The 57,671-nt window shown below is 35.6% G+C and carries 61 protein-coding genes and 1 pseudogene (2 of these 62 only partly in view); 48 read left to right on the top strand and 14 right to left on the bottom strand.

The window, feature by feature from the left end; translation table 11 throughout:
• From NST66_RS06540 to NST66_RS06550, 3 genes are all read left to right on the top strand, one after another.
• Positions 1-1,712, top strand: partial view of a GH32 C-terminal domain-containing protein gene (locus NST66_RS06540; RefSeq protein WP_155008587.1) — the end only. Its footprint begins 1,867 nt before the window's first position; 1,712 of the gene's 3,579 nt are visible here — the last part of the coding sequence; its start codon lies beyond the left edge, outside the window; the stop codon is at positions 1,710-1,712.
• A gap of 243 nt (positions 1,713-1,955) precedes the next feature.
• On the top strand, positions 1,956-2,702 hold the full coding sequence (map, locus tag NST66_RS06545; RefSeq protein WP_014460782.1) for a type I methionyl aminopeptidase: 747 nt from the start codon (positions 1,956-1,958) through the stop codon (positions 2,700-2,702).
• Between the two features lie 210 nt (positions 2,703-2,912).
• Positions 2,913-3,221, top strand: coding sequence for a DUF5634 family protein (locus NST66_RS06550; RefSeq protein WP_028413927.1), 309 nt, complete (start codon positions 2,913-2,915; stop codon positions 3,219-3,221).
• Positions 3,222-4,089: 868 nt separating this feature from the next.
• On the opposite strand, the gene NST66_RS06555 is transcribed toward NST66_RS06550, so the two are convergent.
• Positions 4,090-4,563 carry a YbaK/EbsC family protein gene (locus tag NST66_RS06555; protein ID WP_033579493.1) on the bottom strand — a complete coding sequence of 158 codons (474 nt, stop codon included), beginning with the start codon at positions 4,561-4,563 and terminating at the stop codon, positions 4,090-4,092.
• 315 nt (positions 4,564-4,878) lie between these two features.
• On the opposite strand from NST66_RS06555, the gene NST66_RS06560 reads away from it, so the two are divergent.
• The 8 genes from NST66_RS06560 (at position 4,879) to NST66_RS06595 (ending at position 12,570) form a co-directional block, all read left to right on the top strand.
• Complete coding sequence (locus NST66_RS06560; RefSeq protein WP_033578521.1) at positions 4,879-5,070, top strand: hypothetical protein; 192 nt, start codon at positions 4,879-4,881, stop codon at positions 5,068-5,070.
• Positions 5,071-5,107: 37 nt separating this feature from the next.
• Entirely contained in the window at positions 5,108-5,932 is an 825-nt protein-coding gene (locus tag NST66_RS06565) for an aldo/keto reductase (RefSeq protein WP_028413925.1), read from the top strand.
• Positions 5,933-6,286: 354 nt separating this feature from the next.
• Positions 6,287-7,798, top strand: coding sequence for a histidine ammonia-lyase (gene hutH, locus NST66_RS06570; RefSeq protein ID WP_033578522.1), 1,512 nt, complete (start codon positions 6,287-6,289; stop codon positions 7,796-7,798).
• A gap of 49 nt (positions 7,799-7,847) precedes the next feature.
• Complete coding sequence (hutU, locus tag NST66_RS06575) at positions 7,848-9,509, top strand: urocanate hydratase (protein ID WP_049163815.1); 1,662 nt, start codon at positions 7,848-7,850, stop codon at positions 9,507-9,509.
• Between the two features lie 16 nt (positions 9,510-9,525).
• Positions 9,526-10,815, top strand: coding sequence for an imidazolonepropionase (hutI, locus tag NST66_RS06580; RefSeq protein ID WP_033578524.1), 1,290 nt, complete (start codon positions 9,526-9,528; stop codon positions 10,813-10,815).
• The gene (gene hutG / locus NST66_RS06585) at positions 10,790-11,773 is read left to right on the top strand and encodes a formimidoylglutamase (protein WP_033578525.1); all 984 of its coding nucleotides are present in this window, start codon (positions 10,790-10,792) and stop codon (positions 11,771-11,773) included. Before hutI ends, hutG begins: the two co-directional genes overlap by 26 nt.
• A gap of 197 nt (positions 11,774-11,970) precedes the next feature.
• Positions 11,971-12,402: a MarR family winged helix-turn-helix transcriptional regulator gene (locus tag NST66_RS06590; RefSeq protein ID WP_033578526.1), complete on the top strand. Its 432-nt coding sequence runs from the start codon at positions 11,971-11,973 to the stop codon at positions 12,400-12,402.
• 3 nt (positions 12,403-12,405) lie between these two features.
• Positions 12,406-12,570 carry a hypothetical protein gene (locus NST66_RS06595; RefSeq protein ID WP_165573357.1) on the top strand — a complete coding sequence of 55 codons (165 nt, stop codon included), beginning with the start codon at positions 12,406-12,408 and terminating at the stop codon, positions 12,568-12,570.
• 85 nt (positions 12,571-12,655) lie between these two features.
• Here the strand turns inward: NST66_RS06595 and NST66_RS06600 are convergent, their stop codons facing one another.
• Positions 12,656-13,594, bottom strand: coding sequence for a nucleoside hydrolase (locus NST66_RS06600; RefSeq protein WP_033578527.1), 939 nt, complete (start codon positions 13,592-13,594; stop codon positions 12,656-12,658).
• Positions 13,595-13,627: 33 nt separating this feature from the next.
• The gene (locus tag NST66_RS06605) at positions 13,628-13,762 is read right to left on the bottom strand and encodes a hypothetical protein (RefSeq protein ID WP_258524438.1); all 135 of its coding nucleotides are present in this window, start codon (positions 13,760-13,762) and stop codon (positions 13,628-13,630) included.
• Positions 13,763-14,151: 389 nt separating this feature from the next.
• Here NST66_RS06605 and NST66_RS06610 point away from each other — a divergent pair, with 389 nt between their 5' ends.
• The 4 genes from NST66_RS06610 to NST66_RS06625 all read left to right on the top strand — a co-directional run bounded on the left by NST66_RS06610 (position 14,152) and on the right by NST66_RS06625 (position 21,700).
• The gene (locus tag NST66_RS06610; RefSeq protein ID WP_028413919.1) at positions 14,152-15,573 is read left to right on the top strand and encodes a YfcC family protein; all 1,422 of its coding nucleotides are present in this window, start codon (positions 14,152-14,154) and stop codon (positions 15,571-15,573) included.
• Positions 15,574-15,623: 50 nt separating this feature from the next.
• Positions 15,624-16,796 carry a beta-aspartyl-peptidase gene (gene iadA / locus NST66_RS06615; RefSeq protein ID WP_033578528.1) on the top strand — a complete coding sequence of 391 codons (1,173 nt, stop codon included), beginning with the start codon at positions 15,624-15,626 and terminating at the stop codon, positions 16,794-16,796.
• A gap of 93 nt (positions 16,797-16,889) precedes the next feature.
• Entirely contained in the window at positions 16,890-19,442 is a 2,553-nt protein-coding gene (locus NST66_RS06620) for a cyanophycinase (protein WP_251439010.1), read from the top strand.
• Between the two features lie 212 nt (positions 19,443-19,654).
• Positions 19,655-21,700 carry a sigma 54-interacting transcriptional regulator gene (locus tag NST66_RS06625; RefSeq protein WP_033578530.1) on the top strand — a complete coding sequence of 682 codons (2,046 nt, stop codon included), beginning with the start codon at positions 19,655-19,657 and terminating at the stop codon, positions 21,698-21,700.
• Between the two features lie 59 nt (positions 21,701-21,759).
• Here the strand turns inward: NST66_RS06625 and NST66_RS06630 are convergent, their stop codons facing one another.
• Positions 21,760-22,836 carry a cyanophycinase gene (locus NST66_RS06630; RefSeq protein WP_033578531.1) on the bottom strand — a complete coding sequence of 359 codons (1,077 nt, stop codon included), beginning with the start codon at positions 22,834-22,836 and terminating at the stop codon, positions 21,760-21,762.
• A 424-nt stretch (positions 22,837-23,260) separates the two neighbouring features.
• Here NST66_RS06630 and NST66_RS06635 point away from each other — a divergent pair, with 424 nt between their 5' ends.
• The 3 genes from NST66_RS06635 (at position 23,261) to NST66_RS06645 (ending at position 26,180) form a co-directional block, all read left to right on the top strand.
• A complete protein-coding gene (locus NST66_RS06635; RefSeq protein ID WP_033578532.1) occupies positions 23,261-24,529 on the top strand; it encodes an MFS transporter in 1,269 nt (422 codons plus the stop codon).
• 406 nt (positions 24,530-24,935) lie between these two features.
• Positions 24,936-25,682 carry an SDR family oxidoreductase gene (locus tag NST66_RS06640; protein WP_033578533.1) on the top strand — a complete coding sequence of 249 codons (747 nt, stop codon included), beginning with the start codon at positions 24,936-24,938 and terminating at the stop codon, positions 25,680-25,682.
• Positions 25,683-25,793: 111 nt separating this feature from the next.
• Positions 25,794-26,180 carry a MerR family transcriptional regulator gene (locus NST66_RS06645; RefSeq protein WP_033578534.1) on the top strand — a complete coding sequence of 129 codons (387 nt, stop codon included), beginning with the start codon at positions 25,794-25,796 and terminating at the stop codon, positions 26,178-26,180.
• A 109-nt stretch (positions 26,181-26,289) separates the two neighbouring features.
• On the opposite strand, the gene NST66_RS06650 is transcribed toward NST66_RS06645, so the two are convergent.
• A complete protein-coding gene (locus tag NST66_RS06650; RefSeq protein WP_033578535.1) occupies positions 26,290-27,036 on the bottom strand; it encodes a phosphorylase family protein in 747 nt (248 codons plus the stop codon).
• Between the two features lie 285 nt (positions 27,037-27,321).
• Between NST66_RS06650 and NST66_RS06655 the strand changes: the two genes are divergently transcribed.
• The 3 genes from NST66_RS06655 to NST66_RS06665 all read left to right on the top strand — a co-directional run bounded on the left by NST66_RS06655 (position 27,322) and on the right by NST66_RS06665 (position 29,308).
• Positions 27,322-27,894 carry a GNAT family N-acetyltransferase gene (locus NST66_RS06655; RefSeq protein ID WP_033578536.1) on the top strand — a complete coding sequence of 191 codons (573 nt, stop codon included), beginning with the start codon at positions 27,322-27,324 and terminating at the stop codon, positions 27,892-27,894.
• 51 nt (positions 27,895-27,945) lie between these two features.
• Complete coding sequence (locus tag NST66_RS06660) at positions 27,946-28,395, top strand: GNAT family N-acetyltransferase (protein ID WP_033578537.1); 450 nt, start codon at positions 27,946-27,948, stop codon at positions 28,393-28,395.
• A 148-nt stretch (positions 28,396-28,543) separates the two neighbouring features.
• Positions 28,544-29,308: a class I SAM-dependent methyltransferase gene (locus NST66_RS06665; RefSeq protein ID WP_033578538.1), complete on the top strand. Its 765-nt coding sequence runs from the start codon at positions 28,544-28,546 to the stop codon at positions 29,306-29,308.
• 96 nt (positions 29,309-29,404) lie between these two features.
• Here NST66_RS06665 and NST66_RS06670 read toward each other — a convergent pair whose 3' ends face one another.
• Positions 29,405-30,052, bottom strand: coding sequence for a YczE/YyaS/YitT family protein (locus tag NST66_RS06670; RefSeq protein ID WP_033578539.1), 648 nt, complete (start codon positions 30,050-30,052; stop codon positions 29,405-29,407).
• 113 nt (positions 30,053-30,165) lie between these two features.
• On the opposite strand from NST66_RS06670, the gene NST66_RS06675 reads away from it, so the two are divergent.
• Positions 30,166-30,618 (top strand): MarR family winged helix-turn-helix transcriptional regulator, encoded by a 453-nt coding sequence (locus NST66_RS06675; protein WP_013056339.1) that lies wholly within the window; start codon positions 30,166-30,168, stop codon positions 30,616-30,618.
• Positions 30,619-30,637: 19 nt separating this feature from the next.
• A complete protein-coding gene (locus NST66_RS06680; RefSeq protein WP_033578540.1) occupies positions 30,638-31,165 on the top strand; it encodes a GNAT family N-acetyltransferase in 528 nt (175 codons plus the stop codon).
• A gap of 295 nt (positions 31,166-31,460) precedes the next feature.
• Here the strand turns inward: NST66_RS06680 and NST66_RS06685 are convergent, their stop codons facing one another.
• Positions 31,461-32,042, bottom strand: coding sequence for a DUF2087 domain-containing protein (locus tag NST66_RS06685; RefSeq protein ID WP_028413907.1), 582 nt, complete (start codon positions 32,040-32,042; stop codon positions 31,461-31,463).
• A 317-nt stretch (positions 32,043-32,359) separates the two neighbouring features.
• Between NST66_RS06685 and NST66_RS06690 the strand changes: the two genes are divergently transcribed.
• Positions 32,360-33,028 carry a type 1 glutamine amidotransferase domain-containing protein gene (locus NST66_RS06690; RefSeq protein ID WP_028413906.1) on the top strand — a complete coding sequence of 223 codons (669 nt, stop codon included), beginning with the start codon at positions 32,360-32,362 and terminating at the stop codon, positions 33,026-33,028.
• 121 nt (positions 33,029-33,149) lie between these two features.
• On the opposite strand, the gene NST66_RS06695 is transcribed toward NST66_RS06690, so the two are convergent.
• On the bottom strand, positions 33,150-33,344 hold the full coding sequence (locus tag NST66_RS06695; protein WP_013056341.1) for a hypothetical protein: 195 nt from the start codon (positions 33,342-33,344) through the stop codon (positions 33,150-33,152).
• A 236-nt stretch (positions 33,345-33,580) separates the two neighbouring features.
• Here NST66_RS06695 and NST66_RS06700 point away from each other — a divergent pair, with 236 nt between their 5' ends.
• From NST66_RS06700 to NST66_RS06755, 12 genes are all read left to right on the top strand, one after another.
• Positions 33,581-34,045 carry a hypothetical protein gene (locus NST66_RS06700; RefSeq protein ID WP_033578541.1) on the top strand — a complete coding sequence of 155 codons (465 nt, stop codon included), beginning with the start codon at positions 33,581-33,583 and terminating at the stop codon, positions 34,043-34,045.
• A 45-nt stretch (positions 34,046-34,090) separates the two neighbouring features.
• Positions 34,091-34,453, top strand: coding sequence for a hypothetical protein (locus tag NST66_RS06705; RefSeq protein ID WP_033578542.1), 363 nt, complete (start codon positions 34,091-34,093; stop codon positions 34,451-34,453).
• 25 nt (positions 34,454-34,478) lie between these two features.
• Positions 34,479-34,673 carry a DUF6980 family protein gene (locus tag NST66_RS06710; protein ID WP_033578543.1) on the top strand — a complete coding sequence of 65 codons (195 nt, stop codon included), beginning with the start codon at positions 34,479-34,481 and terminating at the stop codon, positions 34,671-34,673.
• A 66-nt stretch (positions 34,674-34,739) separates the two neighbouring features.
• Positions 34,740-34,928: a hypothetical protein gene (locus NST66_RS06715; protein ID WP_033578544.1), complete on the top strand. Its 189-nt coding sequence runs from the start codon at positions 34,740-34,742 to the stop codon at positions 34,926-34,928.
• Between the two features lie 390 nt (positions 34,929-35,318).
• A complete protein-coding gene (locus NST66_RS06720; protein ID WP_033578545.1) occupies positions 35,319-35,843 on the top strand; it encodes a hypothetical protein in 525 nt (174 codons plus the stop codon).
• 82 nt (positions 35,844-35,925) lie between these two features.
• Complete coding sequence (locus NST66_RS06725; protein WP_028413899.1) at positions 35,926-36,225, top strand: hypothetical protein; 300 nt, start codon at positions 35,926-35,928, stop codon at positions 36,223-36,225.
• Between the two features lie 717 nt (positions 36,226-36,942).
• A complete protein-coding gene (locus NST66_RS06730; RefSeq protein WP_034265158.1) occupies positions 36,943-37,158 on the top strand; it encodes a DUF6366 family protein in 216 nt (71 codons plus the stop codon).
• A gap of 392 nt (positions 37,159-37,550) precedes the next feature.
• A complete protein-coding gene (locus NST66_RS06735) occupies positions 37,551-38,222 on the top strand; it encodes an HAD hydrolase-like protein (RefSeq protein WP_033578547.1) in 672 nt (223 codons plus the stop codon).
• Positions 38,223-39,019: 797 nt separating this feature from the next.
• Complete coding sequence (locus NST66_RS06740) at positions 39,020-41,533, top strand: PEP/pyruvate-binding domain-containing protein (protein WP_033578548.1); 2,514 nt, start codon at positions 39,020-39,022, stop codon at positions 41,531-41,533.
• 101 nt (positions 41,534-41,634) lie between these two features.
• Positions 41,635-42,210, top strand: coding sequence for a TetR/AcrR family transcriptional regulator (locus NST66_RS06745; protein WP_230624616.1), 576 nt, complete (start codon positions 41,635-41,637; stop codon positions 42,208-42,210).
• 16 nt (positions 42,211-42,226) lie between these two features.
• On the top strand, positions 42,227-43,573 hold the full coding sequence (locus tag NST66_RS06750; protein WP_033578550.1) for an MFS transporter: 1,347 nt from the start codon (positions 42,227-42,229) through the stop codon (positions 43,571-43,573).
• A 293-nt stretch (positions 43,574-43,866) separates the two neighbouring features.
• Positions 43,867-44,157, top strand: a complete 291-nt coding sequence (locus NST66_RS06755) for a hypothetical protein (protein WP_014460742.1) — start codon at positions 43,867-43,869, stop codon at positions 44,155-44,157.
• A 15-nt stretch (positions 44,158-44,172) separates the two neighbouring features.
• Here NST66_RS06755 and NST66_RS06760 read toward each other — a convergent pair whose 3' ends face one another.
• A complete protein-coding gene (locus NST66_RS06760) occupies positions 44,173-44,454 on the bottom strand; it encodes a YesK family protein (protein WP_033578552.1) in 282 nt (93 codons plus the stop codon).
• A gap of 134 nt (positions 44,455-44,588) precedes the next feature.
• Between NST66_RS06760 and NST66_RS06765 the strand changes: the two genes are divergently transcribed.
• Positions 44,589-45,026, top strand: a complete 438-nt coding sequence (locus tag NST66_RS06765) for an NUDIX hydrolase (RefSeq protein ID WP_033578553.1) — start codon at positions 44,589-44,591, stop codon at positions 45,024-45,026.
• Between the two features lie 94 nt (positions 45,027-45,120).
• The gene (locus tag NST66_RS06770) at positions 45,121-45,483 is read left to right on the top strand and encodes a YkvA family protein (protein ID WP_033578554.1); all 363 of its coding nucleotides are present in this window, start codon (positions 45,121-45,123) and stop codon (positions 45,481-45,483) included.
• 363 nt (positions 45,484-45,846) lie between these two features.
• Here NST66_RS06770 and NST66_RS06775 read toward each other — a convergent pair whose 3' ends face one another.
• Complete coding sequence (locus tag NST66_RS06775) at positions 45,847-46,344, bottom strand: DUF2062 domain-containing protein (RefSeq protein WP_028413888.1); 498 nt, start codon at positions 46,342-46,344, stop codon at positions 45,847-45,849.
• Positions 46,345-46,655: 311 nt separating this feature from the next.
• On the opposite strand from NST66_RS06775, the gene NST66_RS06780 reads away from it, so the two are divergent.
• A complete protein-coding gene (locus NST66_RS06780; RefSeq protein ID WP_033578555.1) occupies positions 46,656-47,567 on the top strand; it encodes a C40 family peptidase in 912 nt (303 codons plus the stop codon).
• A 126-nt stretch (positions 47,568-47,693) separates the two neighbouring features.
• Here the strand turns inward: NST66_RS06780 and NST66_RS06785 are convergent, their stop codons facing one another.
• A complete protein-coding gene (locus NST66_RS06785; protein WP_268988751.1) occupies positions 47,694-47,921 on the bottom strand; it encodes an FtsW/RodA/SpoVE family cell cycle protein in 228 nt (75 codons plus the stop codon).
• A gap of 159 nt (positions 47,922-48,080) precedes the next feature.
• On the opposite strand from NST66_RS06785, the gene NST66_RS06790 reads away from it, so the two are divergent.
• Complete coding sequence (locus NST66_RS06790) at positions 48,081-48,677, top strand: YdcF family protein (protein ID WP_028413886.1); 597 nt, start codon at positions 48,081-48,083, stop codon at positions 48,675-48,677.
• Positions 48,678-48,787: 110 nt separating this feature from the next.
• On the opposite strand, the gene NST66_RS06795 is transcribed toward NST66_RS06790, so the two are convergent.
• The gene (locus NST66_RS06795) at positions 48,788-49,402 is read right to left on the bottom strand and encodes a DUF998 domain-containing protein (RefSeq protein ID WP_033578556.1); all 615 of its coding nucleotides are present in this window, start codon (positions 49,400-49,402) and stop codon (positions 48,788-48,790) included.
• A gap of 284 nt (positions 49,403-49,686) precedes the next feature.
• Positions 49,687-50,100 (bottom strand): hypothetical protein, encoded by a 414-nt coding sequence (locus NST66_RS06800; protein WP_033578557.1) that lies wholly within the window; start codon positions 50,098-50,100, stop codon positions 49,687-49,689.
• Positions 50,101-50,198: 98 nt separating this feature from the next.
• On the opposite strand from NST66_RS06800, the gene NST66_RS06805 reads away from it, so the two are divergent.
• A complete protein-coding gene (locus tag NST66_RS06805; protein WP_028413883.1) occupies positions 50,199-50,702 on the top strand; it encodes a DinB family protein in 504 nt (167 codons plus the stop codon).
• Between the two features lie 97 nt (positions 50,703-50,799).
• Here NST66_RS06805 and NST66_RS06810 read toward each other — a convergent pair whose 3' ends face one another.
• The gene (locus tag NST66_RS06810) at positions 50,800-51,333 is read right to left on the bottom strand and encodes a GNAT family N-acetyltransferase (protein WP_033578558.1); all 534 of its coding nucleotides are present in this window, start codon (positions 51,331-51,333) and stop codon (positions 50,800-50,802) included.
• 264 nt (positions 51,334-51,597) lie between these two features.
• Between NST66_RS06810 and NST66_RS06815 the strand changes: the two genes are divergently transcribed.
• From NST66_RS06815 to NST66_RS06845, 7 genes and pseudogenes are all read left to right on the top strand, one after another.
• A complete protein-coding gene (locus NST66_RS06815) occupies positions 51,598-51,903 on the top strand; it encodes a hypothetical protein (RefSeq protein WP_033578559.1) in 306 nt (101 codons plus the stop codon).
• A 257-nt stretch (positions 51,904-52,160) separates the two neighbouring features.
• Positions 52,161-52,346 (top strand): annotated as a pseudogene (locus NST66_RS06820) (DUF3923 family protein).
• Between the two features lie 1,148 nt (positions 52,347-53,494).
• Positions 53,495-54,676, top strand: a complete 1,182-nt coding sequence (locus tag NST66_RS06825; RefSeq protein WP_014460729.1) for an Alp7A family actin-like protein — start codon at positions 53,495-53,497, stop codon at positions 54,674-54,676.
• Positions 54,677-54,693: 17 nt separating this feature from the next.
• Positions 54,694-55,071: a hypothetical protein gene (locus tag NST66_RS06830; RefSeq protein WP_033578561.1), complete on the top strand. Its 378-nt coding sequence runs from the start codon at positions 54,694-54,696 to the stop codon at positions 55,069-55,071.
• Between the two features lie 340 nt (positions 55,072-55,411).
• Positions 55,412-55,987, top strand: a complete 576-nt coding sequence (locus NST66_RS06835) for a hypothetical protein (protein WP_033578562.1) — start codon at positions 55,412-55,414, stop codon at positions 55,985-55,987.
• A 391-nt stretch (positions 55,988-56,378) separates the two neighbouring features.
• Entirely contained in the window at positions 56,379-57,302 is a 924-nt protein-coding gene (locus tag NST66_RS06840; protein ID WP_033579494.1) for a LysR family transcriptional regulator, read from the top strand.
• A gap of 165 nt (positions 57,303-57,467) precedes the next feature.
• Positions 57,468-57,671, top strand: partial view of an alpha/beta fold hydrolase gene (locus NST66_RS06845; RefSeq protein ID WP_080754402.1) — the 5' portion only. 486 nt of this gene lie beyond the right edge of the window; 204 of the gene's 690 nt are visible here — the first part of the coding sequence; the start codon lies at positions 57,468-57,470; its stop codon lies off the right edge, out of view.

Consider the following 57,671-nt stretch of genomic DNA (forward strand, 5'->3'; position numbering starts at 1 on the left):
CATCCGACGATAAAGAATTGATTCGTCAAGCGAATACAAAGTTTGCAGATGAAAAGTACCAGCGCTACGTATGGGATGCTTCTAAGTATATAGGAGAAGTACTGTACATTAAAGCCGTTGATCAAGCTGTAGGCGGATGGGGGCATATTAATCTAGATGATGTAAATGTATTTAATACAGAAAAAATGCCGGAGAAAGTAGACAGTGTAGCAAAAGAACCAGAGGAAGCTAAACAAAGAGAAGGCGGAGAGCTTTCAGATTGGAACACAGTGTCAGGAGAATGGGTGAATTCAACTCACGGAAGCAACGGAGGCATTTGGGAGTGTCCTACTTTACTTCAACTGCCGGTTGATGGAGACAGCACAAAGAAAAAATGGGTGCTGCAAGTCAGCATCAATGATGGAGCGGCAGCTGGAGGTTCAGGTATGCAGTACTTTGTTGGTGATTTTGACGGAAAAACATTTAAAAATGAAAACCCGCCAGAGGAAGTGCTTTGGACAGATTATGGTGCCGACTTTTATGCCGCTGTAGATTGGAGCGGAGTTGAAGGAGATAACGGAGAAAAGTATTGGCTAGGCTGGATGAGCAACTGGCAATATGCCAACAATACCCCAACTACTACTTGGAGAAGCTCTATGTCAATCCCAAGAAAAATAGAACTCACCAACACAGCAAAAGGGCTTCGTTTAAAACAAATACCTGTTTCAATTGATTCAATTCGCAATAAGCAAGAAAAAAAGGTGTTGAAGAATCTGATGGTTACTGAAAACAAAAATCTTCTTTCAGGCATACAGGAAAACAAATATGAAATCATTGCAGAATTCGATGTTTCAAATACAGATGCACAAGAATTTGGTTTTCAAATTCAAAAAGAAGGCAGCGAAAATACAAAAGTCAGCTATAACATAAACAAGCAGCAATTATCTGTTGATCGAACACACTCTGGAAGTTTTAATTTTGGTAAAAATGTGAAAGGCAAACACTCTGCTCCCATGCTTCCAAAAGAGGGAAAGATTAAGCTCCATATGTTTGTAGACCATTCGTCTGTAGAAGTATTTGGCAATGACGGCACTGCAGTAATAACAGACCAGCTCTTTCCGACGCTTTCAAGTAATAAAATAAAGCTTTACAGCAAAGGAGGCGCTGTAAAATTAAATTCTCTTAAGATGTATCCGTTAAAATCTATTTGGAATAAAAGTCCTGTTGATACAAACTTATCTGGATGGAAGAATATTAGCGGACTATGGGCCGATACGATTAACGGAAAACAAGGACGAAGCAAAGAAGATTCCTTTACCTTATCATCAAAAGAAGCAAAAAATTTCACATATGAAGCAAAGATAAAGGTGTTAGACGATTCTGTTTCAAATTCTACAGGAGCAGGAGCGCTAGTATTCCGTTCGGATGAACAGGCAAACAATGCTTATGCTGCGAATGTAGATGTGCTGAATAATCAAATAAAGCTCATTGCGTTTAGAGACGGAATAGGCAAGGATCTCATTATTTACGATGATGGGGGAAAGCTGGATTTAAAGACAAATACGGATTACCATCTAAAAGTGACGGCTGAAGGAGAACACATTCAAGTTTATCTCGATGATAAGCCGGTGATCGATACGATGGACCCTACCTTTTCAGAAGGTTATGCTGGGCTGAATGTGTGGAATTCTACTAGTTTGTTTAATGAAGTGAAATTTGAAACAGTGGATTAAGGAATTGTGAAAGCTGCCGCTTACTAAGGCAGCTTTTATATAACATAAAAAAGTATGCTGCGGTGAAGTAGCATGCTTTTTTGAATTTCATAGGTTAATGAAGAGGATTTTTACATATGATAAATATCTTACTAGTCTAATTAATCGTACATTTTAGTTCTTAAAAGGTCTTTTGAAAAATCCTCATAAAAATATGATAAAATCGGATAGGATATATATTTCGAGGAAGGAAAGTGTTTTTTTATGATTATTGGTAACGAACAGGATTTAGAAAGTTTACGCAAAATTGGACGTATCGTTGCACTTGCGCGCGAAGAAATGAAAAAACAAGCAAAAGCAGGTATGACAACAAAAGAGCTTGATATGATCGGTAAAAAAATATTAGATGAACACGGTGCTATTTCTGCACCTGAAAAAGAATATAATTTCCCAGGTGTAACGTGCATTAGTGTCAACGAAGAAGTGGCTCACGGTATTCCGGGAGACCGCGTATTAAAAGATGGCGATTTAGTAAATGTGGATGTATCCGCAGTACTTGATGGCTATTATTCGGATACGGGTATTTCATTTGTTATTGGACAAGACGAAGAAAAAGAAAAGCTGTGTCAAGCTGCAGTAGATGCATTTTGGGCAGCTATGAAAAAAGTAAAAGCTGGTTCAAAACAAAATCAAATTGGTCGTGCTGTTTCTAACTTTGCACACCAAAACGGATATGCTGTTATTGAAAACTTAACGGGTCATGGTGTTGGCCGCAGCTTGCATGACGCTCCTAACCACATTTTAAACTATTATGATCCAATGGATAAAGCCCTCTTGAAAAAAGGTCTTGTTATTGCTGTAGAGCCGTTTATCTCTATGAAGGCTGATCATATCATTGAACGCGGAGACGACGGCTGGACGTTTGTTACACCTGATAATAGTCTTGTAGCACAATGTGAACATACGATTGTTGTAACAAACGGTGAACCGATTATTTTAACTGAACTATAATCAAGTTTCTCTGTAGATTTCGGTAACAAAAAAGCTACTTCACTTAGCAATGTTTTTTCGTTGCATTATAGTGAGGTAGCTTTTTTATTACTATGTAATGAATGACTATTATATTGACTTGCTTTGTTCATACAACGTTTGAAAGATAGTGTAATTGAATATGCTCAAGGGAATGCTAAGTATAAATCGAAATGAAAAGGGGTATGAAATGTGGAATATGTAGGAAGAGAAGCGATTGTAAGTGAACTGACTCATCATATGGATGACATTTTAAACAAATATAACCTTCAAGGCGTCTCCGTATATGAAGAGGAAGGAGAAGGTAATCACTATTATCTTGGCTACACAGTAAAAAAGAATGATCATGTGTTTATGGTTAACAGACCTTATCTAAAAGATAAAGACGGGAAATTAGCAGTCGAAAAGCAAGAATGGACTCTTCAAGGTAACGAAGGAGAAACAAACGGATATACTTCACTTGAAGATGCATTTCAAAAAATTGATGAAACCATACATTAAATAATTTTTTGAATTTCAAGTTCAGATTTTTTCTTTGAATGCGTGAATCTGAACAGTAGAGCGCTAATGGCTGTCGTGCTTCTTTCACCTATACTATCTAACTTTTCTTTGCTATAAAGTCTAGAAAATTACATGTAATAAAAAATTGTTTTTTTTAGGTTTTACTATATAAATACGGGGTACACATATAGTACAGCAGCTATCATGCAAATGGTTGTTGTGAAAGGTTAAATACTTAGCGTTTGAAGGGACTGATTAGTTTTGAAAGGCTTAACAGCGACTTCAGCAAATGTATTACCGCAAATTGAAAGTAGATATCCGTATCTCACGCAAGGCACTTTGGTTATGAACCGATATACGTAACGAAAGGGCCTGACTAGGCAAACAAAGGAAAGACTGAATCAACGAGAAGAAGCCTGCATCTAAACATGTAGGCTTCTTCTTTTTTACAGATGAAACTAAGACGATGAATGAGTACATAACAGGTATACATTAAGAAGATTCAGATTCAGTCCATTTTTCGTGCGCGTTTTTCTTGAAAAAAGGTCATAAGTTGAAGATACTGTATATAACTATGTAAAAGAATTTTTGAATACAAAATAGTAAATCTGCTTGAGGTGAAAATGATGAGAAAAGCAAATAAAAGTGAATTTCTGTGGAATACGTTAGACGGCTGGCTTTTTATCCCTAGGAACATTCCTTTACTATTTCTTTTTGTATTTCTCTTAGGGGTTTCTTACCTAGGTTGGGTTAAGCTGTTTCATAAATTCGTTTAGGTACGCCAATGAGCTGAAACAAAAAACTGTTTCAGCTTATTGGCGTACTGATTGATTTATTTTATGTATATCTGTACCTTAATTTACCTAAGTTATTCATTCCATCCTTTGCACACATTAACCCATTTTAAGCATTTCGAAAATTCTTCTAGTTCGGGTATTGTTAATTCAATTGCACTATTTCCACTTCCACAGGCAGGGAAAACGGTAACAAAACGTTTCAGAGATTCATCTAGATACACGTGAACACCTTCATTAACGGCAAATGGGCATACTCCGCCTACGGCATGACCAATCAGCGTTTCTACTTCACTTGCTCCAAGCATTTTTGCTTTGGTTCCGAACTCTTCTTTATATTTTCGATTATCAATTTTCGCATCTCCTGCTGCCACAATTAATAGAACGGTTCCTTCTGCGTTAAAAGAAAGACTTTTTGCGATCCGTTGCGGCTCACATTTTAAAGCTTGCGCTGCCAGTTCTACAGTAGCACTGGACTCATCCATTTCAATAATTCGATTCTCCATGCCATATTGTTTAAAATATGCTTTTACTCTTTCAATCGCCATTTTTATATCCATTCCTTTCGTTAACTCTTGCAAATATGTATGATTGCCTTACAGAGGATGTACAGTTTCTCTTTGAAATAAAAAATTCTTATTATTTTGTATATACGGAAATTATACACAACTTCTCAGTTAAAAGCACATATTCGTTTTAATTAAAAAAGTTACGTAGGTAAAGTATTTTTAGCTGATTGAAGCAGGATTACGGAACCCTTTGACGAATGTAACTATGTCGGCTGCGAAAACATAGGCATTAGAACAAAAGATAAATGATGAAATTGAAAAGGCGCAAATGTTCTAGTGAAATGAGGAGAAGGAATGCCAAATTTACACACTATCGTCAGTTTCTTTAGCAGTACATGTATGGCAACGATGAGTATGATTTATTTGTTTTCCCTTGTACCGCGGGCATGGTCTTTTAAATTTCGATTTGGAGCCATGATTGTAGGAATCCCAGTCGGCATTATAATGGGCCAGGTTGCTATGCTGATCGGCTGGCACCATCATTAAAACTTTGAACTTTTTAACAAAAAAGGAGACATGTAAAATGAATATTGTCACATTAAACAACGGCTTAAAAATGCCTCAGCTTGGATTTGGCGTATGGCAAGTAGAAGATAACAAAGCAGCAGCTGCAGTGTCAAAAGCAATTGAAGTTGGATATACCTCTATCGACACAGCTATGATTTATAAAAATGAAGAAGGAGTAGGTCAAGCGATTAAAGAATCTTCTGTTCCTCGGGAAGAGCTGTTTATTACAACAAAAGTTTGGAACAGCGACCAAGGCTATGAAAATGCACTACGTGCGTTTGATGAAAGCCTAGAACGATTAGGACTTGATTATGTGGATTTATATTTGATTCACTGGCCTACTCCTCAATATGATGAGTATGTGGAGACGTATAAAGCATTAGAAAAGCTTTATCACGATGGCAAAGTAAAAGCAATTGGCGTCTGCAACTTTGAAATTGAGCATTTGGAGCGCTTGTTAAATGAATGTGACGTAACGCCTGTTTTAAACCAAATTGAGTGCCATCCGTATCTTGCTCAAAATGAATTAAAAGAGTTTTGCGCCAAACATAATATTTTCGTGGAAGCATGGAGCCCTCTTGATCAAGGAGGAGAAGTGTTACAAGACGAGGTTATTCAAAAAATTGCTGAAGTACATAGCAAAACTCCGGCTCAAGTTGTATTGCGCTGGCACTTACAGAACAACACAATTGTCATTCCTAAGTCAGTTACACCGTCTAGAATAGAAGAAAACTTTAACGTGTTTGATTTTGAACTTACTGCTGATGATATGGCAGAGATTAATGGATTAAACAGCAACCGCCGCAAAGGTCCGCACCCAAGCGACATGAACGTCCGATAACGTTTAAAAAATAAAATTGTGCAGCCGTGAATCATCGCTGCTATAAGAAATAACGATTTTATTTCAGATTATTTAAAATTTTCTTAAATAATAATTGACAAATGATTAATTCAGCGTAATACTTAGTGTAGGTACCCTAGTTGCTTTAAGTTGTACAGCTTAAAGTGTATAGTGATTTAGTCATTTAGCGATTGTATGTATAAGTGAAATACTGATTATTAATAAAAGCCCATAGTGTAAGTAGGTTAGTTTATAGGGGGCTATATCAAAAGGAGCTTGTTTCCTCTTTGATATAGCCCCTTTTTGTGTTCAAAAAGAAAAGGCAGTCTACAGTTTAACAAGGGAGCGGGTATGATGTTTATTCAAATTGATGGAAATTCACTGACGTTCGACCAAATTTACAAAGTTATTTACCAAGGATACTCCGTGAAAATTAGCGATCACGCAGTTGAACATATACAAAAAAGCAGAACGTTAGTTGAAGAGAGCATTACGAACAACAACGTAATTTACGGAGTGAATACGGGATTTGGAAAGTTTAGTGATACGGTTATTTCAAAAACAGACTTAGCTGATCTGCAGATTAACCTGATTCGCAGTCATGCCTGCGGACTAGGAGAGCCATTTTCGTTAGAAGTAAGCAGAGTCATGCTGCTTTTACGAGCGAACGCATTAGCTAAAGGGTATTCCGGAATACGACTGGAAACCTTGCAGCTTCTTATCGATTGCTTAAACCAAAACGTAGTACCGGTTATCCCGAGTCAAGGTTCGCTTGGAGCTAGCGGTGACTTAGCCCCGTTATCACATCTAGCGCTGCTGCTAGTTGGAGAAGGAGAAGCTGTATATAATGGTCAGCGAATGCAAGGAGAAGATGCTTTAAAGCTAGCAGGGCTTGAACCTATACAATTACAGGCAAAAGAAGGGCTAGCTTTAATCAACGGCACTCAGGCAATGACGGCTGTAGGAGTAGTTTCGTACCTTGAAGCTCAAAAGCTCGCTGATCTTGCTGACGGAATTGCAGCACTGACATTAGAAGGTCTGCAAGGTATTGTAGAAGCATTCATGCCTGAGTCACATGCAGTAAGACCTTACCCGGAACAACAGCAGGTAGCTGCCCGAATTCTTTCGTACTTAGAAGGCAGTCAATTAACTACTTCTCAAGGTCAAATAAGAGTGCAAGATGCTTATTCACTGCGCTGCATTCCTCAAGTTCATGGTGCTATTTATCAAGTTTTAAATTATGTAAAAGAAAAGCTGTTAATTGAGATTAATTCAGCAACTGATAACCCGCTCATCTTTGCTGACAGCGGCAAAGTAATTTCTGGAGGGAATTTTCACGGGCAGCCCATTGCGTTTGCTATGGATTTTCTAGGAATTGCAATGGCGGAGCTTGGGAATATTTCTGAACGGCGCATTGAACGAATAGTAAACCCTCAGCTTAGCGGGCTGCCCGCATTTTTAAGTGCAGATCCAGGTCTAGAGTCCGGGCTCATGATTACTCAATACGCTGCGGCTTCATTAGTTTCCGAAAATAAAGTATTAGCGCATCCATCAAGTGTTGATTCTATCCCATCTTCAGCGAATCAAGAAGACCATGTCAGCATGGGAACGACTGCTGCACGTCATGCTTATCAAATTATCCAAAATACAAGAAGAGTTCTATCAATCGAAGCAATTTGTGCGGCTCAAGCAGCCGATATTCAAGGAGTGGATAAACTTGCTTCAGAAACAAGAAAAATGTATTCAAGAATTAGAAAAACCGTACCAACCATTATGAAAGATCGAATTTTCTCACGTGATATTGAGGCGTTAGCAGCTGATTTCAAAACTTTTGTGCAAGATACGAATTATGAACTAGCACTGTAATAAAAAGTTAGTTTAACAGTTTTTCATTTTTATAGAGGAGGAAAACGAAATGGAGACAAAACAAAGTGGAATAAAAGCACCTCGTGGAACAGAACTAACGACAAAAGGCTGGGTACAAGAAGCCGCTCTTCGCATGCTTCTAAACAATTTAGATTCCGAAGTAGCAGAGCATCCGGAAAAGTTAGTCGTATACGGAGGGATCGGAAAAGCAGCCCGTAACTGGGAGGCGTTCGATCGTATTGTAGATACGTTAAAAGAATTAGAAGAAGATGAAACGCTTCTCATACAGTCCGGCAAGCCGGTTGCGGTTTTTAAAACGCACAGTGATGCGCCGCGTGTTTTATTAGCAAATTCAAATCTTGTTCCTGCTTTTGCGAATTGGGAGACGTTCCATGAGCTCGATAAAAAAGGGTTAATGATGTACGGGCAAATGACTGCAGGAAGCTGGATTTATATCGGAAGCCAAGGCATTGTTCAAGGAACGTATGAAACATTTGCTGAGTGTGCCAACCAGCATTTTAACGGAACTTTGAAAGGAACCATTACGTTAACAGCTGGATTAGGAGGAATGGGAGGTGCACAACCACTAGCCGTTACGATGGCAGGCGGCGTTGTCATTGGAATTGATGTTGATCGCACGCGTGTTGAAAAACGTATCGAAACAAAGTATTGCGATACGGTAGTCGAAAGTGTAGCTGATGCAATCAAGTTAGCTGAAGATGCAAAAAGATTGGGCAAAGCGCTGTCCATTGGATTAGTTGGAAATGCAGCCGAGATTCTTCCTGAAATGATAAAGCGAGGATTTATCCCAGATATTGTGACAGATCAAACATCGGCACATGATCCGCTTAACGGATATTTGCCGATTGGAGTCAGCTTAGCAGAAGGAGAAAAATTGCGGAATACAAATCCAAATGAATATATAAAACAATCAAAAGCAAGTATGGCTATTCACGTTCAAGCTATGTTAGAGATGCAAAGAAAAGGCGCGGTTGCTTTTGACTATGGCAATAATATTCGCCAAGTGGCGCTCGATGAAGGTGTCGCGAATGCATTTGATTTCCCGGGATTTGTCCCAGCGTACATCCGTCCGCAGTTCTGTGAAGGAAAAGGACCGTTCAGGTGGGTCGCTTTGTCAGGAAACCCAGAAGATATTTATAAAACAGATGAAGTCATTTTACGTGAGTTTTCGGATAATACGCATCTTTGCAACTGGATTAAAATGGCGAGAGAAAAAATTGAATTTCAAGGGTTGCCGGCTCGTATCTGCTGGCTAGGCTACGGAGAAAGAGCGCGCTTCGGAAAAATTATTAATGACATGGTAGCAAACGGAGAGCTGTCAGCGCCTATCGTTATTGGCAGAGATCATCTAGATGCCGGTTCTGTGGCTTCGCCAAATCGTGAAACTGAAGCAATGAAAGATGGCAGTGATGCAGTAGCAGACTGGCCTATTTTAAATGCATTAGTCAATACGGCAGCAGGCGCAAGCTGGGTATCCGTTCACCACGGAGGAGGAGTAGGTATGGGGTATTCTCTGCACGCTGGAATGGTTGTAGTAGCAGACGGGACGGAAGATGCCGCCAAACGTCTAGAACGTGTTTTAACAACAGACCCTGGCATGGGTGTTGTTCGTCATGTAGACGCCGGCTATGATAAGGCCATTCAAACTGCAAAAGAAAAAGGGATACAAATTCCTGCGTTACATGAATAAAAAAGGAGGGATACGTATGACTATTACGTATATCAAATGCGCTGAACAAGTCATTACGGTTAAAGGCGGAAGTAAGCCTAGACGAGAGGAAGAAATGTCAGCTCTAGGAATCATTGAAAATGGCAGCGTACTCGTGAAAAATGGAAGAATTGTATTTGTTGGACCTGACGTCAAAGCGCAGGAATACCTTGAGCATATCCATGAACCTATTAATATAATTGATGCCGAAGGAAAAATCGTAACGCCTGGGTTAATTGATCCCCACACTCACCTTGTGTTTGGAGGCAGTCGTGAAAAAGAATTAGAAATGCGCTTAAACGGGGCAAAGTATATTGATATTTTAAAAGCGGGAGGAGGAATTTTACAAACAACCGTTAGTACACGACAAGCAACAGAAGAGGAGCTAATCAAGCAATCTACAAAACGTTTAAATAAATTTCTGCAGTACGGAGTTACAACTGTCGAAGCCAAAAGCGGGTACGGTTTAAATCTTAAAGATGAAATCAAACAATTAAAAGTAGCGAAGAAACTGAATGAACAGCATCCAGTAGATGTTGTTTCAACCTTTATGGGAGCTCATGCGGTGCCGGTTGAGTACAAAGGGAATGAAGATGCGTTTGTTCAACACGTTATTGAAGAAATGATACCAATTGTTGCAAAAGAAGAGCTAGCGGAGTTTTGTGATGTATTTTGTGAAGAAGGTGTGTTTACAGTTGAACAGTCAGAGCGTATTTTACAAGCTGGAAAAGCATACGGACTAAAACCTAAAATCCACGCCGATGAAATTGTGTCTTTTGGCGGGGCAGAATTAGCGGCTAAAGTGGGAGCTGTGTCTGCGGATCATTTATTAAAAGCATCGGATCAAGGAATTAAGCAAATGGCTGAAAGCGGAGTTATAGCCGTTCTATTGCCGGGTACTGCATTCTTTTTAATGGAAGAGCCGGCGCGTGCTAGAAAAATGATCGAAGCAGGGGTACCGGTTGCTTTGTCTACAGATCGAAACCCAGGGTCTTCTCCTACGGAATCGCTGCCGTTTATTATGAATTTAGCTTGTTTAACGATGAAAATGACGCCAGCAGAAGTTTTAACAGCCTGTACGATCAACGCGGCTCATGCCATTGGCAAAGGGGATCAAATCGGAAGTATTGAAGTAGGTAAAAAAGCCGATTTAGTGCTATTTGATGCGCCCAATTACCAAACGCTGCAGTATAACTATGCCGTAAATCTTGTAGACACGGTATTAAAAGATGGGAAAGTTGTGGTTGAAGGCGGTGTTTTACATGAACTATCCGTACCCACAGCTTGATCGACCGCCTTTTTGCTGGCAGCGTCAAAGTACTTCTGACCCAAAAGTAAGTGATTGGATTCAGACAGTTGAAGATGGGTGCAAAGTCGACTTTACATCGATAGATATTACGGTTTTGGGCGTGCCTCTTTCAAGATCCTCCATTAGCGCTTCTGGAGCCAGTGAGACGCCAATGGCCATGAGGAAACTCTGGAAATCCTTTAATCCGTATCATATTGAGTATGATACGGATTTGACTTCCTTGTCAGTGTTGGATTTAGGTGACGTCAAACAGCACGTAACGGATATAGAGAAGTCTCATCAGTATATAAAAGAAGCGATGATGTCTATGCGGAAATGTCATCCGCATGCGCTGCCTGTTATGCTCGGAGGAGACCACTCCATTACAGCTATGTTAGTAAAAGGATGGAAAGAGTCACATCCCGAACAGAAAATAGGAATTTTACAGTTTGATACGCACTTTGACTTACGAAGCTTAGAAGACAATGGCCCTTCTAACGGAACACCCATACGAAATTTAATTGAAAGCAACACAATTGATGCAACTCATGTATGGAATATTGGGCTTCACGGGTTTTACAACTCAAAATCGTTAAAGGAATATGCGGATAGCAAAGGCGTTCATTATGTAACGCTACTGCAAGCAAGAAAAGCGGGAGTAACTCATACGGTGAAAGAAGTACTAAAACAGCTGAGCAAAGAAGTAGACATGATCTATTTAACCGTTGATATGGACGTGTTAGATATTGCTTACGCACCTGGAGTTCCAGCAGGAACCACAGGGGGAATGAGAACGGAGGAATTGTTTGAAGCGGTATACACGGCTGGGAGTCATCCGCTTGTTCAAGCAATGGATATCGTTTGTCTAGATCCGCTGCGTGATGTAAGAGAAATAACTGTAAAAGCAGGCGTACATGTATTTTTGAATTTTTTAACGGGAGTTGTAAACAGAAAGTAAGGGAGTATACTTCCTTGCTTTTTTTATCGTTAAATAGCTGCTTACATAGGATTAATAAACTTTTTTTTAGAGCGAGATAACATAACTTTAGAAGTGTGTATGGATTTTAGTAAATATATTTTTACTAAAATAAACTATTTATATTGTTTTTATTTAAAATTAGTAATAATATATTTACTAAAGAAGGTGAGTATCTTATGGAGGAAAAACTGGCTAAGGAATATATCGCTTTAATACCGGTTTTATTTGAAAACTTTAAGAACTTAAACAAGAATGAAGTGAAATTAACACATTTACAAAATCACGTAGTTGAATTCATGTATATGAAAAAAAGAGATTTGAATATTAAGGAAATTAGTAATGGATTAAATATTGCCAAACAACAGTTAACGAATGTTATCAGTGAATTAGAAAATGAAGGATATTTAATCAAAATGCCTGATCCGCGAGATAAGCGTGCAGTTTTAGTCTCATTAACGTCTAAAGGAAAAAATATTCAAGAAGAAAAATGGAGAGGGATTTATAGTAATTTCAATACAAATATCTCCAAATTAAATGAAGAAGAGCAAATAGACCTGCAGTTTGCTCTTCATAAATTAAATATTTTGTTAAAAAAGATGGAGGGATAAATTATGAACCAAAGAGAACGGATTTCACTCATTAGTGTAGGTGTTATAGGCGGGACAGTAATGGGAGTAATTTATAAAGATATATCCAACTGCTTGATTACAGGTGTGATTGTTGCTTCAATCATTACTTTAATGCTCAATCAAAAAGCGAAAAAAACAGCTAGATAGTATGAATAAACGTAAGACAGCACCAGCAAGTTGTGAACTCGACGTTCTGGTGCTGCCTCTATAAAATTTATCTTCTAGATGAACATTACGAAGCTGAATATGTTTTGAGAGCCTTAATCATTAAATTCCAAAATCCGTCTACATCAAGAGTTAAACCGAATTTAGCATTGGGTTTCCTCCCTGTGACTCCAAGCAAATCAACTGAAGTTGTTCCAGCCGTGTATTCTCCGCGTGTTTCTACTACAATATTAACTTCTTTTAGCGTAAATAGTTCTGGAGCTACACAATAAGCAACGGTCAATACATCGTGAACAGGAGGGCCATTAAATCCAAAGGTTTCTTTATAGGCAGATTTAAAAAATGCTAATAATTCCCCGACCTTTTTTGCTACGTTATTATCGATGTTCATGACTTGGTTAATAACGTCATCTGTTGCAACGGCTTGATGCGTAATATCTAACCCCATTACTACGAGTGGGATGCCGCTATCGAACACTTTTTTAGCCGCTTCTGGATCTGCCCAAATATTAAACTCAGCCGTTGGTGTCCAGTTCCCGAAGGTTCCACCGCCCATAAGGATAATCTCTTCAATGTCTTCTTTCATTTCTGGAGCTTTCATTAAAGCTAAGGCAATGTTTGTTAAAGGGCCTGTAGGTAAAAGTGTAACGGGATCTTCTGACTCTTTTACCATTCGTATAATAGTATCTACTCCGTGTTCTTCACTCCAGCTGCGAGACAGAGGAGGGAACTCAGGGCCGTCTAACCCTGAATCACCATGTATACTAGGAGCGTTTTCACGCGTGCGAATCAATGGTTCACTTGCTCCTTTTGAGACAACCACGTTATGTAAAAATACTAAATCACACACTTTCAAAGCGTTCACTGTCGTTTTTTCAATTTCTGCGTTTCCCGAAACAGTTGTGATCGCTAAAATATCTAATTCCGGTCGTGCGGCAGCCAAAATAATAGCAATAGCATCATCATGACCTGGATCACAGTCCATAATAATCTTTCTTTTTTTCATTATGATCACCTCTATAGAATGGATAAATTGCTGTTAATTTTGCGTGGATTTTATTTTCTCTAAAATAGCTGCTGTAAACTCCAATGTAGAGGCATGTCCGCCTAAATCTTTCGTTTTCACTTCATCTTGAAGCGTTTGATAAAGTGCGTGTTCTACTGTAGCAGCCACTTTTGTAAGTTTGTAATCCGCATGTTTTTCAGCTAGCCATTTGAGTGTAGTATTTTTTTATGTCTATAGATTAAATTCTTTTATCTTTCGTTTTGCCCCTTTTTAAAAAAAGAACTAGCTAATGGTTTCATGCTCCAGATTTTCTATCAACTAGCTTCTTAATTGGCGTTATTAAATTTTAAAAAACACCCAATTAACACCTAAAATACATTTTAATTATATCATAATTCAGAAAATTAAACGGTTATACGTTGGCACGAAAATTGCTTGTACTATATGTGAAGAACACAAGAGAAAGGAGCAATGTGTAGCTGCAGATAAGGAAGCTGCTTTTAAAGAACGAGATGTCTGTTTAAAGTTACTATTTCACAATGAAGGGGAGAAGAAGAATGAGTGAACCGCAAAAGGAAATGAGTTCATTAAATAAGGTACGGAAAAAAGAGAGAAAAATAAACGTTTTTGCTTTATTGTTAGGCTTTCTTGTGATTGCTACTATTTTAACGTATATCTTGCCAGCCGGAGAATACGCACGTGTAGAAGTAGACGGACGAACAACGGTAGATCCTCAGTCGTTTAAATGGATTGGTTCTACACCTGTTGGATTCTTTGATATGGTCAAAGCGATACATACAGGAATGGTAGAAGGAGCCGACATTATCTTTTTTGTATTAATTATCGGCGGTTTCTTTGGTGTACTAAGCGCTACGGGGACAGTAGATGTATTGATTACAACGATGGCTAAAAAGCTTGCTACTAGAGAAAAATTATTAATTCCTGTTATGATGCTATTTTTTGCGGTAGGCGGTTCTTTAATGGGGATGGCGGAAGAAACGCTAGCTTATATTCCTCTTTTAATTCCGCTGGCACTTGCTCTTGGATTCGATGCATTAACAGGGACTGCTATTGTTTTAATTGGCGCATCGGCTGGTTTTACTACGGCTGTTATGAATCCATTTACAGTAGGTGTTGCACAAGGAGTAGCAGAGCTTCCTATGTTTTCTGGAATGGGCTTTCGTCTCATCTTATTCGTAGTTGTTTATGCTGTTTCAGTATGGTTTGTCTACCGATATGCGATGAAAGTGAAAAGAAGTCCTTCTATAGGAACATACGGAAAATACAGCATAACTAATGCACATAAACTTTTAAACTCTGATGCGAAGTTAACTAGAAAGCATAAATGGATTATGGCAGCATTTCTTGTTAACTATGTAATTCTTGCTTTTGGTGTTATTAAATATAAGTGGTACATTACTGAAATTGCCTCTCTGTTTGTGATTTTGACAGTGGTGATTGGGATTATTGGAAGGCTCTCTGTTGAAAATACGGTTAAGTCGTTTACAAACGGGGCAGCAGCACTAGTTGGAGGAGCGCTTGTTATTGGAGTTTCTCGCGCAGTTCTTGTTGTTTTAAATGAAGGTCATATTGTAGACCCTATGCTTCATCAAGTATCTGGAGCTATTCAACATATTCCGGGATATTTAAGCGTCATCGGAATCTACAACTTCCAAGCGCTGATTCATCTTATTTTAGCGTCTGGAACGGGTCATGCGATGCTGACGATGCCAATCATGACCCCTCTTGCAGATTTGCTTGATATTACGCGACAAACGGCTGTATTATCTTTTTCTTTTGCAGACGGCATCGGAAATATTATCTTCCCAACGGCTGGAACATTGATGGCTGGCTTAGCGATTGCGGGGATTTCATGGACAAAGTGGGCAAAATGGGTGTTGCCGTTAGTCCTTATTCAATATGTGATTGGTCTAATAGCCGTTGTGATTGCTTATTTTATCAATTACGGGCCATTTTAAGAGATAGAAAAATGTAATTTGTAAGTTGAGCTTACTAGGAGGAATAGAAGTTGTTAACCTTAATCAAAAACGCAGAAGTATATGCACCACAGCACTTAGGAAAAAAAGATATATTGCTTGCAGACAGCAAAATCATCCTTATAAAAGATTGTATTGATCATGTAAATACGTCCATTCCTATTGATGTTGTAGATGCCGCTAATCACATTATAGCTCCAGGCTTCATTGACTCACATGTTCATATTATTGGCGGAGGAGGAGAAGGTGGATATAAAACACGCACTCCTGAACTAATGTTAACCGATGCAACAACTGCCGGTGTTACAACTATTGTAGGTGTACTTGGAACAGACGGTACAACAAGAAGAATGGAAAACCTTCTGGCCAAAGCAAGAGGGTTAGAAGAAGAAGGGATTAGCTGCTTCATTCACACAGGTTCCTATCAAATACCGGTAAAAACGTTAACTAATAGCATTGAAGAAGATCTTATTTTAATTGATAAAATTATCGGAGTAGGTGAAATTGCCATTTCCGACCACCGTTCTTCTGAACCGACATTTGAAGAACTGGTGAAGGTGGCTGCCGCTGCTCGCAATGGAGGGATTTTATCAGGGAAAGCCGGAATATTAGAGATTCACGTAGGAGACGGAGAACGAAAATTATCTTTATTGAATCACATCGCAGATAAAACAGACCTGCCAATTCGTCAGTTTCACCCTACACATATTAATAGAAATGAAGAGCTGTTTAAAGAAGGAATTCAATTTGCAAAGCGAGGCGGATATGTAGATTTTACGACTAGTACGATCCCTCACTTTTTAGAAGAAGGCGAAGTTAAGTGCAGCAAAGGGTTACGCATCATGCTGGAAGAGAAAGTGGCGATTGACAGCATTACGTTTTCATCCGATGGAAACGCGAGCCTGCCGTTTTTTGATGATAACGGAGATTATAAAGGTCTTCAAGTTGGAAAAGTGTCTTCTTTATTTCAAGAAGTACGAGATGCAGTATTAGAGGAATCAGTACCGTTAGAAACAGCTCTTCAAGTCATTACTTCTAATCCTGCCAAAGTATTAAAACTGTCCAATAAAGGGCATATTCAACCCGGAAAAGATGCAGATTTAGTCCTTTTAGACAAAGAGACGCTAACAATTAAAACGGTTTTTGCTCAAGGTAAAGTAATGGTAAAAGACGGTGTCCCTGTTGTGAAAGGAACGTTTGAATAACAGGTTTTAGATATCATTTATCGAAAGTATCGCGGAAAGGATACGAGCTAATTAGAGAAGGGTATTAAAATTTGCGTGGAAAGGATCTTTCAAATGAAAAAGAAACTGGTTTCATGTCTCATCAGCTTTACATTACTTTCTTCGTTGAGTACACCCCTGCTTGCAAAAGCACAAGAAAATACTGAGGGCATTAAAGGCAGCCTTGTTATTGCCGGCGGAGGTGTAGGAACATCCAATCACGATATATATGAAAAATTTCTCTTGCTTGCTGGGGGAAAAGAAAAAGCCAAAGTAGGGATTATTCCAGCTGCTAGCACAACGCTGCAGTCTTCTGAAAAGTTTAAGGAAGACCTCGTGAAATACGGAGTAAACTCAGATTCTATTCAAATTCTTCCCATTTCCAATCGCGATTTTTCTGACACACAAAAAGATGAATCGACTTGGAAGAATCAAGTGAACGACAAGAAGTTATCCCGTACGATTAAAGGACTAACGGCAGTTTGGTTTGTTGGAGGAGACCAAACAAAAATTGTGGATTCCCTTCGTGAAAATAATGGAAACGATTCTGAAGCGTTAAAAGCTATCTGGGATATATATCGTAAGGGAGCAGTTATCGGAGGTACAAGTGCAGGAGCTGCAATTATGAGTGACGTCATGATTACAGGAGGAGACAGTCTAGGAGCTTTAAAAGAAAGTATAGGAAACAAGGAAAATAAACATGTAAACGAAAACCAACACAATAAGAAAGAATACGAGCCTCTATCAGTTCAAAAAGGGCTGGGATTTTTCCAACACGGCATAATTGATCAGCATATGGATGAACGAGCACGACTTGGACGACTGGCAGTAGCTGCGTATAATGCTGAACGTGACAAAGAAAAAAACTTTGCATACGGTGTAGACGAAGATACTGCTATGGTCGTTAACAATAAAGATCAAAAGGTTGAAGTCGTTGGAAGAAGCGGAGTAGCTGTATTAGATATGAGCAAAGCTAAGCTTATATCTAAGCAAAAAGTGCGTTCAGGCTTAGAGAACATAAAAGTCAGTTACTTATCTCCTGGAGATAAAATTAACTTTCATTTAAAGTCATTTGAATTTCCAAAAGATAAAGTAGAAACAAAGGGGTTTGAATATTATTCCTTTAACGCACTGCCTGCTACGGGTGTTTTTACACCGTATGGAAGATTAAAGGCTTATTTATCATATTCTTTCGTTGATAATAAATCAATGAAATCTGCTAACAGCTATGTTTATGACAGTAAAGGGTCTGGATACGAAATTGCTTTCCAAAAGGATAATGACACAAACGGCTACTGGCGGTATACTGATGGACAAAAAGATGATTATTCCATTGTCAATGTAAGAATGGACATTACACCTAAAACCGTAAAATTTCAACCGGATAAAAAAACTAGTTTAACGTATAAAAAACCTACTTTTTCTTCATCTGAAAGTCCTGCATACGACGAGATTAAAGGTAATCTCTTAATTGCAGGAGGAGCGCTTGGAAGCAGTAATTCAAGCGTGTATGACAAGTTTATTACTCTTGCAGGAGGAAAGCAGGCCAAAATAGGGATTGTTCCTGCAGCAAGTACTAAGTTCGACTCCTCTAATCAGTTTAAAAGTGATTTAGTTAAATACGGAGTGAAGGCAGAAAATATAGAGATTTTACCTATTTCAAACCACGACTTTAAAGGAACTTCTGAAGATGAGTTGACTTGGAAAACAAATATGAACAGTGATAAACTAGCCCAAAAAGTTAAAGGGCTAACAGGCATTTGGTTTGTAGGAGGAGATCAAACCTTGATTACGGGCTCCTTGCGTAATGAAAATGGTTCGGACTCAAAAGTTTTACAAGCCATATGGCATACGTATAAAAACGGGGCAGTACTTGGCGGTACGAGTGCCGGAGCGGCAATTATGAGTAATACTATGCTGGCTGGCGGAGATAGCTACGGAGCGCTTTCATACGGATTTACAGACACGTACGATGATATGGCTCAGCAAGAAGGCGGTCCTGCTTATTTAGAAAAAGGGCTCGGCTTTTTCCAATACGGTCTTGTAGATCAGCATTTTGACAACAAAGCAAGACTAGGACGCCTTATTGCAACAGCATATGAAAAAGGAAATAAAAATCAGCTTTCTTACGGCATCGATGAAGATACTGCTATGGTGGTAAACAATAAAGAAAAACAAATAGAAGTTGTTGGAAGAGGCGGTATTACGCTAGTTGACTTAGCAAAGGTACAGGCAAATGACAAATTTCCGAGTGATTACAAAAATATTCTTATCTCTTGTATTACGCCAGGTGATAAAGTAAATATCACAACAAAAGAAATCGTCATAAACCCAGCTAAAACATCTACTAGAAAAAATGAATACTACAGTGAAAAGGTTGGGCCAAACACGGGTCTTTTCTCTCCGCACGGTGTATTAAGGAAATTTTTAGCTTACGATCTTATCGATAACGCTCAGAGCAAAGAAATAAAGAGCTATGCGTTTAACCAAGGCAAAGGTTTTGAGCTTACCTTCAGAAAAAGCCCTGAAAGCAATGGCTATTGGGCTTATACCGACGGTCAAAAAGACGATTACTCTATTGTGAAAGTAGCCTTAGATATCAAACCAATAAACGTAGACATTAAATGAGAAAAAAGTAATTCAATGCATCTAGCACTTTAGCATATCGTGCCTCCACCCATTAAAGTGGAGGCGCTTTTTTCTACTTATTTTTATTTACAAAAGGGACAAACGTCCGCTAGATGAAATGCACAGCAAAGTATAAAATGATAGGTATAGTATTCCAAGACTAATCTCTGAAGGCAAGTCAAGTTAAAGGCCTGTAGAAAGGTGTCCATACGATGAAAAAGAAATTAGTTTTAATAACAGGAAGCAAGCAAACTAGAATCATTTTACACAATCAATTAAAAGAGTTGCTAGGCGATTATATTTTTATTGAATGCTTTGCGATTGATGAAGAATTACCAAGAAAAATTGATGGAGATGTTGTTCTTTATTCATCAGAGAGTATATATCATGAAATGAAGAACAGATTAGACGTTCAGCATGCACATGAAATTGTAGGAAATAGAACAATTCATCATAAGCATATAAATGAATTACTGAAAATCCCTGCCCATACAAAAGTATTAATTGTAAATGATGACGATAAAGAAACTCTTAAATTAATAGAATCTCTTTATCAAGTAGGCATTAATCATGTTCAGTTTATCCCTTTTAAAAAGCAAAAGACCTATTACGAAGGTGTTGAAATTGCAGTTTCTCCAGGTGAGGTTCACTTGTGTCCCCCATACGTAAAGCATGTAATTGATATAGGCGTTAGACTTTTTGACATGGCGACCATTTTTGAACTTATAAAATCATTCGGTTTTAATCAGTCTAATCATTCAATTATTTGGGATCGCTATTTGCGAAACATCATTGTGCTGCAAAAAAAACTAATAGAAGCAGAAGGGAAAATGAAAGAACTTCACCTTCATGTAAAGAGTATTGTAAACGTAGTAGAAGATGGTATTCTTGCCGTGGATTTTAATAGAAAAATTACGTTATTCAATAAAAGGTTAGAATCACTGTTCCAGCTAGCTTCTTCCGATGCTATAGATCATGAGATTCAAAGCGTAATTTCTAACAAAGGCCTTGTGGAGTTTATTATATCGTCCGATGAGAAAAGTCAGTACTTTAACATAAATGGGTACGAAATGGTTATCTATAAGTCGATGATTGAGAAAAGCAATACTACTGTAGCAACGTTTAAAAGTGTTAATCAAGCTGTTGAAATAGAAGGAAAAGCGCAGTCAGAACTTAGAAAAAACGGATTTTCTGCTAAGTATAACTATCAAGATATTATAGGAGAACACCCAGCTTTGCTTAAAACGATTGAAATTTCCCGGAAAATGGCTGCCACTGAGTATCCTATTTTGATTCAAGGAGAAACCGGTACAGGAAAAGAGCTGTTTGCTCAGGCTATCCACAATCATTCTACACGTAAAAACGGACCGTTTCTTGCCGTGAATTGCAGTGCCATGACCGATACATTACTAGAAAGTGAGCTGTTTGGGTACGAAGAAGCCAGCTTTACAGGAGCGCAGAAAGGCGGCAAAAAAGGGCTGTTTGAGAGCGCTGATAAAGGTACAATCTTTCTAGATGAAATTGGTGATATCAGCCCGCGTTTACAAACTCAGCTTTTAAGGGTGCTTCAAGAAAAAGAAATTAGGCGGGTAGGAGGTACAAGAGTCATTCCGATTAATGTAAGAATCATAGCAGCCACTCACAACAATTTACTACATAAAATGAAAGAAGGTCTGTTTCGAGAAGATCTGTACTATCGTTTACATGTATTATCTTTAACGATTCCTCCTTTAAGATATAGAAGAACCGATATTCCTTTACTGATTCATCATTTTATGTCCAAATCGAAAACGTGGACGCATATCCATCCAGAAGCGATGAAGCTGCTTATCGAACATGAATGGTTAGGAAATATAAGAGAATTAAAAGGCGTAATTGAGTATTTACTTACCGTCTGCGATGACAACGAAGTGAAAGCAAAAGACGTAGAGTATAGGCTTAGTAGTCAAAAAGAAAATCATTCTTTGTATGAAGTTGAAAATGAATCGGTTGACTTAATCGAACTTCAAGAAAATCGTGCCCTGTTAGAAACGATAAAACAGTGTAATGATACAGGAAAAGCAGCAAGCAGAAAGTGGATCACCCAGCATTTAAAAGGCTTTACGCTTACAGAACAGCAGGTGAGAAATCGTTTGGATGTACTAGAAGAAAAAGAGTATATTATAAAGCGCAGAGGCAGAGCCGGAACGAAAATAACAGAAAAAGGACTGCATTATCTATATCATTTAAAAACAAAACAGCATTTAATCAATCCTTGATGTGCGTAAGGAAGGGAAACTTTACTGATCAAGCTTCCCTTTTCTTATTCAATTACCGTTTACGGCTGATTTCCGCCGTAAACTTTTCCTGTAGAAGAAGTAATAACACCGCTGTTTACGTTTAAAGTATAAGCTAATCCTCCAGAACCTGTCCAAGTGGAAAGATTAAAAGTGCTGCCATTAAATAGTTTATAGATAGAAATATTATTAAACGTCAGCGGCTGACCGTTTGCACAAGTGGTAGGAGCCATATTCGTTTTAGCTAGATAAACAGCTGCATTTGTAGAGCCCGGCTGTGTTACGACCTTAGCTGAACCATCTTTTTCTACCAACAGTGCTGACTGTTCATTAACAGCAATCCCTTTTGCGCTTGTTCCAGTTTCTTCTCCATCTTTAATATTACGTGCAAGAAAGGTTAAAAAGCGTCCCATTCTATCTCGTTGTTCAAAATGGGTGTCTGTTTGAATGTTGTTGTTATGAGGTGTTTGAATCAAATAATCTGTAAAGGAAATAAGAGAACTATAAGGATTGTTTAGCGCTGTTTTAGAATCTAAAGTTGTAGAGCCTGCTGAGATAGAGTCGTAAATGTGATCCCCTTGAATCATAGTACCAGCACTTGTTCCTCCAAAAGGAATGCCTTGATTAATACGATTATTTAATGCTGTAAGAGCGGGAGACCCTTCTAAAAAATCTACATAATCAGCTTGATTGCCTCCAGCAAAAAAGATGCCTTCTGCTTTATTAATCTTATCTATTAAAGAAGAGTCTGAACCTGCTCTTATTAAATCATCGACGACAATTGTGCTAACAGAGTTAAGAGGCTTACCTATGCTTTTTGCTAGGTCGTAGATATAAGAGTTATAGGCATCAGTACCCGTCGCTCTTATAACTAAGAAATCTCCGCCGTTTGCCTTTTGAATCATCCATTTGAACGCTTCATCTACATCGATGCTTCCACCCATATAGACTTGTCCAAAGCTTGTACTAGTCGCTTTGTCTGCAGTACTTCCGACTTGATAAAGTGTATAAGGTGCAGATGCAGCAGAAGCTGAAATGGGCAGTAAAAGAGATGCTGCGAGAACAGCACCAGTAATGACCTGCTTTTTAATACTTTTCTTACGTTTAACTTTTTTCATAAAGTTCTCCTCCTTTAGTAAGTGTTCATAGATGAACATGCAAGTTTTATACCAACTTATTAAACAGCTGAAAAGCTGTGAAAGAAGAGGTCTTTTGAAAAAAACACGGGTGATATAGGTTCTTTATGGGTTCTTATTGAATTGCTTTATAACCAAAAATGACAAGAAGAACTCTAACTTGGATGCCTAATAGTGAAAGGGAAATAGTAAAGGATATATTTTAAAAGTCCATACCTCATTGAAAAATAACCTTTAAAAACTTAAAATTATCATAGAAAGGAAAAACAAGGATAAAAAGAAGAGCTGTCCGCAATAGCGACCTATTTATCAAACAGACCTTCATTCTATCAATATCTTCATCTCTTAAACGTTTTCCACCAGCATTTCTACGCAGAAAAAATTATACATGAGAGGATCTATCAAAATGAACAAGCAGGAAAGTAGTTATAGATGGGTGGTTTTTGGAACCGCTTTATTAGCGTATTATTTGATTGTCAGTCAACGAACAGCCCCCGGACTTATTACCGAGCAGTTAATGAAAGATTTTCACGTTTCAGCATCCGTTATAGGATTGATGACGAGTATACAATTTTTAGCCTATGCAGGCCTTCAGATTCCTGTTGGTTTACTTTCTGACCGGTACGGTCCAAATCGATTTCTTATCATCGGATCGCTTTTAACCGGAATAGGAAGCCTTATCTACAGCACATCTCCCAACGAATATGTGTTAATTTTTTCTCGTTTGCTAGTCGGTACCGGAGACTCCATGATTTTTGTCAATTTAGTGTTAATTTTAAGTCAGTGGTTCAAGGGAAATGAGTTTGTAAAGCTTTTAGGTTTAATTGGGCTGGTAGGAAGTGTGGGGTCATTATCAGCTACCGTGCCTTTATCTATGTGGATCTCCTTTTCAGGCTGGAGAGTTCCTTTTCTTAGTATAGGTCTAGTTTTAATCGCGGTATCTTATTTGCTTTATGTCGTTTTAGTTATAAAACCTAAACGATTATTTGTAGATGATGCTAAAGCAAATAAAGCCTCTGTTAAGACTCAAGAAAGCGTATGGGCGATCCTAAAAAGGGTAATGACGACTCGTCAAGCATGGGCAACATTTCTTTGTCATTTTGGTGTAGTAGGTACATATATAGGTTTTATTGGCTCTTGGGGAGTTCCTTATGGCATGAATGTGTTTCATTTATCTCGCGCTGATGCAAGTCAGCTTATTATGTATGGTTTGTTTGGCGCTATGATTGGCGGACCTTTAATTAGCTGGATATCAAGCAGGTTAAACTCCATTAAAAAAATCTATTCACTCGTCCATCTTATTGTGGTGCTTAGCTGGACAGGATTATTATTAACGGGAGTGAAACCTTCATTCATGCTAGTCGTTATTTTACTTTTTATCATCGGATTTGGAAACGGCGCAAGCGCTTTGACATTTGCCGTAGTACGTCAATCTTTTTCAGTAAAAGAAGTAGGAGTTGTATCAGGTTTTGCTAATATGGGAGGCTTTTTAAGCGCCGTATTATTACCTAGTATTTTCGGAAATGTCCTTGATTTATTCCCTGAACGCTCGCTGCACGTGGGCTATCATTATGCTTTTATGATTCCCATTTTGTTTTCAATGATGGGGTTGTTAGGTGTCTTACTAATTAAAGAAAAAGGAAAAAAGGAGCAGAAGGTGCTGCATGCTTCTTAATTGGCTTTGAATAAGTAAGTTTCAACACACAAGCGTGTATCTGTAGTATAAGACATATATTATGTGGTTATTCCCGATATAAATCCTTAAAAAGAATGTAACAGGTAAAGCTTACTTTAATGTATAGCGGGGGATACAAAGGAAAATGATTAAGTAAATACAAATTAAAGGAAAACGAAAAGAGAATTACAGAAAAAAAACAGCTCTTGAAAAGGCTCTATAGATACTAATAGCAGCATTTTTACATAATAAATAAGAAAAAGTTTTATAAAATCCTTGCGTTAAAGCTGACTTTAGGAGATAAGCTATTACTGTACCAGCTAACACAGCGAAAAACAGCAGGTCATAGACTTGCTTTCTCACTAAAGGTAGAAATCAGTTAAAACAGAAAGGATGAATGTTTATTATGTCTAACACAAAAGGTAAAGTTGTCATTATTACAGGTGCTTCTAGCGGAATCGGCGAAGCAACAGCAAAAGAGCTTTCAGCAAAAGGAGCAAAGCTTGTTTTAGCAGCTCGTCGTGAAGATCGTTTGAAAGCATTACAAGAAGATATCAAAGCAAACGGCGGAGAAGCAATCTACAAAGTAGTAGACGTAACGTCTCACGAACAAATGCAAGAGCTAGCACAAGATGCGCTTTCAGCATTTGGACGTATTGATGTGCTTGTGAACAACGCGGGTCTTATGCCATTATCTCTTCTACGCAACCAAAAAGTAGATGAGTGGAATACAATGATTGATGTGAACATTAAAGGTGTTCTTTACGGAATCTCAGCAGTTCTTCCAGCAATGAGAGAACAAAAAGACGGACATGTGATTAACTTGTCTTCAGTAGCTGGACACGCAGTAGGTGCTGGAAGTGCCGTGTACAGTGCAACCAAATTTGCGGTTAAAGCGATCACAGAAGGTCTTCGTCTAGAAGAATCAGCTGGCGGAAGCAACATTCGTGCAACGAACATTTCTCCAGGAGCGATTGCAACAGAACTAAAAGAAACAATCACGGATACAGATTTAAAATTAGGTATCGATGAATTCTATAAAGGTGCGATTGAAGTAGAAAGCATCGCACGCGCGATTGCGTTTGCGATCGAAGAGCCAGCTGGTGTGGCAGTAAACGAAATGATCATTCGTCCTGTACATCAAGAATGGTAATTTGAGGATCCTATTAAGTCAAAAGTTGTCCAGAGAGTAACCTCACTCTTTGGACAGCTTTTTCTATTTGTACCATTGATACGCATATGAAGAAAATAGGAGTGAAATCACATGTCTTATACAATGAGAGACATGCAAGAAAAAACGGGGCTGTCTGCTCCTACATTGCGCTACTACGAAAAGGAAGGTATTTTACCCTTTGTTGAACGAAACGAACATGACCAGCGCCTATACACTGATCAGAATATTGAGTGGGTTAAGTTTATTTTAGCTTTACGCGCAACTGGGATGCCTCTTGCTGAAATCAAGCAATATGTAGAGTCATATAAAAAAGGCGAAAGTACAATCAGCGAACGTAGAAACATGATGCTTCAGCATAAAAAGAAAGTAGAAGCAGATATGTCGCAAACTTATCTCCACCTAGAACGAATTAATTATAAACTTGCCCTGTATGATACGTTGGAAGCTGGTTTAAACAATAAACAAATAAAAATTTAAATGCTGACAACAGAGAATCCTGTTTATAAACAAACTATAAAGGTGTTAAAAACTGCGAAACAAATAAAAGAAGATAACTGAATAGTTATCTTCTTTTATTTGTTCTATTTTAGTATGTACTGCTTAAATAAAGAGCCACATCGCGAATGGCTTTATCAGTTTCACTTTCTATTAACTCTCTGTCCTTTGTATACGAATAAAGAGTATCGCCGTGAAGAAGGTGGTCTGATAAATTCAACAAGCCCACAGCGCGCTTGTTGAATTTATGAGCAATCGCTAAAGTGGTAGCTGTCTCCATATCCACGCCGAGAAAATCTGCAAGTGACCATTCTTTTACCATATTATGCGTCTCCATAAGCATGGCACCCATACTGACCACATGTCCTTTAATATAGCTGTAGCCTTTTTGTTCACAATATCTGCAGGCGGCTTCCACTAGCTCTTTGTCAGCTTCTACAAGCGTTTGGTCTGGTAAATACCAGTGCGATACGCCGTCTTGCATTTGTGCTGCAGATACAATTAAAATATCTCCATATTGTATAGTGGAAGATAAGCCTCCAAAATATCCCGTTTGAATAAATAGATCGGTTCCGCTGCCGGCAAATTGATGTACGATGTTTGATGCCATTGGACTGCCGTACACATTCGCAAACCCTATATTTCTGTTTTTGAACTTACCTATCACCGTGTTCCATTTAGGCATATGAACATTGGTAGATAAAATCTCTTTCCATAAGCTTAGATTATCTTGGAATCCCCACTCACCATGAATAATAAATGCATTAGGCAGCTCTTTTTCTGATAGCTTTAATACGTTTAGCCAATCTTCTTTTTCAAAATCTCCGTACAGTTTCATATCGTTCTCCTTACTTTTTACATTTAGACTAGTTGGAGAAGAATTCTTCATTTCTATCTTTTATTCCTTTAATTTTTAAAACGAACAAATACAAAATAAATGACGGTTCTGATTTAGAAATGAAGAATTGCGTGCTTTTTTGCGTGTTTTTCGACAAATATTTATGACTAAAAAAGGAATTCACTAATAATAAAAGAACTTTTTTACTAACCATTATTTAAATTAGATAAAGCTGTGAGAAAAGATCCGTCCAGTTAATGAATGGATAAGAGGAGGGAATTACAGGTGTCACATCATTTTCCTGTCATTAAAACAAAAAGACTTGTACTAAGGGAAATTGTAGCAGAAGACGCAAGCAATATTTTAAAATACCTATCCGACAAAGAAGTAATGAAACACTACGGTCTAGAGCCTTTTACAACGGTTGAAGATGCTTTAAATGAGATTGCGTGGTATAAATCAATCTTAAACAAAAGATCTGGAATAAGATGGGGCATTACTCTTAAAGAACAAGACGACATTATTGGCAGCTGCGGGTTTCTTAATCGAGTTCATGACCATTACCGTACGGAAATTGGTTATGAATTAGCCAGAGACTACTGGGGAAATGGAATTGCTAATGAGACATTGGGCGCGGTCATAAAATATGGTTTTACACATTTTAACTTACGGAGAATCGAAGCTTTGATAGAGCCTGCTAATGCTGCTTCACAAAAATTAATAAAAAAGCACGGTTTTATAAAAGAAGGCCTATTAAGAAGCTATGAATTTACTTGTGGAAAATTTGATGATTTGTACATGTACTCTTTATTAAAACAAGATTTTGACAGGCTTCAACCACATGAAGAGAATATCTAGACATCGTTATTAAAAATACGAATAGCACAATGACAGATAAGGGGAAAATGTATGGCCCATTTTAATGTTGATATTGTTCACTATCATCCACAATTTGCTGAGGCAACGGTAAAAATGTGGAGAGATAGTAAAGAAAAAGCGATTGGACAAAAGGAAATGCACAGTTTTGACCGTCATATTTATTTTTTAGATCATATATTGTCAGCACACTATAAAGTTGAATTAGCGTTAATAGATGAACAAATAGTAGGAATGGTCGCCTATAACGCTGATGAAATTAACCAGCTGTACATTCATATAGATTATCAAGGAGGAGGAATCGGACAGCGATTGCTTGAAAGAGCCAAAACAGAATCAAATGGAAAATTAACATTACGTACATTTGAACAAAATAAAAACGCACAGCGATTTTACGAAAAACACGGCTTCAGTATTATAAAAAGAGGAGGTGAAAACGAAGAGAAACTACCCGATATTACATATGAATGGACAAATAAATGAAAAATACGTAATTCGGATGAAGGAGCGGTTATTTTGAATAAGTTAGCATATGAAACATAACAACGCTGCCTGTATGTTCGTGGCCCGCCTTTTACTAGTTTAGGATAGATGATTAATGCTGACTGACTATTAAAAGGAGGATTTTAACATGATAACGGACAAACATTTTTTAAATGCTGTAAACAATACAAATGTTGATTTTACTGGATGGGATTTTTCTATTATTACTCGTACTGGTCGTATGGATAGCGATATGCTTTCGTGGTCATACGGAAGTGAAGCTTTTCGCCTTATTCAAAACTCTAATGCTGCTTTAGATATGGGAACAGGAGGAGGAGAGTTTTTATCTTTGTTACAACCTTTTCCTCGCGTTATGTATGCTACCGAAGGATACAAACCTAACGTTCCAATCGCTAAAAAACGGTTAGAGCCATTTGGTGTCACAGTTGTTGAACGAACTGAAAACGAGAATCTACCGTTTAAAGATGGTACATTTGATTTAATTTTGAACCAGCACGAAGCTTTTTGTGCTTCTGAAGTGAGAAGGATTTTGTCTAAGGGAGGCATGTTTTTCACTCAGCAAGTGGGAGGGTTAGACTGTTCACGAATCAATGAATGTATAGGGGTTCCAATAAATAAAGAGTTTTGTAATTGGAATTTAAAGAAAGCAATAGAAGAGCTCCAACAAAGTTCTTTTAACATCATCTTTTGCAAGGAAGAGTTTCCTGTGCAGAGATTTTATGATATCGGGGCGCTAGTTTTTTATCTAAATGCAATTCCTTGGCAAGTTCCTAATTTTGATATAGAAACACATATTGGCGGATTGTATAATATCCATCAAATTATACAGTCTCAAGGGTTTTTCGACGTAGAACAACATCGTTTTATTATTAAAGCTGAGGCAAAAAAATAGAGTAATCACACACAGAAGGCGGATCTCTAACTGGAGATCCGCTTTTTGTGCATCAATGATGATTGTGCATGAAAACCATGATATAGACAGAATTAGTTACGTAATGGAACGTTTATGATCTTTAATATGATTTTTTAATGTATGAGATGTTGGTAATATGCAGTCTACTGCTTTTTGAATAATGGGCATAAAGAAATTAAGCAGCACGCCGCCTAAACACACGGTTAATAACGTTCCAACACCAATTGGTCCGTTTAAAAATATTGCAGCTAGTAAGAATGTGAGGTAAATAAATGTTCTTGAAAGAAATAAATTGGTTTTAGCTAGTTTTTGTATGATTAATGTTAAGCGGTCAATTGGAATAGGTGCAAAATTTGTATGTAAATAGGCTGAGGTTCCTACTCCTATAATGATTAAACCGATTCCGAAACAACATACTTTGCTGTACCAACTTTCGAACGTAATCCAATTCTTTAAGAAAAAAAGCCATATATCGATACCAAGACCTGTTATGAATGCCGTTAACAGTCCCAGTATTTCTGGCTTTTGTTTGCTTAAAAGAGAATTACCACAAATTAAAATACAGGCAAGTATAATCTCCCAGCTTCCAACGCTAAAACCTACGTTTAGTGACAGTCCAACCAACAGTGCATCAAAAGGTGAAGCTCCTAGGTTAGATTGTATCGTCAAAGCAATTCCAAGAGTTAATAGTAAAATTCCTCCTGCATAAACAACATACTTCACTGTCATCATCCTTTTTGTTATTTTTTGTTGCAAATGCAACTATTTTGAGATACATTAAATGTAGATTATTTTTATTGTATTTGCAACAAAAATATGTATAAAGGAGATATTTTATGAGTGAAATTCTGCGTGAAATTGGAATGATAGCAAGAGCATTGGATTCAATTAGTAATATAGAATTTAAAGAATATGACCTGACAAAAGGGCAGTATTTGTATTTGGTGCGAATATGTGAAAATCCAGGAATCATTCAGGAAAAGTTAGCTGAAATGATAAAAGTAGATCGCACAACAGCGGCTCGGGCTATAAAAAAGCTTGAAATGAATGGTTTTATTGAAAAGAAAGATGATCTCCATAATAAAAAAAATAAAAACCTTTTTCCTACTGAAAAAGGGAAGAACGTATACCCGTTTATAAAAAGAGAAAATGATTATTCGGATAAAGTGGCATTAGAAGGTTTTACCCAGGAAGAAGCAGATACCATTCTTAAGCTAGTTCAAAGAGTAAGAAAAAATATCGAAACAGACTGGGAGTTTGTCAAAAAAGGAAACAAGAGAAATTATTGATGATATAAAGGAGAGGCGTATGTCAGTGATGATGCATATAAAAAAGTGTATTCTTGAAGATGTATATGATCTTCAAGACGTTAGCTATAAAACGTTTTATGAGACATTTAAAGATCAGAATTCACAAGAAAATATGACAGCTTATTTAGAAAAAGCATTTACAATCGAACAGCTAGAAAAAGAACTATCCAATACGTCCTCGCAATTCTTTTTTATGTATGTTAATCATGAAATTGCAGGTTATTTAAAGGTTAATATGAATGACGCTCAGTCTGAAGAGATGGGGGAAGAAGCGCTTGAAATTGAAAGAATTTATATAGGTAACAGCTTTCAAAAACAAGGACTTGGTAAACATTTATTTAATAAAGCAGTAGAGATAGCAACGACATTTAATAAAAAGAAAATTTGGTTAGGCGTATGGGAAAAAAATAAAAATGCGATTGCTTTTTACAAGAAACAGGGATTTGTTCAAATTGGATCTCACTCATTTTATATGGGAGACGAAGAACAAATAGATCTCATCATGGTTAAAACACTTTTTTTATAGTTTTAAAAAATAAGGATTATTCACTAATTTAACTGGTAGAGGATAATCCTTATTGCATACAGAGACTTTATGCTTTTTTTCAAAGCAGATGCTTTTAGGGGAAGCAGTAAGCAAACTAATATGGTTGCTGTGCCAACACATAGGAGAATAAAATTAATGTCACATGCTTACCAAAATGTTGGCTTCTTTCATTTTGGAAATTACATTTTTACTTTAATTCTATTTGAAACAACACAAACTAATTAGACATATATCGAATTAGAAGGCTTAAAAAATGAACGTTTTTACGTCCACTTTAATAAATAACGGGCCACATCTCTTTCGGATTTAACTCGTATTCTCCATTTTGCCTATACATAAAATGCTGCATAATTAACTCTCTGCGAATCGTTGCATAATCTTCATGATATTTTTTAATATGTTCATTTAATTCTTTTTCTGGATACGTTTTTCCGTGCTGTAAATCACGTATTAAATAGGCTAATATTACGTTCTTTTTCTTTCTTTGACTTGGAATAATTTTTAAAGTACCGTCACTATTTATAAAGTTTTTAACAATAGATAATTTGTCTTTATCCTGTAAATGGTTGTCTTGATTTTCCATCGAATCCTCTCCAATACTTAAAATAGCCTTCGAGTTATATTCAAGTCTTTCAAGGTCTAGATAAAAATAAATAATGTTTCCTTGTCTTCTTTGATAAACAATTCCTACATCTCTTAGCTTTGAAATATGATGAGTAATAGTTGAAGGCTGTAACCCCAGTTTGTAAGCAATTGCTTGCCCGTGAAGAGGCCCTTTTTTTAATAGTGAAATAATTCTAATCCTGGTAGGATCACCAACGGCTTTATGATAATTAACCAACTTATCTAATTGCATAGCTTAATACCTTCTCCTTCTAATTCGATATACATCTAATTTGATATTAATCGAATTGGGTGTACATGTCAAAAAAATATTTAAAGTGAAGACTTGTCACACTGCATATAAAAAATCGGCTCCGTCTAATCTTTAAAGTGTAAAAAAGATCCTGCTTCTCTATATAATTCAACTATTATTTTCACCTGTTCTTTTTACTAGTAAGAAAAAGTTACCATGTTTTCATCAAATAATACCGGGGAACATATTCAAAGAGATAAATGAATTATTAATGATACATGTATGTAAATAATAAATGAAAAAGGAATGAGTAAATCATGGCAGGAAATTCAAAAGTTTTAATGGTTGTTACAAATGGGCATACGATGGAAAATGGAGAGCTTGCTGGAATTTGGCTTACAGAATTCTCTGAAGCATATTTAGAATTTAAAAAAGAAGGATACGAAGTAGTCGTAGCAAGTCCAAAAGGCGGAAAATCACCTGTGGATCCTAACAGCTTAACAGATGATGTGACGGACGAAGACAAAGAAGCAGGAAAACTTTTAGAGAATACAAAATCATTAGCTGAAGTAAGTTCACAAGAATTTGCAGGTATGTTTGTACCTGGAGGGCACGGAACAATGTTTGACTTTCCAGACGATACGCACTTACATCGTTTGCTAACAGAATTTGCTGAAGACGACAAGCTAATTGCAGCGGTATGCCACGGACCGGCAGCTCTTGTAGGCGGAAAGCTTAAAAACGGTGAGCCGATTGTAAAAGGAAAACGTATTACAGCGTTTACTGATTCAGAAGAGAAAGATACAACGTTAGATAAATACATGCCGTTTCTTCTTGAAACAAAGCTTCGTGAGCTAGGCGCCGAGTTTATTGCAAAAGATAATTGGAGCGATCATATTGAAGTAGACGGAAAGCTTTTAACAGGACAAAATCCGCAGTCTACAATCAGCCTAGCAAAAGAATTTGTGCGTGCTTTAAACGCGTAAAAGTATGTATAGCCTTAATGGGGATGTCTCATGAGTGTTTGAGACATCCCCATTTCTTTAGGGTGAAATAAAATGAGAATTAAGGAAAACAAAAAGGGCGGCTATCTAAATAGCTGCCTTTTTATTTATTAGAAGATTTATTTCTGAAAATGTATGTAGTAATTCCTGTCACAATGATAACAGCCACAATACAAATGATCAGACGAACAATCTGTGTCACAAAAATATTATCTGCAATACTCATGTGTTTCGTTAGAATTAACGTTCCATAAGCAGCTAAAACAGATAAAAACATATTGACGATTCGTTGAGCCATGTTGTCGTTACTCCTTTCATTCCACTACTTTACACTTTAACATATGTATTCACTGTAAAAAATATCGAATTACAAGTATGTCAGAAAATCAGCACTCTCGTAAAAGATTCCACACGTAAGGAAGTAGCTGATATCATATTAGTTATGACGACTAAACGCAGTTCAGAGAAGGAAATGAGCTTTCTTTAGTCGAATTTAACATGCTTATATTCTTTTTTTAGATAGGTGGGAAAAGCTTGTTTGATAAATTGAAAAAGCTATTTATGGATAAACAGGGTCAGGAAGCAGATGACAAATACATTCTAGTCCCTGAGAGTGAAATAAATGAGAATTTAAAAAGAGAGATAGTGAAGTTGGAAGAAGTAGGAGAGGCATACAGCGAAAGTCTTCAGCACAAATATAGAAATAAATTTGAACATGATGGTAAGCAGAACTTAAAAATATGGGTGTGTCGAGATATTGATGGCGACCAACTACCAAATCTAAGTTCGGAGCAGTGTCTAGAAAAAGAATATCGTTCCCAAGTTGCGATAAACTTTGATGGATTTACAGATGAAGAAGATGCATACGTTCATTACCTTCAATTATGGTATTACTTTGGTGGGTATTTTAAAGGGACAGGTGCTTTGTATGATTTGTCAAAAAATCATTTAGAAACAGATATTGAAGAAAAGTTAGAAGAATTACTGAAACAGCTATAACCTTTTAGCATAGAGATTATGTGTTAGCACACAGGGGGAAGGAAGATGAGGGGTCGTCCAGAGTTAGAAATAGAAAGGGAAAAAGTTTATAAAACGAAAAAAAATCCTAACGGAACATTTATAGCGCGAATTATTCAAGTGCCTAAGGAAGGAAATATGTTAGATTTCATGTTGGAAATCAAACACTTAAGGAAAAAGGAACTTACTTATAAAAATCTATTAGTAACGACTGAAAACGGGTATGATTCTTTTCGTCTTGCTAGAGGAGATCTGAAATGGGTATCTTTGCATACAGTAGCTGTGTGGGACTGGTTGGGACATAAATTAGTTGAGGTAGCAGCCCCAACCGGTAAGGAAAATTATCGTATTTCAGATGACCACTGTTCAGCTTACCGAGAAAAGCAATAATGACGATATAGTAAGGAGCAAACGAATGAAAAAGCATTGCTGCGATTATATGAATTATCATGTGAACTTTACGTGTGATATTCATAGTGATCCATTTGAGTGTCCAGATAATCTTATCTTATTTGATAAAACGAACAAGGAATACGGTTTAATTATCCATGATGGTGGCTCATCCACTATTGGGATTTCATTTTGTCCATGGTGTGGTGCGGAGCTATGAACTAAGAAATGAAGAGGTATCTTTTGCTTAAGAGATCCTCTTCACTCTTGGAATGGGGGATTATACTTGATCTTACGTTATCTAGCTATGTTATCAGGATTGGGAATAGCTTTATTAAACCTTTTTGACCCTTTACATCAAGGGATTACGCGCTGGTTAATGGTTATCTGTGGCTTGTTGATTTTTATTAGCCATTTAAAACTCATCGTAGATAAGAAGTCAAAAAGAACAGATAATCAAAATAAGACCTACTAATAAGAGTTTCTTTTGACTTAGTACTATTGATAAACGGTGTTATGTAAACGAAAAACTTACTGAATATGTAGTAAAGAAATAAACGAGAGAATTATATGTTATAATAATCATAAATATCCAAATAAAGGAACTTTGTGTTGTTATGAATCGTAAATTTAATTCTCTATTTATCATCTATCCTATCGTTTTCTTTGTAGTGCGTACTGTTTTTTCTTTTGTGAAAAATAGCGCTGCGGAATCTGTCTATGAGACGTTAGCTATACTTGCCATGTATTACTTTGCAGTTAGTGTTTTCTATTCGATTGACTTGTATAGGCAAAAGAAAAATAGTTAATAGATTAAAAATGCCGAGAGTCAGAGTAAAAACAAACGATATAAAGGAGTCTAACAGTGCGCATTAAGAATTATTTTTTGTTTATCTTTCCACTCATTTTACTATTAGTAGCTAGCTGTGATCCATCTTTTACGCCTAAAGAAAAATACTATTCAAGCACCAAAAGCACAAACCTTGAATTAGAAAACGTTAAATCAGTATCAATAGGCAGTTCTAAATATGACGTAGCAATTGGTTTGAAGAAGAAACCAAAATTTATAGAGGTTACAGAGCAGCCTCCGTATACTACCTACATTTACGGAAAAAGTACAGAAAAGTATGATGTTGAATTTAAAATTGTAGATAATCAAGTCAGCAGATATGACTTGATTAGTAACAAGTATGCTACAGAGAAGGGAATACATACTGGTGACAGCAAACAAAGTGTCGTTAGGGCATATGGTAAAAATTATTACGAAAGAGAAGATACCGGAGCAACAATAATAGGGTATTTTGATAAAACTCATAAACTCAATATTGAGTTTTCTTTAGATGATAAGGACAAAGTTGGAGGGGTTTTGGTTCAAAAATTAAATAATTAAGATGAGTAATGATCATTTGTTTGCAAAATGAAATATATTGACTAGTAAATTTCAAATAATAGTAATAGAGGAGAATATGCTGATGCTTGGGGAAACATTTACATTATTAAGGCCTATTTATTACCTGATCGCAGTTTTTTCAGTATGCAATTTGGTGTATATAATTTTCTTGAGAAATAAAGTCAAAGCAAGTAGTTATGTAATCGTCAATTCTTTTTTCTTTTTAATAATTGCAGCAGCCTTATTGTTTCAAGAAGGCATCATTGTAGATGAATTTAATCGTTCAGGTGATTCTGTAACCTTTTATTTAACGATGTTATTGGGCTTTTTGTTTATAGCTAGTTTCATTTTTCAAAGAAAGAAAATGAGAGATAAAAATTGAAGTAAATAAATATAATCATGTTTGCTGTAACTTTCAATATTTGCTCTTTTATGTAAATTGAGTGTTAGGGCGACCAATCTACAACAAATAAAGGGAAAGGATTTTTCTATTGAGCAACTTTATTAAAGTAGTACCGTCAACTTTTATACTTCTCTACATAGTATTCTTCTTTTTAAATATTTCGTATCGTTACGGTGTTTCTTATTTATACAGCTTTTTTCTTTTTTTGTTTTTGTCGTTAATATCTGTAGTTTTATGTTTAGTAATATGGTTTAAGAATAAGGAACGTCTTTTTCTATTTTTGACCGTCGTTTCAATCCTCCAACTTATGTTTACTGTTTTTATTTATCTTTTACCAGAAGCAGGAACCAAACCATTGATCTATGAAAAAGCAATTATAAAAGAAGAGGTTTTAAATAAATAAGCTTACACAAAAAAACTTCAAGAATGTGTATCTAGTATAAGGCTATTAAAGAGATCCCCTTAAATAAAGAGGATCTCTTTGATGTAGGTGTTTGTAATAGTAATTATATTAACTAGAGCTGTATACTTTTTCATTAAAAAGCGTTGTTTCATACTTATTAAAAAAAGAAATGTGTACAGTTAGTTGAGGAAAAGAGATCTGTCACTATAGGTTTCTTTCTTTGTTTCTAAAAAACCATTATTTTATATTTTAACCATAATATGTTATAATGTTTTAAAAATGGTGGTGTGACAATGAGCGAAGATAAAGAAACACCTGAAAGAAGAAGAGAGAGATTAAAACACGAAGAGGTAAAAAGAAATCCAGCTGGGAATATGAACGATGCATTTAATAGAAATGAAGCTGGAAACTTATCTGGTTTAGCAGGCAGCTTAGGATGGAAGGGTCTTGGTGTACTTATTACTGTAATGATTATAGGTTTTATCATTGCGTCACTATTTTTAAAATAATATCAGGTTTATAAATTAAGAGTACTGGAGGCGCTTTTTTGAAAAACTATGCAGTGTTTATTGGTAGTTTTATATTGTTGCTATTTGCTTTTCAAATTGTTTCTAATCTATTTCTTACACTTACATATGTACCTGAGACTTCACAGCACTTGAGTAGCTCAACGGTCAGTATTTTTTCTGTTAATTATCCATTTTTAAGTTCGATTATAGCGGCCACTTTTTCATTTATTATTTCAAACAAAGTATGTAAAGTTAAGAAGAGTACCTATAAATAAGTAGGTGCTCTTTTTGTGCTGAGAACAGTGATTACTATTTTTAATAAATTACATATTCCTTTTTATGGTATTGTATATAGATACGTATTAAATACTGTTGAAAGAGGGAGATACTTAATGTTGCAATCACTAATCTTTGATATGGATGGAACGCTGTTTCAAACAGATAAAATTTTAGAATTATCACTTGATGATACCTTTAACCATTTGCGTACACTCAACCAGTGGAATACTAGTACTCCTGTTGATAAGTATCGTGAAATCATGGGTGTACCGTTACCCAAAGTATGGGAAGCTTTATTACCTACTCATTCAGGTGAAATAAGAAAGTATATGAATGACTATTTTTTGAAAAGCTTAGTTGAGAATATAAAAAAAGGCAAAGGCGCTTTATACCCTAATGTAAAAGATGTCTTTAGCTATTTAAAAGAAAATAATTGCTCCATTTACATAGCAAGTAACGGTTTGAAGGAATATTTAGAAGCGATTGTAGACCATTACGATTTGGATAAGTGGGTAACAGAAACATTTAGTATTCAACAAATCCAAACGCTCGATAAAGGAGATTTAGTCAAAACGATTATAAAGAAATACGATGTAAAGCACGCAGCAGTAGTGGGAGACCGTCTATCGGATATCAATGCTGCAAAGGATAATGGTTTAATGGCGGTGGGGTGCAATTTTGATTTTGCTCAAGAAGCTGAGCTTGCGCAGGCTGATGTGGTAATAGATGATTTAATGGAGTTAAAAAGGATTGTATCTAACATAAATAGTAGTTTGTCAGTTTAATAGACTGATCCTCGTACATAACCATTATAGATGGTGAATGTCTCAATTTTATTAAGAAAATAAATTTTTTATATGCATGTAAAAGGATAGGTCTTTAAAGGGCTATCCTTTTCGTTTACCTTACAGTATTGGAATCCACTTGATTTTTTAAATCTTCACTGCAGTTTCTGCTCCGTCAATGAACTCACACATATATAGACTTAAATCTACTGAAGTTGAAACATAAGTAATGAGCGGTTCCCCTGCAATTTAAAATGTTTACATAATCTTTTCTTGTCATTAATAAATGGTTTACAATACTGAGCTATGCTTAGGTTAAGATTTCCAAAATAGTTTTATATTAAAAATAATTCTATGAGAAAGGAGATTTTTGATCATGACTTCGCATATGACTCGTAAATCTGATAGCGCTCACTTATACATTAGAGGATATAAGATAAAATTGACACTCAGCCAGTGGAAGCTTGTAAGCACTCAGAGATAATGGTTAACCCAACTATAAAAGAGGAAAACCTCCATCTTAATTTAGATGGGGTTTTTTGCATTTCTTTTAGTAACCTTTTAATTGATTAACTATTTAGACTTTATAATAAAAAAGACTAATAAAAGTTAAAAAATGTAATAAAAAAGAGGAATATTATTTAAGTGAAATTAAAATAAAGCACAACTAAATATGCATTTTTTAAATGTTTTACCATTTTTTATTGACCATAAAAATTTAAAAGAATTAAAATAAATATAAAGTAAGTAATTACTTACATTTTTAAAATTAATTTGTGGGAGGATGAATATTTTTAATGTATAGCTTAAGTTTTCAAAAGGTGGACGAGGCGAATGAACGAGTTGGAGCAAAAGCTTTAAACCTTATAAAAATGAAAAGAAAAAATTTACCGATTCCAGATGGGTTTGTTATTCAAACAGAAGCTTTAAAGCGATATATCGAATGGAACGGGATTGATCGTCAAACGGATAATATACACGAGAGAATTTTACACGGGGAAATTCCTATTGAAATTGAATCAGATCTCATAGAGGCATTTCGAAACCTAAAGTGCTCTTATACATCGGTAGCTGTTCGTTCATCATCTAGTGCTGAAGATTTAGAAGGTGCATCTTTTGCTGGCCAGTATGAAACCTATCTTAATGTGAAAAGTACCGAGGATTTTTTGAGTAAAGTGAAAGCGTGCTGGGCCTCATTTTTTACTGAAAGAGTCGAACAATATACTCAAAATATGTATGCTAATTTTGATGAAGTTTCAATGGCAGTTGTTGTTCAAGGGTTAATTCAGTCCGAAGTATCGGGAGTGATATTCAGTCAAAATCCTGTCACTCATAATACAAAAGAAATGATGATTAATGCCAGCTATGGATTAGGAGAAGCCATTGTATCGGGCTTAGTAACACCTGATGTTTACCTAGTTAATAAACAAACTTTTAAAATAGAGAAAGAAAAAGGGCTAAAGGAAGTAAAGATAATTCCACGTGCTGAAGGCGTTGAAGAAATCGAAACAACGGAAGATGAGCAGCAAAGGTTTTGTTTAACAGACGAGAAAATCATTGAATTGGCCGAAATAACAAAAGAAGTAGAAGCTCTTTACCAACATCCCGTAGACATAGAGTTTGGGGTTCAAGACAATCAAGTATATCTATTACAGGCAAGAGCTATTACCACATTAACAGAGGCCAAAGAATTAACTCCTTTCCAAAAAGATATATCTTTAAGTTTCGACGATATGGAAGAGTTTTGGATTTTAAATGACACAAGTTTTTCTCATGCTGTTAGTCCTTTGTACGCTTCATTTATTATTCCGGCATTTTCTGAAGGAACAGCTGCTAGTTTTAAAAAATTAAAGTTTATGTTTAATAGACTTAATTTAAAACTTTATAAAGGTCATATCTATACAAAAATGGAGCCTTTTAAAGGAGATTCTAATAAAAGATTCCAAGAAAATAAAGAATTGATGGAAGGTATTTATCCAATCCTAACAAAACGAATGAATCAAATGATTACGGAACAATTCTTGCCTTACTATAACAAATTAAATAGTTTTACCTATGAAAGTCTAACCCTTCAGAGAGGAAAAGAGATTCTTCAAAGTTTAGCTGATTTTTATAAAGTGGCATATGATCTGCATTTTGATATTGTTATGCCTCAAATGTCTCTAAATACTATAGTTGAAGAATACTATAAAAACCTTACAAATAAAAAATCCGGACATGATGTTTATGAGCTATTGACCGGAAAAATGAACAAATCGTTGGAAACGGATCAGGAGCTTTCTAGACTTGCTTTAACAGTGAAAAGAGATAGTGAACTTACTGAAATTTTTCAAGAAGAATGCACAGAAACTTTATTAAAGAAATTAGAGGGAAATAAAGCAGCAAAAAGCTTTATGGCTGAAGTAGATACTTTTCTAAAACAGTATGGATATCGAAACGTTGTAAGTCATGATTTTGTAGGAGAAACTTGGCTAGAGAAGCCTCTTCACGCATTATCGATTATTCAAGGATATGTTAAAGACAATTACAACTTTGATGAGAATTTCAAACAGACGGTCAAGAAACGTGAACAGAACTATAATGAATTCCTGGAACAGATAGCGGATAGCAAACACAAAGAAGAATTTAAAAAATATTATCAGTGGGCATTAGATGCGTCCGTTATAAGAGATGATCATCATTTTTATATCGATGCAATGTTGGATGCAAAAGCTCGTTTATTCCTACTTAAGCTAGGTAATTTACTAGTTAATCATCATGTTTTTCTAGTGAAAGAAGATATTTTCTTCTTATATCTTGATGAACTAGAGTCTCTTTTAGAAAATCCAGTAGACATGACCCAATTAATTGAGAAACGTAAAGAAGAACATGTAGAACATGAGCAAACGTCTAATTTACCTAGATACTTCGGAGTCCCTGAAGCAGCTCAGCTGAAAGAAGCTGAGAAATATATGGGAGCTATTGAGGAAGATGACGCGAACAGCGAACATTCTTTTAAAGGATTAGCCTCTTCTTCAGGAGTCTATACCGGAAAAGTAAAAGTTATTTCAAGCACAAAGGAATTTTACAAGTTAGAAAAAGGGGACGTTTTAGTATGTAAGACCACTACTCCACTTTGGACTACTTTATTTCAAACTGCGGGGGCTGTTATCACCGACGCTGGAGGTATTCTTTCTCACTCGGCAATAATTGCACGTGAATATGAAATTCCTGCAGTAGTTGGTACGAAAATAAGTACGGATAAGCTAAAAGATGGCGATATGGTTATGGTCGATGGTACGAATGGAATTGTCACGCTTTTAAATGACTAAATGATTCTCTTCGCTTCTATTTGACAACAGCTCTTTTTCCTTTATATACTGCCTAATGGAAAGTAAATACTTACATTCAGGAAGCATAAAGGATGATTAACATGAAAAAAGATGAAACAAAAAAGAAGATAACAAAAGCTACAATAGAACTGCTTAAAGAAAAAGGCTATAAAGGTACTACCACTAGAGAAATTGCAGAGCAAGCTGGCGTTAATGAATTGACGGTTTTTCGCCACTTTGGCAATAAAGAAGGCATTATTCAAGCTATTGTCAAAACAACAAGCTTTTCACTTGAGATTTTTGATAAATCAATTGAATGGGAGCTTGAAAAAGATTTGACGAATTTCGGTTACCTGTTACTAAAAGACTTTGATAATAACCGAGACATGATTTCAATTGCTTTAAAAGACCCCTTAATTTTCTCACAGGCGCACGAGGAAATTATAAAAAAAATTAATGATACGAAAAAAATATTAAAAGAATACTTTGAAGAAATGCAAAGGAAAGGATATATCAAAGAATTAGATTGCTGCACACAAGCAGAGATTTTTCTAAGTACGTATTGGGGATATTTTATGTATAAACTAAATTTTGGAGACAAAGCCTTACATGCGGATTATCAAGATATGATAAAAAACAGTATAAAAACGTTTGTAAAAGGAGTTTCTCTCCATTAAAAGGAGGCAATAATGTTTGGGTAAACATAAAGAGCTTATCTTGGTTATTTCATTACTAATTGGGACATTTCTTGTACCAATTAATTCAACCATGATTGCCGTTGCTCTATCAACCATATCAGCTCATTTTAATGAACCACTTGCAAATATTTCGTGGGTAGTAACGATTTATTTAATTGTAATGGCTGTTACTCAGCCTATCGCTGGAAAGCTAGGAGATCTATATGGAAATAGAAATATCTATTTATGGGGCGTGGTGTTCTTTCTAATAGCATCTTTAGGCTGTATATTTTCAACTAATCTCATTTCCCTTATTATCTTTCGATCACTGCAGGCAGTAGGAGGAGCTTTACTTACTCCAAACACTATAGCAATCATTAGATATGTGGTACCAAAAGAACGGCTCCCTAAAGTTTTAGGTATATTTGGAATGGGGATGGGTTTGGGTGCTGCAATTGGACCTTTATTAGGATCTGTCCTGCTTGAAAACTTCAATTTGGAAGCTATATTCTGGGTCAACGTTCCTTTTCTTTTCTTAGCTTTAATCAGCGGAATAGTTATGATTCCTAAATTTAATGTTAAAAAGCAAACAAGTACTTTAGATATTCAAGGTTCCATTTATTTAGCAATTAGCATTTCTTTATTAATCTTGTTGACACACGGTATGGAATTTACTAAGGCTTTAATAATGGGAATAATATTTATTCTATCTACAATTTTGTTTATCAAAAGAGAAAATACGGCAGAAAACCCGATTATCGATTTTTCTTTATTCAAAAATTCCACCTTTACAAGCGCTAATTTATCTATTATGCTTAGCAACTTTGTTATGTATGTGATTTTATTAATTATGCCGCTGTTAATGAAGTCTCAATTTCATTTATCTACAGCGCAAACAGGGCTTGTTTTATCAGTTTTTTCGATTTCAATGTCTTTAAGCGGCTGGATAGGTGGATTATTAAACAATAAGTTTAGTTCTAAAAAAGTGATTGGGTTTTCTTTTGCTATGATCATTTTCTCCAATATTCTTTTTCTATCCTTAGAGAACGTTGGATCTATTTTTTTTCTTATAGCGGCTTTAATTATTGGAGGTTTTTCTACGGGAGTAGGTTTAACAAGCATGCAGGTTGCCTCGCTTGATTCCGTAAGTAAAGAGCAATCTGGTACAGCCTCTGGCATATACTCGACGTTTCGCTATTTCGGGAGTATTATTTCGTCCACGCTTATCGCTCTTGTTACAAGCTATAACTACATCTTTATTATTTTAGGGATATCAGGGGTAGTAGGTTTACTAGTAGCTAGGAGCATTAAATCTGGCAGCCAAGACATGATAAGCAGCAATAATTCCAGTGCAAAAGCATAGTTATTTTTTGATAAAGCTTTTGGTTATATACACAATTTACTAATTAATCAATAAAAAATAAGTACTGCTTCTAAAATAGGAGCAGTACTTATTTTTTGACTAAATTTCTGTGAATTGCTTTTTTAATGGTAATATTTAACTAAAGGGATATACAGATAAAAAGTTCAATTACGATGGGAGAAGGGTTAATCTTACTTGTCATTACAAGTATATTTATAGTAGCACTAGAGCTAAAAAAGCGGGGGCTAGGTTGAAAGATAAAACCTTTTCATTATGAGAAAGGCGGGGATGAAATGGCAATAGGAATCGCATTAACTGTTTTAGTATTAGGTCTTATGTTTGCGAGTGGACTAAGCCAAGGAAAGTCAGCTAAAAGAAAATATATAGTGTGGGGAACGACTATTATATTAATAATAACTCCATTCTTTTCATGGATTGTTTCTATTCTGTTTGGTATTAATCAAGGAGATGGTTTTGCTGCCGTGGGATTAATGATGTTATTATTACCGCTTTTCTTTTTAATCGGAGTCGTTACTCTTCTGATAGGTATTTTTAAGAAGGACAATATGAATAAATCTATTTAGAAAGCAAAGAAAGCTCTAAGATTTATTCATAGGGCTCTCTTTACTTCTTATTAGCTCACTTAACGATATGATGATTATAGATATAATGGATCCTATAAAAATAGCAACATTAACTACTCCAATTCCCATACCAGTTAATCCTCCGTAAAAGTAGCTTATGATAACAACACTTAGACTAACTATTCCTGCAATTAAAGGTATTGTATATTTTAAAGAAGATGTTGTTCTGCTCAGTTTGTATGAAAGTAAAAGTAAGCAAGCAACTGTAGTTATAACAATCAAGTACATTATAGGCATTTTTAACCTCCTTGAGCTGTATGACATAAATATTACCATAAATTTACACACTGATAAATGTTTTTTTTGAATTAAAGAAGTTCGTTAAAAAAAGAGATATTTTCAATTAGTCTCCATTAAAGGAGGAAGGGAATATGAAGGAAACCCCCACTATAACAAAAGTTATGGCTTACATAACTAGATTCAATGAGCCCTATACAGAGTTACTAGTTTGCGAACATAGAGATTATCCAGAAGCAGGAGTTCAAGTTCCAGCCGGTACTGTAGAAGAAGGAGAAACAATTGAAGAAGCTTTATATAGGGAGGTCAAAGAAGAATCTGGATTAATGGAGTTTTTATCCGTCACAAAATTGAAAACATATGTTTATCATCATGAAGGTAAAAATCAATATCATGAACGACATGTTTTTCATTTAGAAGTTCAAAAAGAAACGGCAGAACGGTGGGAATATAAGGTGAATTCTGAAGGGGAAGATGCAGGATTAATCTTTTTCTATTATTGGGTTCCTGTTGGAGCTGTTCCTAAACTAGCTGCAAATCAAGATGACTGCATTAATCAGTTATTCGTATAGTTTTGAATTTACTCATAAAAGAAACATGCATTTAAACAAAAAATAAAACCGATTTTCATATTATATTAAACCGTCCATAAGGAGAATAGGAAACATGCTTAACCAATTAAAGTTGTGGGCTAAAAAGTTAAAAAAGCAGCTATTTATCTTATACTTAGCTTATAAAGATAACCGAGTATCTTGGTATACCAAAGTATTTACTGCTTGTGTGGTTGCATATGCCTTCAGTCCAATCGATTTAATTCCTGATTTTATACCGGTTTTAGGCTATATTGACGATATAATCATTGTTCCTTTAGGAATTATGCTTGCTTTAAAGATGATACCTAAAAATGTAATAGAGGACTGCACAATAAAAGCAGAAGAGCTCATTCAAAATGAAAAACCTAAAAATTGGGTTGTGGGTTCAATTATTATCATAGTATGGCTACTTATTTTTACGTGGAGCTGTTTTTAAGTTTTTAAACTGAATGTACTCTTACAAAGAAAAAAATATATTAGGTTTACTATCGATCGTTATGATAAAAAATGGTAAATGATATATACAATTGAAAGGAGTACATTAGAACACATGCAGCAAATTGATATTCAAGAAAAAAAATAGACAGAGCTCTCTTTCAATGTATTTCCTCCATATTTATCTTAAAACAGAAACAAAGATTGTACCTTAGCCCATAATTGATAACCATAGGTATCAATTATGGGCTAATTTACCTCTATGCCTTTTGAAGAAATGTTCGTTAATGGTTATATTTTTATATAAATTAGATTGATTTACAATTAGAAATAAAGGTTGAAATCAAGCTAATAATCCATTTGTTTAGTACGGTTTTTTTACTATCCACTTTTTAGAGATGTAGTGTAAGAGAAAGCCTCTGTACTGATTTATAATATAGTAGCTAGCAATATAGAGTATACTTCCAAATAAGAAGCTGTTAAGAATCATGCCTGTTAAAAAATTCTTTCCTACTTTTGCTCCTAGTTCTAGTCGATTATCTAAATCTTCATCTGTATTCTGAAGTAAAGTTTGATCAAGATCGATTGGGAATATATATCCTCCAACTACTGTATTCAAGTAAAACATCAACGGAAAGGCCCACATAAAAAACATTCCACCAATGAGTCCTGCTATGCTGTTTCCTTTACATAATTTAGCTAAACCTACGGATAGTATAAGGCCAAATCCAAAGGTAGGAACAAAGTTCACAACAGAACCTAGACTAAAACCTAGCGCAACTTTATGTGAATGATCTTTTAATCGTAATAGTTTAATAAGTAAGTATTTAAACCGGCGCTTCAAACCCGCTATTTTGCTCACATTATTCCCCCTATCCTTTACCATGCAGCCTCTATTTTTCTTTTTTATGTTCACAATTATAAAAAGGTGCTTTATTGTATGAAAGATTTAGCGGTATATACGTAAAACAGTAAGGTCAAAGAATAGTAACTTTAACCATTATAAGTATATTTATACTTTATATGACAAAACAAATAATTACCTCCTAATAAATCAAGTGATTTTTAGAATTGTCACGAAAAATTCACAAATAGGTTGTTTCTTTTCTATTTCTCCCTGCTAAAATTTTATAGTCAAGAACAAGAAAAATATAACATCGGGGGATATACTTAGTGAAAAAGATAATTTCTTCATTAGCTTTATGCTCATCATTGATTGTTTTACCAACAATAAGCCATGCAGCTTTAGGGGACAAGCTATTAAAAGAAGGTATGACAGATCCAGACGTAAAAGAATTACAGGATGTTTTAAGACAGAAGGGCATATTTTCAGCTACTTCGACTGGCTATTTTGGTTCAATTACAAAAGATTCAGTTCTAAGCTTTCAGCGTTCTCATAGTTTAACCGCTGATGGAATGGTGGGACCTAATACATATCAAGCGTTAATAGCTAATTCAACAAGTGCGGTTACAAGCAGTACACTTCTGAAATATGGAATGACTAGTAATGAAGTTGAAAAAGTACAGCAGCTGTTAAAGGAAAAAGGTTACTTTAACGCCACACCAACAGGCTATTTTGGCACAATTACTCAAACTGCCGTTATGAATTTCCAACGGGATCATGGCTTAGCTGTGGATGGAATAGTAGGTCCAGCTACTTTAAATGCCTTAAATAACGCATCTACTAGCGCCACTGGTTCTTCAACTGTTAATAGTTCAACGCAAGCGACAGCTAGTGATATTGTGGCTTATTCTAAAAAATTCATAGGGGTGCCATATGTTTGGGGCGGAACTTCTCCAAATGGTTTCGATTGCAGTGGTTTCATTTATTATGTATTTAAAAATGGAGGTGGGGTAACTGTACCGCGAACAGTAGCCACCTTGTATCAGTCAGGAAAAAGTACATCTACTCCGAATATTGGAGATATCGTATTCTTCGATACTACTGGAGGTCCTTCACACGCTGGAATTTATATTGGAAACGGGCAGTTTATTCATGCTGGAAGTTCAACTGGTGTAACTATTGCATCGTTAAGCAATTCTTACTGGGCACCTCGTTATTTAGGAAGTAAATCTATCCTCTAATAGATTACTAGTAAAAAACACAGCAATTCTAAGCAGCTGCTTGATTATTATTTATGTAAATAAAGTAAAAAGTCCTGATATATAGTCAGGACTTTTTATTATAGCCACCAGTTAGCCATTCAAACGTTAAACATTCCTTATATAAGCTTGTTCCATTGACTGGCTTTGATATGTTTGAGTGTATGTGGTAAACATCGAAACATTGGTAAGTATTCCTGCAGCAAGCATTAACAATGTCAGCGAAGAACCTCCAAAGCTTATAAAAGGTAGGGGGACACCGGTAATAGGAAGAAGACCCGTGACAGCCCCAAGGTTTACAAATACTTGTACTTGAACAGCTATCATAACGAAAATATTTAGAAAGAATGTTTGTTAAAGTTTTACCTTCTAACTTTTATATAAAAGCTGTGATTACCTGCAGCGCGCAAAATTTTTTGAAGATTACCTTTTTATTTTTATGAATATTGAGCTTTATGATACGATATGAAGTGAACTTTTTAAATGAGGGTCTATATGCAAAAAATTAAAGGTAAAAGAGTAAAGATCAGTATATTCATGCTGGGATTAGGGATGATTTTTTTCCTGTTTGCCGGGAAAGAGCTTGTAGTGAACGAAAAGCCTGTAAAATCTGACGTGATTATTGTGTTAAGTGGTGATAATGATCGACTGGAGAAAGGAATTGAATTATATAAAAAAGGATATGCGTCTCATTTGATCCTTTCGAATGGTCAAGAGAATAATTTTTATCATCAAGCCAAAGACTCTGGAATACCTGAGGATTCAATTATATTAGAAAATCACGCTACAAGTACTACGGAAAATGCTAAATTTACAAAAAAGCTAATGATGAACTATCACTTTCAATCTGCTATCGTTGTTTCTTCAAACTATCATATGAAAAGGGTAGAAAAAAACTTTAATAAAGAATTTGAGGATACCCAAATACAATTAACCTATTGTTCTAGTGGAAGTCGTTATTATAATCCACAGAGATGGTGGGAAACTGCTTTAAATAGAAAAGTTACTTACACAGAATACGTCAAACTTATTGGCAATTATTTTGGTTTTAGCGGAAAGAAATCTAAAGAATTATTAAGAGAATTTATTTAACAAAATAGCAAAAAGTCCATAGGGAATGCCTCTATGGACTTTTTGCTATTTGAAATTCCGGCTAGTTTAACATAGTCTTGTAAGCTCATATGAAACGGAGTGATAGTGGATTATTTGTTTAACATAAAGGAAAGCACGGTGCCCCATATAAAGATTACTAAATAGAATAACCTTTGCAGCAGACCGGTAGGCATAGGAACAAAAAATACAAGCATAATGAGTATAAGGATGACTAGTAAGGAGACTAAGCAGCCATAAGTCCAATACTTGCCGCTGCTTAAAGATGATGCATACATCCAAAGACCAGCTAAAACAGTAACCATGCCAAGCTGAGCAAGTATTGAATGCCAAAATAAATTAATATCAGCCGGGATAAAGCCTGAAACAATATTACCTAAAGCTAATATAAGAATAAAAGCTGTTGCTAGTTGGCTTTTTCTCGTTTTCTTTAGGTTTTGTGAAATGTACAAAACACCAATTGAAAGTGTCAATCCGTTTATAATAAACAATACGTTCATCCAGAAATGGTGAGGAGAGCAAATTTCATGAGGTGCAATTGAATAGGTGTAGTTTCCACAAGAAGTTACACCAAGATCACTCATTGCGTGATGTAAAAAACTGTAGGGAGCAGTTGAAGTCAAAATAAAGAAAGGTTCAACTAAAAAATACAAGCAAGTAGCAAACCAGCTTAAAATGCCAACCTTTTTTGATATATACAGAATCATCACCTCTTAAAAAGCGTTATATACGAATTATATATCCAAATAATGTTAAAAAGAATGCCCTTGAAGCCTATTTTTATGTAGGGCTTGGGGTTGATGTGAGGAAGGAGGACAAAGTGTTTAACTTGGAGGTGTTTAGGAAAGGACCTCTTTACTAATGCTTTGTAGCGCTAGAGAGGTCCAAAAGCAGCTTGATTAGAAATGAATAACGCTGATTATACGGCCTAACTTACATGGAGTTTAATGTATCCAAAACGCGGTGGCATTCAAGATGTTTTCTCTAGAATTTAATAATCTGCTGTTTTTTGAATATCTACATCATATTCATGTGCAAATGTTTCTAATTCCTTAAAAACATTTGGTGGATTAAATAATGCTATTCTCATATTCCACCCGTTTTCTACTTTTACTACTGCTAATTTTGATTTCCAACTTAACCGTTTAAATACAATTCTTTTAATGTCCCTGGGTTTAACGGTTTTTACATATACTTTAAACCATAATATATATATTCTATAGGTTAAAGTATCTCTGTCTATCTGAAATTCATATCGGAGAAAAAGGGAAAGAAACAAGCAAAGGATAGCCAAAAGGTTTAAAAAGGCAAGTTCTTTATGTTGAACTGCTTGAATGAGTAATAAAGTATTTAAAAGTAATAAAGGATAAACAACAGTTTTTTGAGCCGTAGCTTTAAATAACATAAAGTCTCCTTCCTTTAGTAAATAAGCCAACTTATTTTTCTTCTATGATATTATTTAGTTATTGATTTAGATTAGATTTATATTGGGAGGTCTTTTATATGTATAATACCATTTCAGATTTTATCAAAGAATGGAACAACGAAGCCATGCTGACTCAAAAAGTTTTAGATAGCTTGACAGATGATTCGTTGAAACAACAAGTGTATCCTGAAGGGCGTACGTTAGGGAGAATTGCTTGGCATTTTACAACAAATATTCCAGATTACCTAACTGAATTCGGATTAAGTATAGACAGAATTGAAAGTACAGCAAGCGTTCCATCTTCAGCACAGGAAATCGCTATAACCTTTAAAAATGTAAGTTCTCATGCTGCTAAAATTATCGAACAGCAATGGACAGATGAATCTTTAGAACATACGCAAGAAGCGTTTGGAAGAACCCAATCAAATGCCACAATCTTAATGGGACTAATCAAACATATTGTTCATCACCGAGGTCAAATTACCATTCTTATGCGTCAAGCAGGCCTAAAACCTGCTGGAGTTTATGGGCCTCCAAAAGAAGATTGGGTTCATTTAGGTGTGGAAAATCCACCGCTTTAATAATATCAGGTAAGTAAAAAAGAGGCTGCCCATAGAAAATACTATAAAATTATTTTCCAGGCAGCCTTTACGTAAAACCTAATTAATCATTTAGTGCTTACTCTGAAAAAGATTTTGAGTAATGTACAACACCTTGCACATTTTTTAGAGATCCTTCTGTTAACTCTATGGCCATAAAAAATTCTTCAGGCACGTCAAATGGAGCATATATATTCCATGAGCTAGCTGGTTTAAATCCAAACTTAGGATAGTAATCTTTGTGCCCTAAAACAATTACTGAATGATAGCCAAGCTCTTTTGCGCGTTTTAACGCAGCGTGTATTAGTTGGCTCCCAGCTCCTTGTTTTTGATACTGAGGTGCAACTGAAACTGGAGCAAGTGCTAAAGAAACGGTAGCGTTATCACCATCTATAATTGTTATTTTAGATAAAAGAATATGACCTACAAGGTCTGCATTCTGATTAAATGCGACCAATGACAGTTCAGGAATAAAGGCATCTGACTTTCTAATCCGTTTTACAAGTAAATGCTCTTTTTGATCGCTGTATTCTTCATTTAAAAAAGCACTTTTAACAACTTCTTCCGTTTTATTATATTCTTCAGTGAGTTCTTGTTTAATTAAGATATCCATTTATAGTCTCCTGTCCATTTGGTGAATTACGGATTTTTATACTCCATAAATGGGGATTCCTTTATGCAAACAGCCATCAAGGAAGCTTACTCACCCAGCTTTAAACATAAGTTTAACAAACAAAAACCTCCAAAATTAGTATGTATATATTTTATATTGTTCTATTTTATGAGTCCACCTTTAGTACACAATATTTGTTAATTATTTATGGTAAAATATACTATATATATTAAATTAGAGTGTGTAAAGAAGGTGTAATATCTGATGTTAAAATTATTATTTGTATGTTTAGTAAGCTGCTTCATCATTTATATAGGGGAACGTGTATGGAAAGAAGGTAGTACCAATTTTATTGCTGGATACGGAAAGACATTTACCCCTAGAAATGAAAAGCAGCTCGCTAAAGGATTTGGACTTGTTATTATGTTATTTGGCTTTGAAACTATGATATTCCCCATTCTCTCTTTATTTTTTGAAGGGGTTGGGTTTTATTATGGATTGCTGATTGCATTAAACTTCTTCATTATATTGGGACTTATGATAAAGGACCAGGTGCAGGGAGAAGCCTAAAGGGGGAGAAAACGATTAAAAAAAATATCCGGCTTATGATCGGTTTAATCAGCACTATTATCCTGTGTTTCTATGGAGTAAGAGGTTTATTGGTATATAAAACAACGCCGTTTTCTTCTTACCTCTTTGCGGTAGGTGGAGCTATTTCTACCATTGCTCTTATCTGGGAATTGAAAAAGAAAGATGCAGCTTAAATTGAAAGGAGTGATGATGTGAAAAGACAATGGATTTTCTGGTGGATAGCTAATATGATGTGAATCATACTTTTCATTATAGGCACAGCTGTTGTCTGGACAAGAGAAGTTGATGGAGCGGGTGTTACTTAAACACCTCAGCTAAAATTGTTGGCATTTATTGTTTTATTGATTGCATTTATTTTCCCTTTGATTATTCAAGTTATATGGCTAATTTTCAATTTTAAAGCTAACAAGCGTGTACTGTAGAAAATAGAAATGATGTTATGAAATAGAGGGAGTGATATGTATGTACAGCAAAAAGTGCTCTAAATGTAATTCAACTTTAACCAAAGCTCGTATTCAATCATCACCTGGAAGTTTAGGTGTAAATAAAACGCCAAGCAGCGTATTAACTAATAATCATAATTATAGTGAGTTAATACCTTATGTTTGTTCCAGCTGCGGTTATGTAGATTTTTATGTTGAGGATCATGAGAAATTTGTTTAATAGACCTTTTAAGATTTTTTATTTTCGAATACATTGTGATAAGTCACTGAACTTGGTATATCCTCTAATGTCAATTTTAATTAAAGGGTAAGGAAAATAAATGATTTCTGGAGGCCACTTAGTTTTCTGTCAGTAGTTTATTTAATCGTTCTAACTGCATGTAATCAAGAAAGTTTAGGGACGAATACAGAGAGTTCTTCTGCTATCATTGTTGTAGTTGAAAACAAGGAATATAACGGAACAGAAGATAAATTAGATCAAACACAAGAAATAGGAGACCAAATAGGGACAATAGAAAAGGAAACCAAAGCAACTAAAATGCCCGCGGGTAATAATCAATCAAACTATTTTACAGTTGGTTCAGAAATCTATTCACTAAAAGGAACAGAGGATTATATTATAGTTAAAGATAAAGATCATAAAAGTCAGTTAATGAAAAAGGTAGTTCAAAAAAGGTGAGTGTTATCTAATATTGTCAAACAAGATTTTAAGTCTCTTAACGAATATAAATATTATCTTGATACATTCCGCTTTTCCACCAGGAGTATTTGTCTTACCCTTCAATCAACTGCTAGAAAGACCTAAACAAATGAAGGCTGCGTTTAGCTTAATAAAAATAACAAACTATTAATCGCTTGATCAATAGCTCGTTTTTTACTTCATCTAAAATACTTTTGTCTCAACCTCTTTTTTCACCAGAATTTCTACTTCCGACTTTCCTATTCTCGAAAAAGAACTTTCCTGACACTGTTTTTCTAACCCTGAAATAAGTTCAACTAGATAAAAAAATTGTTGATATGTGTAAGTTTTTGATGATAAATCAGTTGAACTGAAGGATTGAAAATCTACCTTTTCTTTTGTATAATAAGTTCAACATAAGTTCAACTAAAAAAAGAGGTGTATAGAGATGAAAATTTCACGTTTTAATAAAGACTGTGGGAACTCAGTCGATATGAATATCATAGATGGATATCTATTTGATTTCCAAACCAACGTAGTAGAACTCCAAAAAGAAGCTGCTGATTCATTCTTCACAGATGCGGTGACAGCACCAGAGGAATTTAAAAAGCGTATCTTATTATCTACAACCATTGGAGAGGAAGAAAAAGAACGTTATTTCTTGGTGGGTGACATTGCCGCCAGCCAACAATTAGCAAACAATCATATCAATCGTTTACATAATAAAATTACAAGTCATATTCCATACGTAACATTTTTAGCTGCCGTTGCATACTACCACGCGTTACATACAAAAGATCAAAAGGACAACAACATCCAGATTGACTATTTCTCTACAATGTTACCAATTTGGTTACTAAAAAAAGAAAGTACGTTTGGTGAAGCGCAAAAGGCTATGGCAAATCGCTTTGTAGGTGATCACACTTTTTATATCCATACCCCAGGATTTGAAAAAGAATTAAAAGTATCTGTGGAGGAAAGTGTTTGTTTAAAAGAAGGTGAAATCGCACGTTTTGCGTTAAAGAAAGACCTAACGCTTCAAGACCGTGAAGATGCTAATGAATATGTGGAATGTGAAACCGTAATGATCGATATTGGTGGAGGATCCATTGATGTTGTAATCTTACCTGAAGGGTTGAAGGCTGCGAACAGTCGTGAATCGTTCCAAAGTATCGAGGGTATTCCCTACTTAGCACATATCGATAAGTTACGAAAAGAGAAATTCCCAGAGTTGTTTACCGATTTACGCGCTTTCGATCAATTTATTTTAGATAACTACAGCAAACAAAAGTTTGAACTAAAGAATGAAAACACAGGTGAATCCATTGATTTAACAGCTCAAATCAAATCTTCTCTAAGAGATTATGTAGAGATCTTACTAGCTAAGTTAAATGATGTCGCCCCACCACCAGCAAATAAAATCCGAAAATATGTATATAGTGGCGGTGTCGCTCCTACACTAGAAGTAGCGATTATGAATAGCATGCGTGAAAAAATTGGCGAAGAACGCACAGAGAAATATCATAAAGTGCCTGAGGATAGCCGTCACTTAAATTTATTCGGCTTAGAAATCCGAAGCATGGGGTACCTTCAAAAGAAACAAGCCGAGAAGAAAGCCGTTAAATCCTAACAGCGCAGGTGATAACCATGTCAGAGCGTCAAAACGCCTTTACGATTAAAACTAACCAGTTGAGTGATGAAGTCTATGATATACTTGCAAAATATGCAAAGTCTCGAAAATTAGGGGACTATATTTCATCTCTAATTGTTCGTGACCTTCATAGTACATCTTCCAATCAAGTAGAAGCAGGACACAGAACAGAAGAACTTCTTGAACATATCAATTCCGAACTACGGGAATTAAAGAAATTAGCTCAGTCCAACGGGTTTGTGAGTAAACAAGAGGAGACAGAAGAGAAGCCTTCAGAAAGCCACCAAACCTTCAAAGAAGGTAAGGTTGCAGATCTAGAGCAATTATCCGGGTCATTAGATGATGATGATTTAGAGGAATATAACGATTTTTAATTTAAAAAGCTATTGGTATGTGGGACGAGACTGTCCCACATACTAGTAGCTTTTTTTGTTTTCAATATGTCTATTCGTTTTTGATACATTATCATATGTACAAAAAACGTGTTAAAACTAAAAAAAGGGAGGAAACAGTTTATTTATGGATAATAATAATTAGCACGAGTACTTTTATTTATTCTAAATTTGCTTTGTCTCAAGAACATCAATAATTAAGTTTAGGTATTCTAAATACCATGTCGAAGCTCAATCACACCATGAAGTGTTATATAGAAGGAATCAGCACAATCATGTACTAGTAAACAAACATGATATGTGAATAGGTAGGGGGATAAATATGAAAAAGTTCTATCTTGGTTTTTCCGTTATTTGTTTGTTGTTTATCATTACTGCTTGTTCAAAAACGGAATATGTAAACAATGTTGATTACTTAAAATTACAAAAAGCAGAGGTAACGTTAACAGATGATAAAAAAATCGTTGGGGAAATGATAGTACCTGATAAAAAGAATAAAAGTAAACGTATCGTTCCAACGGAGTTACACTATACATTCACGATGGAAAATAAGTCTAATAATATTATGGCTCTCTCTGATCCTGTTAAAACAAACATTCGCATAGAACCAGATAAGGAGTTAATATCAGCTGTAAAAGAAGCAATTGGTTCAAATATTTATAAGATGGATAACAATAAGTTAGGGGTTGGCATGAGTATAGGAGAAATTCCATCTAAAGGAACAAGTAAATTTACTCTTAATTATACGTTAGGAGCAAAGGAAAAAAATAATGAATTACCTCTTTTGCCAACTGAAGAAAAACTAAAAAAGCTACAAGCTAATGCATTAAAAGGCACACTCATTATCTCCCAAGATGACAAGGATATTGCGGAGTTTAGGTTAGATTCAAGCCAATAACCATGATTTTAAGTTTAAATAGGTTAATAGCTCTCTAACTCTGTATATCGTCAGCGTTAGCGAGCTATTGTTTTTATATTTATACGCTTGTATGTGGATTTACTTTTCCCAAAAATAAAATTGATTAGCCTTACTTATTTAGTTACGATAAGCGCTCGAATAATTTCATTCCAGTAGTATTTGAAGTTTTTTTCACTTGTTTCTTTTTGCGTTAGGCTAATTGATTCTTTTGTATTTTCTTTTTTTATGGTCATTATGATTTCCCCTTATCTCTTTATATTTAGTATGTTGTGGTTTGATTTACCATATTTTATAATGAAATTAATGATCGTTACAGATGAACATTACGATTGAATCAATCGGAATATCCGATTATATAGAGGTGAGGAAAATCGAAATAAAACAACTGATTACATTTAAAACAGCTGCAGAAAATTTAAATTTTACATATACGGCTAAAATTTTGAATTTTGCTCAATCAAGCGTTACCGCACAAATAAAAGCTCTTGAAAATGAACTTGAAACGCCTTTATTTGAACGTCTTGGGAAACGCTTGGTTTTAACAGAGGCAGGTAGAGAATTTAAAAGATACGCAGATAAAATGATTCAATTGACTAAGGAAGCAAAAAACGCTGTAAGTGGAGTGGAGGAGCCTTCGGGTACGCTTATTATTGGATCTTCTGAAAGCCAGTGTACCTATAGATTACCTCCCATATTAAAAGAGTTTAAGGATCAATTTCCTAAGGTTAAAATGATTTTTAAACCTATTTACTCTCAAGAACAAACAAGAGCGCAGCTACTAGACGGCACTCTTGATATCGCCTTTACAATGGAGCCTATTCAGCATCATGATGCAAATCTACATACACAATGTCTTGTTGCAGAAGACTTAAAAATTATTGCTTCGCCTCAGCATCCTTTAGCTGATAAAACGGATATCTACTTAGAAGAGCTTGAAAATGAGACTCTCTTGTATACCGAATCAGGTTGTTCATATCGCGTAGTGTTGGAAAACTTGTTTCGTGAGGCGGGTATTTGTACATCCACTAAATTTGAATTTGCAAGTGTGGAAGCTATTAAGCAATGTGTGATGTTGGATTTAGGTATTGCGATATTGCCTGAAGTAGTGGTAAAAGGAGAGCTTGAGAAAGGAATATTAAAAGAATTGGCTTGTACTAAAGTGGATACGACCCTTTATACACAAATGTTTTGGCATAAAGATAAATTTATGTCTCTTCCTTTACAATCGTTTATTCAATTGGCTTGCAGTACTTTTGGTTTAAATTATATAGGTACCGAAAGTGAAAAACTCTAGGTACATTATGCCGACTAAAGAATTACACAGGATACATAAAATAATCTGATATCTTTCCCAATAAGATAAGAGGTGAAGGAAATCTTCATTCCTTCACTAATATATAGATGAACATTAATAAACTAGATTTTAATTGGTGAAATCTGAGTTAGGAGTTGATCTAATTTGAAAATGCGAGTAAATCAAATTAAACTAAATGGTTTAACATTTCAATATCGAGAGGCGGGCGAAGCTTCAGCACCTGTCATTGTTGCACTTCACGCTTTAGGAATGAGTGCAGAATCGTGGGACGAAGTAGCGGCTGCATTAGGAAAGGAATATCGGTTTTTAGCTTTAGATCAAAGAGGACACGGTGGAAGCGAGAAAGCT

This window comes from Priestia sp. FSL W8-0524 (genome assembly GCF_038005965.1).
Taxonomy (GTDB): Bacteria; Bacillota; Bacilli; order Bacillales; family Bacillaceae_H; genus Priestia; species Priestia zanthoxyli.

Excerpts from the sequence above, each read along its gene's own strand:
- NST66_RS06710 (WP_033578543.1), top strand. The coding sequence starts at position 34,479 with ATGAAAAAGCATTGCTGCGATTATATGAATTATCATGTGAACTTTACG.
- NST66_RS06600 (WP_033578527.1), bottom strand. The coding sequence starts at position 13,594 with ATGAAAAAAAGAAAGATTATTATGGACTGTGATCCAGGTCATGATGAT.
- NST66_RS06675 (WP_013056339.1), top strand. The coding sequence starts at position 30,166 with ATGAGTGAAATTCTGCGTGAAATTGGAATGATAGCAAGAGCATTGGAT.
- hutH (WP_033578522.1), top strand. The coding sequence starts at position 6,287 with ATGTTTATTCAAATTGATGGAAATTCACTGACGTTCGACCAAATTTAC.
- NST66_RS06560 (WP_033578521.1), top strand. The coding sequence starts at position 4,879 with ATGCCAAATTTACACACTATCGTCAGTTTCTTTAGCAGTACATGTATG.
- NST66_RS06645 (WP_033578534.1), top strand. The coding sequence starts at position 25,794 with ATGTCTTATACAATGAGAGACATGCAAGAAAAAACGGGGCTGTCTGCT.
- NST66_RS06705 (WP_033578542.1), top strand. The coding sequence starts at position 34,091 with ATGAGGGGTCGTCCAGAGTTAGAAATAGAAAGGGAAAAAGTTTATAAA.
- NST66_RS06795 (WP_033578556.1), bottom strand. The coding sequence starts at position 49,402 with ATGATTCTGTATATATCAAAAAAGGTTGGCATTTTAAGCTGGTTTGCT.
- NST66_RS06755 (WP_014460742.1), top strand. The coding sequence starts at position 43,867 with ATGGCAATAGGAATCGCATTAACTGTTTTAGTATTAGGTCTTATGTTT.
- NST66_RS06620 (WP_251439010.1), top strand. The coding sequence starts at position 16,890 with ATGAAAAAGAAACTGGTTTCATGTCTCATCAGCTTTACATTACTTTCT.
- NST66_RS06740 (WP_033578548.1), top strand. The coding sequence starts at position 39,020 with ATGTATAGCTTAAGTTTTCAAAAGGTGGACGAGGCGAATGAACGAGTT.
- NST66_RS06635 (WP_033578532.1), top strand. The coding sequence starts at position 23,261 with ATGAACAAGCAGGAAAGTAGTTATAGATGGGTGGTTTTTGGAACCGCT.
- NST66_RS06825 (WP_014460729.1), top strand. The coding sequence starts at position 53,495 with ATGAAAATTTCACGTTTTAATAAAGACTGTGGGAACTCAGTCGATATG.
- NST66_RS06805 (WP_028413883.1), top strand. The coding sequence starts at position 50,199 with ATGTATAATACCATTTCAGATTTTATCAAAGAATGGAACAACGAAGCC.
- NST66_RS06695 (WP_013056341.1), bottom strand. The coding sequence starts at position 33,344 with ATGGCTCAACGAATCGTCAATATGTTTTTATCTGTTTTAGCTGCTTAT.
- NST66_RS06555 (WP_033579493.1), bottom strand. The coding sequence starts at position 4,563 with ATGGCGATTGAAAGAGTAAAAGCATATTTTAAACAATATGGCATGGAG.
- NST66_RS06800 (WP_033578557.1), bottom strand. The coding sequence starts at position 50,100 with ATGTTATTTAAAGCTACGGCTCAAAAAACTGTTGTTTATCCTTTATTA.
- NST66_RS06595 (WP_165573357.1), top strand. The coding sequence starts at position 12,406 with ATGAACCAAAGAGAACGGATTTCACTCATTAGTGTAGGTGTTATAGGC.
- NST66_RS06790 (WP_028413886.1), top strand. The coding sequence starts at position 48,081 with ATGCAAAAAATTAAAGGTAAAAGAGTAAAGATCAGTATATTCATGCTG.
- NST66_RS06760 (WP_033578552.1), bottom strand. The coding sequence starts at position 44,454 with ATGCCTATAATGTACTTGATTGTTATAACTACAGTTGCTTGCTTACTT.
- NST66_RS06730 (WP_034265158.1), top strand. The coding sequence starts at position 36,943 with ATGAGCGAAGATAAAGAAACACCTGAAAGAAGAAGAGAGAGATTAAAA.
- hutU (WP_049163815.1), top strand. The coding sequence starts at position 7,848 with ATGGAGACAAAACAAAGTGGAATAAAAGCACCTCGTGGAACAGAACTA.
- NST66_RS06745 (WP_230624616.1), top strand. The coding sequence starts at position 41,635 with ATGAAAAAAGATGAAACAAAAAAGAAGATAACAAAAGCTACAATAGAA.
- NST66_RS06810 (WP_033578558.1), bottom strand. The coding sequence starts at position 51,333 with ATGGATATCTTAATTAAACAAGAACTCACTGAAGAATATAATAAAACG.
- NST66_RS06685 (WP_028413907.1), bottom strand. The coding sequence starts at position 32,042 with ATGCAATTAGATAAGTTGGTTAATTATCATAAAGCCGTTGGTGATCCT.
- NST66_RS06830 (WP_033578561.1), top strand. The coding sequence starts at position 54,694 with ATGTCAGAGCGTCAAAACGCCTTTACGATTAAAACTAACCAGTTGAGT.
- NST66_RS06835 (WP_033578562.1), top strand. The coding sequence starts at position 55,412 with ATGAAAAAGTTCTATCTTGGTTTTTCCGTTATTTGTTTGTTGTTTATC.
- NST66_RS06665 (WP_033578538.1), top strand. The coding sequence starts at position 28,544 with ATGATAACGGACAAACATTTTTTAAATGCTGTAAACAATACAAATGTT.
- NST66_RS06590 (WP_033578526.1), top strand. The coding sequence starts at position 11,971 with ATGGAGGAAAAACTGGCTAAGGAATATATCGCTTTAATACCGGTTTTA.
- NST66_RS06660 (WP_033578537.1), top strand. The coding sequence starts at position 27,946 with ATGGCCCATTTTAATGTTGATATTGTTCACTATCATCCACAATTTGCT.
- map (WP_014460782.1), top strand. The coding sequence starts at position 1,956 with ATGATTATTGGTAACGAACAGGATTTAGAAAGTTTACGCAAAATTGGA.
- NST66_RS06565 (WP_028413925.1), top strand. The coding sequence starts at position 5,108 with ATGAATATTGTCACATTAAACAACGGCTTAAAAATGCCTCAGCTTGGA.
- NST66_RS06815 (WP_033578559.1), top strand. The coding sequence starts at position 51,598 with ATGTTAAAATTATTATTTGTATGTTTAGTAAGCTGCTTCATCATTTAT.
- NST66_RS06625 (WP_033578530.1), top strand. The coding sequence starts at position 19,655 with ATGAAAAAGAAATTAGTTTTAATAACAGGAAGCAAGCAAACTAGAATC.
- NST66_RS06725 (WP_028413899.1), top strand. The coding sequence starts at position 35,926 with ATGCTTGGGGAAACATTTACATTATTAAGGCCTATTTATTACCTGATC.
- NST66_RS06770 (WP_033578554.1), top strand. The coding sequence starts at position 45,121 with ATGCTTAACCAATTAAAGTTGTGGGCTAAAAAGTTAAAAAAGCAGCTA.
- NST66_RS06650 (WP_033578535.1), bottom strand. The coding sequence starts at position 27,036 with ATGAAACTGTACGGAGATTTTGAAAAAGAAGATTGGCTAAACGTATTA.
- NST66_RS06680 (WP_033578540.1), top strand. The coding sequence starts at position 30,638 with ATGTCAGTGATGATGCATATAAAAAAGTGTATTCTTGAAGATGTATAT.
- NST66_RS06630 (WP_033578531.1), bottom strand. The coding sequence starts at position 22,836 with ATGAAAAAAGTTAAACGTAAGAAAAGTATTAAAAAGCAGGTCATTACT.
- hutI (WP_033578524.1), top strand. The coding sequence starts at position 9,526 with ATGACTATTACGTATATCAAATGCGCTGAACAAGTCATTACGGTTAAA.
- NST66_RS06735 (WP_033578547.1), top strand. The coding sequence starts at position 37,551 with ATGTTGCAATCACTAATCTTTGATATGGATGGAACGCTGTTTCAAACA.
- NST66_RS06610 (WP_028413919.1), top strand. The coding sequence starts at position 14,152 with ATGAGTGAACCGCAAAAGGAAATGAGTTCATTAAATAAGGTACGGAAA.
- NST66_RS06640 (WP_033578533.1), top strand. The coding sequence starts at position 24,936 with ATGTCTAACACAAAAGGTAAAGTTGTCATTATTACAGGTGCTTCTAGC.
- NST66_RS06765 (WP_033578553.1), top strand. The coding sequence starts at position 44,589 with ATGAAGGAAACCCCCACTATAACAAAAGTTATGGCTTACATAACTAGA.
- hutG (WP_033578525.1), top strand. The coding sequence starts at position 10,790 with ATGAACTATCCGTACCCACAGCTTGATCGACCGCCTTTTTGCTGGCAG.
- NST66_RS06690 (WP_028413906.1), top strand. The coding sequence starts at position 32,360 with ATGGCAGGAAATTCAAAAGTTTTAATGGTTGTTACAAATGGGCATACG.